This window comes from Sphingobacterium sp. JB170 (genome assembly GCF_900163865.1).
Classification (GTDB): domain Bacteria; phylum Bacteroidota; class Bacteroidia; order Sphingobacteriales; family Sphingobacteriaceae; genus Sphingobacterium.
Genome location: NZ_FUKU01000053.1, coordinates 1 through 57,671, shown reverse-complemented (window position 1 = coordinate 57,671; position 57,671 = coordinate 1). Strand labels below are relative to the sequence as shown.

36 protein-coding genes and 2 pseudogenes (1 of these 38 running past the window's edge) are annotated in these 57,671 nt (G+C 42.2%); 8 read left to right on the top strand and 30 right to left on the bottom strand.

Annotation, left to right across the window (positions count from 1 at the left end; all coding sequences use genetic code 11):
- The 3 genes from FM107_RS13765 to FM107_RS13755 all read left to right on the top strand — a co-directional run.
- Positions 1 to 238 carry the 3' portion of a MazG-like protein gene (locus tag FM107_RS13765; protein WP_086949060.1) on the top strand. The gene continues 83 nt to the left of window position 1, outside the view, so only the last 238 of its 321 coding nucleotides appear in the window; the start codon falls outside the window, past its left edge; its stop codon occupies positions 236 to 238.
- Between the two features lie 3 nt (positions 239 to 241).
- Entirely contained in the window at positions 242 to 793 is a 552-nt protein-coding gene (locus FM107_RS13760) for a DNA-3-methyladenine glycosylase I (protein ID WP_086949059.1), read from the top strand.
- A 77-nt stretch (positions 794 to 870) separates the two neighbouring features.
- The gene (locus FM107_RS13755; protein WP_179204489.1) at positions 871 to 1,230 is read left to right on the top strand and encodes a nuclear transport factor 2 family protein; all 360 of its coding nucleotides are present in this window, start codon (positions 871 to 873) and stop codon (positions 1,228 to 1,230) included.
- Positions 1,231 to 1,323: 93 nt separating this feature from the next.
- Here FM107_RS13755 and FM107_RS13750 read toward each other — a convergent pair whose 3' ends face one another.
- From FM107_RS13750 to FM107_RS13685, 14 genes are all read right to left on the bottom strand, one after another.
- Positions 1,324 to 2,514 carry a glycoside hydrolase family 88 protein gene (locus FM107_RS13750; RefSeq protein WP_086949058.1) on the bottom strand — a complete coding sequence of 397 codons (1,191 nt, stop codon included), beginning with the start codon at positions 2,512 to 2,514 and terminating at the stop codon, positions 1,324 to 1,326.
- A gap of 31 nt (positions 2,515 to 2,545) precedes the next feature.
- Complete coding sequence (locus FM107_RS13745; RefSeq protein WP_086949057.1) at positions 2,546 to 4,597, bottom strand: alginate lyase family protein; 2,052 nt, start codon at positions 4,595 to 4,597, stop codon at positions 2,546 to 2,548.
- 43 nt (positions 4,598 to 4,640) lie between these two features.
- Positions 4,641 to 5,660, bottom strand: coding sequence for a DUF4466 family protein (locus FM107_RS13740; protein WP_256959541.1), 1,020 nt, complete (start codon positions 5,658 to 5,660; stop codon positions 4,641 to 4,643).
- A 5-nt stretch (positions 5,661 to 5,665) separates the two neighbouring features.
- A complete protein-coding gene (locus FM107_RS13735) occupies positions 5,666 to 6,073 on the bottom strand; it encodes a hypothetical protein (RefSeq protein ID WP_086949055.1) in 408 nt (135 codons plus the stop codon).
- Positions 6,074 to 6,117: 44 nt separating this feature from the next.
- On the bottom strand, positions 6,118 to 7,971 hold the full coding sequence (locus FM107_RS13730; RefSeq protein ID WP_086949054.1) for a RagB/SusD family nutrient uptake outer membrane protein: 1,854 nt from the start codon (positions 7,969 to 7,971) through the stop codon (positions 6,118 to 6,120).
- Positions 7,972 to 8,003: 32 nt separating this feature from the next.
- Positions 8,004 to 11,204, bottom strand: coding sequence for a TonB-dependent receptor (locus tag FM107_RS13725; protein ID WP_218778995.1), 3,201 nt, complete (start codon positions 11,202 to 11,204; stop codon positions 8,004 to 8,006).
- A 551-nt stretch (positions 11,205 to 11,755) separates the two neighbouring features.
- Positions 11,756 to 15,895 (bottom strand): two-component regulator propeller domain-containing protein, encoded by a 4,140-nt coding sequence (locus tag FM107_RS13720; protein ID WP_086949052.1) that lies wholly within the window; start codon positions 15,893 to 15,895, stop codon positions 11,756 to 11,758.
- A 79-nt stretch (positions 15,896 to 15,974) separates the two neighbouring features.
- Entirely contained in the window at positions 15,975 to 17,573 is a 1,599-nt protein-coding gene (locus FM107_RS13715) for a hypothetical protein (RefSeq protein WP_086949051.1), read from the bottom strand.
- A gap of 78 nt (positions 17,574 to 17,651) precedes the next feature.
- On the bottom strand, positions 17,652 to 18,821 hold the full coding sequence (locus tag FM107_RS13710; protein ID WP_086949107.1) for an alginate lyase family protein: 1,170 nt from the start codon (positions 18,819 to 18,821) through the stop codon (positions 17,652 to 17,654).
- A gap of 4 nt (positions 18,822 to 18,825) precedes the next feature.
- Positions 18,826 to 21,426, bottom strand: coding sequence for a glycoside hydrolase N-terminal domain-containing protein (locus FM107_RS13705; RefSeq protein ID WP_086949106.1), 2,601 nt, complete (start codon positions 21,424 to 21,426; stop codon positions 18,826 to 18,828).
- Positions 21,427 to 21,920: 494 nt separating this feature from the next.
- Positions 21,921 to 22,082, bottom strand: coding sequence for a hypothetical protein (locus FM107_RS19540; protein WP_179204488.1), 162 nt, complete (start codon positions 22,080 to 22,082; stop codon positions 21,921 to 21,923).
- A gap of 570 nt (positions 22,083 to 22,652) precedes the next feature.
- The gene (locus FM107_RS13695; protein WP_086949049.1) at positions 22,653 to 23,849 is read right to left on the bottom strand and encodes an ATP-binding protein; all 1,197 of its coding nucleotides are present in this window, start codon (positions 23,847 to 23,849) and stop codon (positions 22,653 to 22,655) included.
- 376 nt (positions 23,850 to 24,225) lie between these two features.
- A complete protein-coding gene (locus tag FM107_RS13690) occupies positions 24,226 to 25,566 on the bottom strand; it encodes a DUF3472 domain-containing protein (RefSeq protein ID WP_086949048.1) in 1,341 nt (446 codons plus the stop codon).
- Between the two features lie 395 nt (positions 25,567 to 25,961).
- The gene (locus tag FM107_RS13685; protein WP_086949047.1) at positions 25,962 to 26,867 is read right to left on the bottom strand and encodes a diacylglycerol kinase family protein; all 906 of its coding nucleotides are present in this window, start codon (positions 26,865 to 26,867) and stop codon (positions 25,962 to 25,964) included.
- A gap of 55 nt (positions 26,868 to 26,922) precedes the next feature.
- On the opposite strand from FM107_RS13685, the gene surE reads away from it, so the two are divergent.
- The gene (gene surE, locus FM107_RS13680; protein ID WP_086949046.1) at positions 26,923 to 27,642 is read left to right on the top strand and encodes a 5'/3'-nucleotidase SurE; all 720 of its coding nucleotides are present in this window, start codon (positions 26,923 to 26,925) and stop codon (positions 27,640 to 27,642) included.
- 1,052 nt (positions 27,643 to 28,694) lie between these two features.
- On the opposite strand, the gene FM107_RS13670 is transcribed toward surE, so the two are convergent.
- The 14 genes from FM107_RS13670 to FM107_RS13605 all read right to left on the bottom strand — a co-directional run bounded on the left by FM107_RS13670 (position 28,695) and on the right by FM107_RS13605 (position 51,533).
- The gene (locus FM107_RS13670; protein ID WP_086949044.1) at positions 28,695 to 29,897 is read right to left on the bottom strand and encodes an endonuclease/exonuclease/phosphatase family protein; all 1,203 of its coding nucleotides are present in this window, start codon (positions 29,895 to 29,897) and stop codon (positions 28,695 to 28,697) included.
- A 60-nt stretch (positions 29,898 to 29,957) separates the two neighbouring features.
- Positions 29,958 to 30,779, bottom strand: a complete 822-nt coding sequence (locus FM107_RS13665) for an endonuclease/exonuclease/phosphatase family protein (RefSeq protein WP_218778994.1) — start codon at positions 30,777 to 30,779, stop codon at positions 29,958 to 29,960.
- A gap of 96 nt (positions 30,780 to 30,875) precedes the next feature.
- Entirely contained in the window at positions 30,876 to 32,207 is a 1,332-nt protein-coding gene (locus FM107_RS13660; RefSeq protein WP_086949043.1) for an IPT/TIG domain-containing protein, read from the bottom strand.
- A 20-nt stretch (positions 32,208 to 32,227) separates the two neighbouring features.
- Positions 32,228 to 33,034, bottom strand: coding sequence for an endonuclease/exonuclease/phosphatase family protein (locus FM107_RS13655; RefSeq protein ID WP_086949042.1), 807 nt, complete (start codon positions 33,032 to 33,034; stop codon positions 32,228 to 32,230).
- A gap of 27 nt (positions 33,035 to 33,061) precedes the next feature.
- Positions 33,062 to 33,766 carry a DUF3823 domain-containing protein gene (locus FM107_RS13650; RefSeq protein WP_086949041.1) on the bottom strand — a complete coding sequence of 235 codons (705 nt, stop codon included), beginning with the start codon at positions 33,764 to 33,766 and terminating at the stop codon, positions 33,062 to 33,064.
- Between the two features lie 24 nt (positions 33,767 to 33,790).
- Entirely contained in the window at positions 33,791 to 35,689 is a 1,899-nt protein-coding gene (locus FM107_RS13645) for a RagB/SusD family nutrient uptake outer membrane protein (protein WP_086949040.1), read from the bottom strand.
- 11 nt (positions 35,690 to 35,700) lie between these two features.
- Complete coding sequence (locus FM107_RS13640; RefSeq protein ID WP_086949039.1) at positions 35,701 to 38,850, bottom strand: TonB-dependent receptor; 3,150 nt, start codon at positions 38,848 to 38,850, stop codon at positions 35,701 to 35,703.
- Between the two features lie 90 nt (positions 38,851 to 38,940).
- Positions 38,941 to 40,104: a glycoside hydrolase family 130 protein gene (locus FM107_RS13635; protein ID WP_179204487.1), complete on the bottom strand. Its 1,164-nt coding sequence runs from the start codon at positions 40,102 to 40,104 to the stop codon at positions 38,941 to 38,943.
- A 178-nt stretch (positions 40,105 to 40,282) separates the two neighbouring features.
- The gene (locus tag FM107_RS13630; protein WP_086949037.1) at positions 40,283 to 41,566 is read right to left on the bottom strand and encodes a sugar porter family MFS transporter; all 1,284 of its coding nucleotides are present in this window, start codon (positions 41,564 to 41,566) and stop codon (positions 40,283 to 40,285) included.
- Positions 41,563 to 42,414: an ROK family protein gene (locus tag FM107_RS13625; RefSeq protein ID WP_179204486.1), complete on the bottom strand. Its 852-nt coding sequence runs from the start codon at positions 42,412 to 42,414 to the stop codon at positions 41,563 to 41,565. Before FM107_RS13625 ends, FM107_RS13630 begins: the two co-directional genes overlap by 4 nt.
- Positions 42,415 to 42,887: 473 nt before the next feature.
- Positions 42,888 to 45,293, bottom strand: coding sequence for a TonB-dependent siderophore receptor (locus FM107_RS13620; protein ID WP_086949035.1), 2,406 nt, complete (start codon positions 45,291 to 45,293; stop codon positions 42,888 to 42,890).
- A 999-nt stretch (positions 45,294 to 46,292) separates the two neighbouring features.
- Complete coding sequence (locus FM107_RS13615) at positions 46,293 to 48,965, bottom strand: c-type cytochrome (protein ID WP_086949034.1); 2,673 nt, start codon at positions 48,963 to 48,965, stop codon at positions 46,293 to 46,295.
- A gap of 636 nt (positions 48,966 to 49,601) precedes the next feature.
- Positions 49,602 to 50,633, bottom strand: coding sequence for a cytochrome-c peroxidase (locus tag FM107_RS13610; protein WP_086949033.1), 1,032 nt, complete (start codon positions 50,631 to 50,633; stop codon positions 49,602 to 49,604).
- A gap of 66 nt (positions 50,634 to 50,699) precedes the next feature.
- Positions 50,700 to 51,533, bottom strand: a complete 834-nt coding sequence (locus FM107_RS13605; RefSeq protein ID WP_086949032.1) for an MbnP family protein — start codon at positions 51,531 to 51,533, stop codon at positions 50,700 to 50,702.
- A 241-nt stretch (positions 51,534 to 51,774) separates the two neighbouring features.
- Here FM107_RS13605 and istA point away from each other — a divergent pair, with 241 nt between their 5' ends.
- Positions 51,775 to 53,352: an IS21 family transposase gene (istA, locus tag FM107_RS13600; protein ID WP_086949031.1), complete on the top strand. Its 1,578-nt coding sequence runs from the start codon at positions 51,775 to 51,777 to the stop codon at positions 53,350 to 53,352.
- A gap of 21 nt (positions 53,353 to 53,373) precedes the next feature.
- A complete protein-coding gene (locus FM107_RS13595) occupies positions 53,374 to 54,039 on the top strand; it encodes an ATP-binding protein (protein WP_086949030.1) in 666 nt (221 codons plus the stop codon).
- On the opposite strand, the pseudogene FM107_RS13590 reads toward FM107_RS13595, so the two are convergent.
- Together FM107_RS13590 and ltrA are read right to left on the bottom strand one after the other, a co-directional pair.
- Positions 54,028 to 54,816: pseudogene (locus FM107_RS13590) on the bottom strand (IS66 family transposase); the annotation flags it as partial. The gene FM107_RS13595 and the pseudogene FM107_RS13590 sit on opposite strands and share 12 nt — an antisense overlap.
- Before the next feature lie 96 nt (positions 54,817 to 54,912).
- Positions 54,913 to 56,145, bottom strand: a complete 1,233-nt coding sequence (gene ltrA, locus FM107_RS13585; RefSeq protein ID WP_086949029.1) for a group II intron reverse transcriptase/maturase — start codon at positions 56,143 to 56,145, stop codon at positions 54,913 to 54,915.
- A 657-nt stretch (positions 56,146 to 56,802) separates the two neighbouring features.
- Here ltrA and tnpB point away from each other — a divergent pair.
- Positions 56,803 to 57,141 carry an IS66 family insertion sequence element accessory protein TnpB gene (tnpB, locus tag FM107_RS13580; RefSeq protein WP_086949028.1) on the top strand — a complete coding sequence of 113 codons (339 nt, stop codon included), beginning with the start codon at positions 56,803 to 56,805 and terminating at the stop codon, positions 57,139 to 57,141.
- 50 nt (positions 57,142 to 57,191) lie between these two features.
- Positions 57,192 to 57,671 (top strand): annotated as a pseudogene (locus FM107_RS19750) (IS66 family transposase); the annotation flags it as partial.

Genomic DNA, 57,671 nt, shown 5'->3' with positions numbered 1-57,671 from the left:
TGGCAGCGAGTGGACGGTAGAAGAAGATGCTTTAGCATTTCTTACCGATACAGGCTTGATAGGAAGAAACATCATGTCACAACAAAATCGCTGGCCAAAAGCAAATTCACAGGAAGAATTAGAACACAAACTCGGCGAAAGCATCTGGTGGCTAGTTGTTTTAGCCGATAGGATGGATATTAGTATTGAAGAGGCTGTAGAGAAATTTTTAACCAAAACTGAAAAATTATTAAAATAATATATGAGCTATTGTTACGCCATTGAGGCGATGCAATCCGAAGAACGGAAAGCATTGCATAAAAAATACCACGATGATCATTACGGTTTTCCCATTCACAATGACGATGAATTGTTTGGGCGATTGATTATGGAAATCAACCAAGCAGGTTTGAGCTGGGAAACGATTTTGAAAAAAGAAGAAGGTTTCCGCAAAGCTTATAGTAATTTCAACATCGAAAAAATCGCTACCTATACAGAAAAGGACCGTGAACGATTGCTGAATGACGCAGGGGTTATCCGCAACAAACTCAAAGTAAATGCAGCGATTGAAAACGCCAAAACCATTGTAGGATTACAAAAAGAATTTGGTTCATTTGAAAAATGGCTGGAACATCATCACCCAAAAACCAAAGAAGAATGGGTGAAATTGTTCAAAAAAACATTCAAGTTTACAGGAGGTGAAATTGTGGGCGAATTTCTAATGAGCATTGGATATTTACGTGGGGCACATTCGGAAAACTGCCCTGTTCATCGACAAATTATAAAACAAAAACCAATGTGGACAAAACAATAATTAGAAAGGTATTTGTAAAATTTATAGCAAATTTTTTCGCCGTTAGCAATGCTTAAGACACCCAAAAATATTTGGAATTGCGGTATAAATATGTCGTTTTAGACGATCATTCTGTCCGCAGAAAATTCATAGGACACGATGAAATTAAAGATTATTTTGAATGCTATTTTATTGATTACAAAACCCAAATCCGATTGGTAGAAATCGACATCATCGACGAAAATATAACCCATATTGAAGTTGAATTCACAGGCGATTTCCGCGAAGGGAAAATTGATGGAACCTTTAATTTTACATTTAACGATGCGGAAATCAAAAAGACGAAAACAGATTTGATCCGGCCAGCTTGCTTAAAACAAAATTTTGATATGTTCAATTTAAAATTGCCTAAGGTCAAGCTAGCACGGATACTATTTATCAATTGGGTCGATTACTAGTGTCACTCAATATCCTGGTTTAAAATTCATCTATCCGAATGTGGTTAATTGTAATAATACCTCCGCGAATTTTTCTCTTTTAAATTATGAATCTTATTGTGATCGATCTTTGCGAAGTAAAGCTTCCAAGTAATAATAATCTGCATAGTTCAGCGGAACATCAACCTCCAAATTGGAAGGTTTTGACCCTGTACTGTGCAATAGTAGGAACCCTTTGTTCTCACCAAAGGACGAACGGTAGCTAGCGGTGAGATTGCTTATGATCTTATCAGCTATTTCTTTATAATTTTCCTTTTCACTATAACCACTTAGCTCATAAAGTCCCGAAGCAATAATAGCTGCTGCGGAAGCATCACGAGGTTCATTTGGAATGTTTGGCGCATCAAAATCCCAATATGGAACAAGATCTTCCGGCATATTAGGGTGGTTTAATATATAGCTAGCGATGTGCTCGGCCTGCTGGAGATATCGAGAATGCTTCGTATAACGGTAGCACATCACATAGCCATAAAGGGCCCACGCCTGTCCTCGTGCCCATGCCGAATCATCACTATACCCCTGATGTGTAGTTTTCTTAATGATATCTCCACTTTGAGGATCGTAATCAACAACATGGTAACTGCTATAATCATCACGAAAATGATTCTTTATAGTTTGATCAGCGTGCGAAACTGCAATATTATAAAACGATGAGTCTCCTGTTAAAAGCGAAGCCTCAAAAAGTAGTTCCAAGTTCATCATGTTGTCGATAATTACCGGGTTTGTCCATTTCGCTTTATTATGATCCCAGGAACGCGTAACACCCGTATTGGGGTTGTAGCGCGTGGATAAGGTTTTAGCAGACTGAATGATAACCTGTTTGTATGCAGTATCGCCCGTAAGTCGATATCCGCTACCGAAACTGTTGTAAATTTTAAAACCCATATCATGGGTACGTCCGTTCATTTTTTCTTTCTCAATGCCAGTCGTGTATTGGCGCGCAAGTGCTAACCATTTGTCATCCTTACTTTGCTCATAGAGGAACCACAATACACCAGCGAAGAAGCCGCTCGTCCAGTCACCCGCAGCGACCAGTTCCAAACTTCCAGAAGGAGAAAGCGTTCTAGGGAATAATAGATCTGGTTTGGAAGCATGCTGCTTTGCCAGTTCAACCTCCTTAAGCATATACTCCGTCTGCTGGGCAGCATTTGAGAAAACGCTATCAATTTCATCCTTCTTGTTCGCCGTGCAACCAACATGCATAAATACGATCAACAGACCGGCGCTAAGATATTTACCTTTCATAGAAAATTAATTTAAAGTCACTTATTTATCTTTAATTATAACCGTTTCCCGGGGGCACGATAATAGTTTTGCTATCATCAATTTTCTGCATAGAATCCCGATTACGAACAAAATCGTTGCCTAACAGGCTTATCGAATTAGTACCGTACGCTTCGACGCCGTTACCATTGTTATACTGAATTTGATTATTTTTTATACTTATATTTTGAGATCCCCTGAAGAGAAATTCTGCCATAACTCCGCTTCGATTATTCGCTTCGATGAGGCTTGAACGAAGGGAGATATTATTAGATTCTGTAATCAAAACACCGTAGTAACCATTACGAGCTATTTCGCAATCCGTAACAGCGACTTGATCCGAATGACTGATTGCTAGACCACTGCCTTGCGGCGAGGTATCCAGTCTGCATCCGCGTACTTCCACGGCCGAACAGTGGCTCAGATGCAGGTTATGCAATAGATGCACCCCTGGAACCATATTCGCGCCATTCTCGCTAAAATCACAATTTATCACCTGTACTGCAGACGCCCCTTTAATTGTCACCCCACTGTACACGCTATTACGAACGGTAATATTTAAAAGAGTGATATTATCAATTTTACCTTTTTCATCCGTAACCAAAACGATACCCGCACGGCGCCCTATATTGTTAAAAGAACGTCGCGAATTGGCAGGCGTGCCGGTGATGAGCGAGGATTCGATCACTAGATCACGAATAGTAACATTCTTTAACTCCAGATCATCATTTGTAATCGCATCACGGTCTTTGATCGCTGGGTCAAGAAACAGGATGGTACGCAGTCCTTGCCCAGCAAGTGTTACCTCGCTAGGAATCTTTAAACTCGCCGGTAGAAGATGTATGCCCGCCATCGCGACAACCCACACCGGCGTGCCGGCAGCTTGTAAAAGAGCCTCTTGCAAGGATTCTCCCGGCTTAACAAATATTGAACCAACGGGAGGTTCGCCCGCAACATTTGATGCGCCTGCCGGATAACCATATGTACTGACCTGCAAGACTTTCTGTTCGGGTGATAAATCTTTATGGAGCGCACGTCTCGCTGTAAGCACGCTGCGCGGGGAAACGCTAAGCGTCTGTTGGGCCGCAATCGAACTATAAGGCATCGATACGCCTTTTGAAGTGTAATGCTGGTATACATATTCGTAATCGTATCGTACGTCTTTACGCTGCTGTGAAATTACGCCATATGCCTGCGGTGTATCAGCTTGCAGAATAAATTTCGCAGTATATTCATACCCCAGAGCGATCCTATTGTTACCCACAGAAAATAAATCTATACCCTGACTATAAGCTATGCGCGCAGCACCCGCAAGTTCACTTTGCCCAAACTGCACATGAGCCTGATCACGCGTACTCTCTTGACTTTGACCACTAGGGTATATATACCGAAAAACACTTCCATTAATGGGACCATACAGAAAATGATCAACGCCACTCTGAAACATGGTCCGATTATCGGTGAATACCGCTATAGCCATAATGCTATGGACAATCGCCGCATCCCAGTTGCCGTTGGCTTGTGGGTAATAATGTCGAAGCAGTGGATAATAGACATTCAAAAGCATGCTTGTAAACTGTTCTATACTCTCTTGCTCCCAACCGGAATCACTATAGCGTAGTATTTCTGCGGCATTACAAAAAACGTAGCCCGTATACCCAGCAATCAACTTAGCATCATTATTATCAAAATCCCACAACTTAGAAGACCAGGTGTCGAGAATCTCAATTGCCTGATCCGCGTAGGCACGATCGCGCGTTATATACCATATCAAAGCACTGTTATAAGCCGTCGAGGCCGCTCTCGATAACTCACTTCCTCCAATATCAGGTTTACCGTAAGGCCCCCGCACTACATGGGCATATGCCTGTGATTGAAAGTCAAGCGATGTTTCTTTTTTTAGCCGCTCAAAAGCATTATGCCAAGGTTGCTGTTTGGCAAGCACTGCACTTTTCATATACGCTAAGTCCGCCGGAGTCTGATCGATCCCCGGGTGCACAAATCGTTGGCCAAACACGACACTTGCAGACCACACCAAAAGTAAAACGATCCATAATTTCTTCATTGATTAACTCCTATTTTAATTTATTTAAATACACCTGAGTCTTTTATTTGAGCTTATAACGTTTCATGCTCAATGTTGCTTTAGCACCCGCATTATCAATTTTATTGACAAAGACATAAGCCCGATAGGTGCCGTCCTGCGTTTCCAGCCAAGCGCCAGCTTCCTCTTTGAGATTTAGCGCATAATTTGGTGAATCACTTACATCCAATTGCTGAAAATCAACATCATCAATATAGATTCCGTATTTAGGATTCCCCAACTGTTGATCTCGAAGACCAAACTCTCGGCGCATTTTAGTAGAGCGGCTTAAGCCCGTGGGAAGGTCAACCTGCGGAAGATACTGCCGGTCAGCACCCGGAGATACAAGCGCATGACCAAAAGAATTCAGTTCACCACGATACAGATATACGAGGTCTATTTCCTGCGGACGTGTTGCTGCCTGAGCCGCCGAATAGAACGTCATATCCTTAATTGAAAGATAACAAGCCTGGTTATCGCTAGCTTCCAGATTAAGGACCATATCCATTACGGCAATCTGATACGGCCCCATCTTGTACGATACGGTAGAACCATCACTGCTCTTTGCTGTAAAGGTAAACTCTACCTTCTTGCCTCGTGCCTGCTCGGGCACGTCATAAAAATAACGCAGTGTTGCTGCCGAGGTATCTCTGGAGAAATTCACGATTGTTTTGGCTCCCTGATTCTCCGATGGCTTACCAATGACGACACCGACGTCAGTTCCGCCATTTATCTCATCGGAACCGGAATGCGTGTAATACGATTTATTTTCTAAATAGGTCTCTTCGCCCCCAGCAATGGAAGCTTCCACCTGCGCCCACAAAATCTTTCCCTTCTGTTTGGGCAGCGCCATAGCATAGGCGAACTCAATATCCAGACCCACAAGGTTGGGGCCTAATGAACGTTTGATCACATCATTCTGTAGATCTGCTCCGCCTTCGGGAATGCTGTATTCTTTCTCACTACAGCTGCTGAAGAATATCGCGCTGAACATAAGAATGGCAATGTGGCGAAAAAAAGTATAGCTCATATTTTTCATTGTCATATTAGTTATGGGTTTTGTATAGATATTACCACCGTGTAGGGTTTTCTAACCTTCCTATTCCCGGAGATCACCGTATAAACTTTTGGGTTTTGGAGATCGGAAAAGTCAACTTTGCCGACGATTTTCGGATCTAGCTTCGCATCGCTCGCAAGTGAAAATTGCGGATATAGATTCTTAAGATCGGTACCAAACTGTACCTCGACATCAATCGTGCATGCCATTGTATCAATAACGGCATTTGATGTCCTGACCGTAATAAAATCGGCACCTAAAAGCTCAAAGTTACTCACGTAACATTCCGCCCTATCGGTTATCAGCAGTCCATCCTCATCCATCGGTAAGTCCTTGCTACATCCCGGCAATATTGCCATAGACAGCAGCATGCATAAAAATTGTATAGTATATCGTTTCATATTTTTTTTGTTAGGGTGATCATGATCTTATCCGACATCAGCTGTTACATCCACGGCGTATTTTGGGTTAAGTTGGGGTTACGGTCGCGCTCACTTTGCGGAATTTTAAATATATAATTTTGCTGATATGTACGCTCAGAGGTGTTTTGGTAATAACGGGACTGTTGAGCACCCCATGTATCTATGCGCCATACACCCGAACCTCCGGGTGCGCCCCATATGCGCTCTATGGCACGCCATCTGCGTAGATCAAATGGACGTTGCCCTTCACCAATGAGCTCTACGATACGCTCCTGTTCGATGGCGGCAAAGAAAGCTTCCTTACTACCTGTTCGCGCGCTCGTTAACGGAGGTAAATTACCACGATGGCGGACTTTATTAACCAGCGCAATTGCTTCTTCTTGTGGACCGTTATACTCATTTGTCGCCTCGGCATACATTAAGTATACATCCGCTAAACGCATCACCGGGAACGCGTAATCACCGTCGCTTCGGCCTTGACCAGCATAATTACGAACGAACTTACGGAATACGTATCCCGAGTTTGTTCCATCGGTGTTATAGGTTATATAATTCTCGCCGCCTATAGTGATGTTCGCGCCCCATGATTTGTAAATGTAAGGTGTGAAACCTGTCGACTTTAACGATTTCATACCCACACTCATTTCATAGTCCCACTGGATGGTGGATTTCATACGGTAGTCGCGATCAGCGTAACTTTGCGGGTTTAGAGTAGAGTTTTCCATCGTGCGAGCATCTGCGAATTTAGATGGATTAACCGGCGTAAGCGGCGAAAGGAATTCTCCCGTTACGATCGATTGATAACGGTCTGCAATTTCGTAGCGCGGGCTAACCCACAGCTGACTTCCTTCGTGGGATCGTCCTGCGAAATCGCGCATGAGTTCCTCTCCTTGCCCCGTTCCCGTGCCACCGTGCGTAAAAACCATTAGCATTTCGGGATTATCCTCGTTGGCAAGTGGCGTAAACAAGTAGTAGTAATTAGGCAAGACCTCTGCTTTACCGAGCCCGTCAATATCTCCGGGTTCTCCATTTTTGTAAAGGGTAAGCCCGAAGTCATCAATAACACTTTTAAAGTCTGCTGCAGCTGCCCCAAATGCGATCTTGGCTTCGGTCGCATTGGCCTGAAACCCTTCCAGCTCGGGCCAGCCGTTCTTTTTCCAGGAGCCCCAGAATAACTGCAGTTTTCCTCGAAATGCCAATGCCGCTGGTTTTGCTGCCCTTCCCAGTTGCGAAGCACTCTGCGGCAGCTTCTCCGCGGCAAAAGTGAAATCCGCTATAATCGAATCTTTAACCTGTGCAATAGGCATACGTGCTAGATCTTGCACCTGCGCGTTATCAAGTACCGTGTGGCCAATATAAGGTACATCGCCCCACATCGATATTAGCCGGAAATAGACCATTCCCCGTAGTAGACGCGCCTCGGCAATGATAGCCTCCAAGCCTTCGACAGACTGTGCTTTCGCCTGGGGCAGCATTTTGTTAACATTATCAATAACGTAGTTTGTACGATTTACTGCGCCATACAGATACCTATAGTACGTATTGAAGTTACTCCCATACCCTGTAGGATTATAGCCTCCTCCGCGATACGGTGCTCCTCCATAGATATCACCACCGCTAGTGCTATTATTCGAATTACGTGTTCTAACGTATTCACCCTGACCATCGAAGTAATAATCGCGATCAAAACACGCACGCACACTGGTATAAGCACCCTGCAATGCATACGTCGCATCGGCCTCTGTTTGCCAAAACGATTCACCCCCTAACTCCGTAGTTGGCTGTTGATTTAGTAGGTCCTTTCGGCAGGAAGCCACCGTAAATAGTACCGTCGCAGCGAGCGCCAAGGATAATATATTAATGTGTATTTTTTTCATCTCTATAATTATTTAATTAAGCACTATGGAAATTAGATACCGATGTTTATCCCGAAAGAAAATGACTTTGTTAGGGGGTACGCATCACTTCTATTACCCGTTTTCTCCGGGTCTAAGCCCCGGTATTTGGTAAATGTCGCCAGGTTCTCTGCAGTAAAAAACAGGCGTACATTGCTTACCCCAGCACGCTTTGTCCAGTCTTTCGGAAAAGCATAACCTAGCTGAATATTCTTCAGACGCAGGTAGCTCATATCATCGAGCCAAAATGTGGTCTCTTGCGTATTATTGCTCCCCCCGATACGGGGCCATTCACCATCGCGGTTTTCAACTGTCCACGGGTTCTCCCAATGTTCTACACTCGCGGCGTAGCGTGCTGAAGGGAAGTTCACATCGTTGTAGTTATTAAGCCAGTAGTCCTTGCGTCCAGTTGCAGCTTGAAAAAGTACCGCCAGGTCCAGCCCTCGCCATGCTAAATAAGCATTCAAACCGTAGTTTGCTGATGGTCGATCGCGCTGCACATTCGGATAGGCTTTTTTATCGTTGCCGTCAATCCGGCCATCACCATTGAGATCTTTACGTAAAATATCACCCGGCGATGCTCCTTGTGGAGTTGCATTATAAACGTCCTGCCAGGTCTGCGCGATACCCACATCTTCATAGGTGTACAAAAAATGGTATGGCATATTTAAAAACACATGCCCTCTGGTGAGGTATTCATTCCATTCCTCCAGATTGGTTTGGTTATACGAGGCATTTAAATTAATGCTGTAATTAAACGCTCCTCTACGATCTTTCCATGTAAAATTCCCTTCAATACCGCGGTTACGCAGGTTACCGATATTTGTACGAGGTGCATCATAGGCTCCTGTTAATAATATCGATAGGTCAGAAGGTCGGTTCATACCGGTTGTCAGCCTGTCGTAGTAATCAATTTCTGCGGTAAGTCTATTATCAAGAAATCCTAGATCAAGCCCAATATTTAACACCGAGGTTTTCTCCCAAGTAAGGCTCCTATTGACCATCTTGCTGTTCACAAACCCGCGCACAATGGATCCATCTATCATATAGGCATTGGCATCCAGCGTTTCTTGCTGTTCATAACGACTAACACCACTGTTATTCCCGAGCCCGCCGTACGATGCCCGTAGCTTACCATTTTGCAACCAATGCTGCGTGGAGGCCATAAATCCTTCCTCGCTAAAGCGCCAGCCAATAGCTGCCGAAGGGAAAAAACCGTACTGGCTGCCTGGTAGAAACTTCGAGGAACCGTCATAGCGAAAATTTGCTTCAAAAAGATATTTATCGTAAGCTGTATAATTTAATCGGCCGATGTAGGAGCGTAATCCTTCAGCATCCGAATTACCTCCTGCTGATTGGATATCGGCAAGGGCGGCATCTATTTCATGCAGCGAAGGGTGAAGCCTATCATTACGTGAGCTGCGCTGAGATCTTTTACTCCAATATTCTTCACTATATACAAATAGGGCGCGAAGATCATGTTTCTGAGCGATCACCGTATGATAATTCAAACGACCATTTAGCTGCGTTTTATAGCCTGTATTCGTATAGTTCGCAATTCCCGCATTCTCGCCAATATAAACACGCGAACCGAAGGATTCTGATTGGAAATTGTAGGCATGGGTGGGTATAGGTGCATTCCAGCGAAATTGATTGAAATAGTCAACCGTGTAGTCCACCCTGGCAGTAAGCCCTTTCAAAGGTGTCCAATCAATATATACACTCGGGGTTACCTCCTGACGGTCCTGGTAATTCAAATTGTTAACGAACTGTGAGTAGGGATTAAAAGCCTGCGGATCCTCGTTATACGCCATCACTCCACCGAAATAACCCGTAATCGGATCATAGGGCAGCACGCCAGCTATTGCATACTGCAAATCGAAATTTCCCGAGTTATCGGTAAACCCATCGTCAAAAGAATAGGTTTGTTTAGACCAGTTTCCCGCGAAACGAGCCCCCACATTCATGTTTTCACGAATTTTATAGTCAAAATTAAACCGCGCATTATAACGCTTATAATCATTATTTATCTGCAGTCCTTTTTCATCCATAATTCCCGCTGAGATAAAAAAATTGGCTTTATCGTTACCTCCAGATGCTGAAATGTTATGATTTTGAAGAGCGCCATCGCGCATAACCACATCCCACCAATCGGTATTTGGGTAACGCAATGGGTCAATCATACCTAAAGCCATCCATTGATCAATTGTTCCGTCCTTAAAAGCCCAATCATCCCGTTCGGTATTAACCGCTGCTAGCCGCTGTTGCAAGGTTAACGCGCGCGGGTAATCAGCCATATAATTGATTGCACGCGTTGGCTTTTGCAATGCATAAGAACTCGATATATTAATGCTAGTCTTGTCTTGCCCCTTACCCGATTTGGTCGTAATCAAGATAACACCATTGGCAGCCCTGGAACCGTAAACAGCGGCCGAGGTAGCATCTTTCAGTACGGAAATACTTTCGATGTCACTGGCATTGATACGATTTATGTCTACATCAGGCATCCCGTCGACTACTACCAATGGGCTGGCATTATTCACCGTGCCCAGTCCTCTGATCAACAAAGACGCACTATTGTTACCAGCCATGCCGGTACTTTGATTGACCGCTAGGCCAGGCATTAGCCCCGAGAGACCCGAGGAAACGTTTGTCAGTGCACGATTTGTGAATTTTTCATCAACATTTAGGGACGATACCGATCCTGTCAGATTGACTTTTTTCTGCGTACCGTAGCCGACAACCACCACTTCGGTAAGTGCCGAAGACTGCTCGATCAAAATAACATCCACTTGTGTGCGCCCGTTGAGCGCCACTTCTTGCGAAGTAAAACCAACGTATGTGAACACCAAAGTGCCTGCTGATCCTGCAGGTGTATTTATTGTAAATCGTCCTTGTGCATTGGTCGTCGCACCAAAGGTAGTATCCTTAATTTTAACGCTAACGCCTACAAGAGGGTTTCCACTTTGGTCACTGACAATCCCATTGACGACCCGCTGCTGATAATTTATGCTTCCCGGACTTATAATAAGTCGTGTTTCTGTAGCATAAGAAGCGGATGTTAATAGAAAAAATAAGAGCGAAAAGGGTAAACACTTATACGGCAAATGTTTCTTTTTTAAAAAGATGGGAAGCAAAAAGTTTCGGATGCTAGGCAAATGAATCTTCTCTAACGTATACACAAGCATACATCGGATGGAGGTAATATATTCCATACATTAACTAATTAATTGGTTATAATCTGATATTTAGGTTTCGTTAAGCAGTACCCGACACTTCTGATTTAGTAAAAGAGCGAAACGCCGAGCGATAATATGCTTAACTTTTTATCACGCATTGCGAACAGGAAGAATTCTTACTGCTCTGCCGTTAGACTCGTGATAAAAAATTAAAAGAAGCGATTAGCATGGCGTAGTTCATAGAACACTCGCATAAAATAACACTGGCTCCTATCTCCCCTAGGATACGCCAATACTTCTGCAGAATCTATTGCGGTCATATGGTATAAAATTAAATGGTTAGCATTGTGGCCTACATGGTAGAACCTAAACAAATGTCGGTGGCACCGCCATCTTTTATGGGGTAATTTTTGTTCAAAGTGGTGGAAAAATGGTGTGTAACGGACATGAAATCGCACTTAACCTTCCCGTTATACAAATTGACTGTCTATTTCTTCTATTGCATCTAATAGGTTCCGGGGCAGCTCTAAGAAACAGTGTAAGGCAGAAAAACACGATAAAAATAAATCTAAATTGACACCTTTAAATTACTCCTGCTTACGCGTTTGTACGTATTGCGAGGGAGACACGCCAAAGAACTTTTTGAATGTTTTACTAAAGTATTTCGGGTCCGTAAAACCGACTTTATAAGCTACCTCACTAACGGTTATATCGACCGCCGTTTCGAGTAATTGAGCGGCCTTTTTTAAACGAACCACATTTATAAATTCAACAACATTTAATCCTGAGAAATTTTTAACCTTGCGATAGAGCACCGTACGGCTCATTCCACAATAACGTGCCAGATCTTCAACGCTAAAGCTTTCCTGGTCGATATGTTCCTGAACGATCTCCATGACTGTACTTAAAAAGCTATTCTGTTCAATCACAACTTCCTCTGTGGGTTTTACAATATGATTTTGTATAAACCTATCCTCCAAACGCTTACGTACATCAAGCATATTTCGGATCTTCAGTCGCAATAACTGTACACTAAAAGGCTTGGTGATATAATCATCCGTACCCTGATTAAATGCCTCCAATACATACGGTTCGGCGGTACGTGCAGTAAGTAAGATCACTGGAATATGGCAGGTCATTCTTGTCTTGCGAACTTTCTGCAGTAGTTCCATACCATCGCTATTGGGCATCATCACATCACTAACGATTAGGTCGGGTACTATTTGTTCGGTGAGGTCCCAGGCCTGTTGACCATCAGCAGCCTCTTTAATAATATAGTGCTCAAGCAGACTTTCTCGGATAAATGAGCGAAGCTCTATATTATCCTCTACAATAAGCAGTAGCGGCTTGCCTACTTTGGCAGCCCCAGAACGATAATCATTATCGCAGGACGCCTCTGCCTCCTGCTCTACCTCGGCGAGTGGTACCTCGGCCACAGGAACCTGTTCTATATCAGCCAAATCTCCCACGGGTAAGGTAATACGCACAACCGTATTATAGGGCTGATCATCCCGCTTTAGTTCACTTAAGGCGGTTATTTCTCCCCCATGCATTCGGACCAATGACCTGGCAAGAGCGAGGCCAATCCCTGATCCAATCTGTAGATTTCCTTTTTGTGTAGACTGATAAAATTCATCAAATATGTAGGGCAGATCTGTCTTGGTTACGCCTCTGCCGGTATCCCAAACGGCAATTTCGCAATGATCTGCCATATCCTGGGAGGCGGACATGGATAGATGTACACAGATGCTCCCTCCTTTGGGTGTAAATTTGAATGAATTAAATAAAATGTTTGTTAGCACTTTCTCCAGCTGTTCTTTATCAACATGAAGTCTAACGCCCTCTGGTAAATAGGAGCGCAACACAAGGCGAATGTTATTCCGTTCACTAAGGATCTTAAAACTATCCAAAATACCCTGCGTGAACAACTTAATATCGGTCCACTCGCGCTGCAAAACGATCTGACCGCCCTCGTGTTTACGGAAATCCAATAGTTGATTCACTAAATGAAGTAGTCTGTCAACACTATTGCTCGCACTTTGCAAAAGAGAACGCGCCCCATTGGAAAGTTCGCTTTGTTCTCCCAACCTTTCTATAGGGCCGGCTATAAGTGATAATGGGGTCCGCAGCTCATGGGAAATATGTGTAAAGAAGTCTAGTTTTGCTTCGTGTATCTCTTTTTGTTTTTCAAGGGCCATATGCTCCCGTAGGAGTTCCTGCCGAAGTTTATTACGGATGCCCAAGAAGCGGATGCCATAAAATATCACGAGGCCTATAATGGCTAAGTAAATGCAATATGCCCACATCGTCCGCCAGGGGGCCGGCAATATCTTTATTTTAAGAACCGTGGGGCTTTCATTCCATATTCCATCATTATTGGCGCCTTTTATAAATAATTCGTAATTGCCCGCATCAAGGTTCGTATACGTAGCAACCGGCATGCTGACATAATTCCATTGCTGATCAAAATTCTTCAAAAAATAAGCGTATTTATTTTTATCGGCGTGGATATAGTTTAACACACTAAATTCTAAACTAAATACGTTCTGCGTATGGTTAAGCACCAGCTCCTTGAGCAAAGAAATATCGGCTTTTATTGGGCTGTCCTTTCCGGGAACAACAGTTTTATTAAAAAGGCGTAACTGTGTAAAAACGACCGGTGGAATAAAATCGTTGGTAAGGATACTGTCAGGATGAAAAATAGTAAACCCGGCAAAGTTCCCAAATGCGAACCGTCCAGCAGAAAGACGTCGAGCCGCTCCATAAATAAACTCATTGCCAACCAAGCCGTCGTTTTGGTCATAATTTCGAATTTTATTCGTCTGTGGGTCGAGGCACGAAATCCCTGCATTGGTACTAAGCCACAGGTTATTACTATCATCATGCAAAATACCGAATATATTATTACCAGCGAGACCACTATCTACATCATAACGTACAAACCGATCACCATTAGGGTCGTATAGATTTAGCCCTGTCATATTCGTTCCGACCCATATCCGCCCTTTTCCATCTTCATGAACACTAATAACGTCATCCCCACTGAGGGTGGAAGGGTCACCTTTCTTATGTAAAAAAGTAACAAAGCGCTCACTTTCTGGTCTCTTCAAGTAGAGCCCACGCTCACTACCAATCCACAGGTTACCTTTGGAATCTTCAAACAAGATCCGCACCATATTTGATAACAAGTCCCCGGTATGGGTGCTAAAGGTCTCTAACTTCATCCCTTTACTCCCTTTACGTCTCCTTTGCACTCCCCCACCGAATGTTGCAATCCAGAGGTCACCCTTTTTATCCTGTAGCAGAGAATAAACATTATTGCTCGCCAGAGATTCAGGATCGGTTGGATCGTGGCGAAAATGCTCAAATGTCGTTTCCCCTCGACGTCTGAGGTTAAGACCGCCCTCGTACGTACCAACCCACAGGTTCAGTTCGCTGTCTAGGCAGAGTGCTTTTATGGTATTATGACTTAAGCTCCCTGAGAAACCTGGTTGGTGCCGCTGGTAGGTGAATTCACCAGTTCTTTGGTCTAAAAAATTCAGTCCTCCACCTTCGGTACCTATAATGAGCGTACCATCGGGCTGCTCGGCAAATGCACTCACCACATTAAAATTCAGTCCCTGGCCAGGATGCGAGCTGTAGGAAAAATTTTGAAATTCGGGAATGCCATCATCAATAATGTTTAATCCTCCGAAATACGTTCCAATCCATATCGATCCGCGCCGATCTTCATAAATCGGACGAATAGAATTATTTGTTAAGCCATAGCTCTGCGTATCTTGCGCATGATAATTCTTAAAATGTCCTCCCTGAAACAGCGAAAGACCATGAAATGTTCCAATCCACACTCTTCCTTTACGATCTTTAACGATAGAGCGTACATCGTTGCTCGGTAGGCTATTTTTCTGCCCTTCGATATGTTTATAGTAACTGATCGTTCTTGTACGTTCATCAATCACTTTTATACCATCGTACTTGGTCGCCACCCACAGCACGCCAGGGCTCATCTCGTAGATTGCTACGGACCTGCGCTCGGCATGCCCCCCATCGCCTTGAATAGGATAAATATCCGCTAAGCGCAGCTCCAATCCACTGCGGATCATCGACACCACCCCTTGGTCGGTACATAACCATATCTTACCTCGTGCATCTTCATACACGTACCGAAAATTCCGGTAAATATGTGCCTTATCACCAATTTCTATAGGTATGCTGTTAAAAACTAGCTCTGCTCTGGGATACTCGCCTTCAATTATTCGGTATAAACCAGTGCTTGCCGCAATCCATAATTGATGCCGCCTATCCTCCATGATATGGTACACAAGCGGCTCGGATTTTGTGCTGCTTGATTGCAGGTTCGAAAGGCGAATACGGCTAAAATTATCATGGGCTCGGTTGTAAAGGTTAAGGCCGTCGACTGTCGCTACCCATAGCCGTTTTCGGCTATCCTCCATAATCGACTGTACGAAGTTACTCCCAATGGATGTACTATCCCGCGGGTTATTACGATAGGTCGTAAATTTACGCGAATCGTACTTGTTAAGCCCATCTCGCGTTCCAATCCACATAAACCCTTGATAATCCTGCATAATAGCAAATACACTACCTTGTGATAGTCCATCATTGACATTAAGGTGCAAAAAACGGATATCTCCAGCAAGCAGCATATTACTTAAAAATAATAGCACGCATAAGGAAACGTAAAACTTCGTTAATCGTCGGATCATCGGTTAAATAGGTCTATTTTAATATTGAGATGATCAAAAATAATCAATTTAACATACAACTGGCTACCGTTATTTTTTTTTAGTAACGCCCGGTATGGCGTCGCTGCAGTTTCTGCAGTTCGAATAACGAGGGTACCGGAGCTTTTTTACTATGCTGATATATATATCCCGTAGGTCTGCCTTCTAGGCGTCCCCGTAATAGTGCCCCTCGACTGAAAAAACTATAGTTTTCGCCCGAAACCCACGGCCGCTGCAACGTAATACCTTGCGCTTCACAATTCCATAACACCTGCGTTATCCCAGCCCAGCCGTGGCCTGTACCCCAATTCCCTCGATCCTGCACATTGATCTGGCCATCGGTAACGATCTGATCATACAGCGTCCCTACCGCCCAGCGGTGATGTGGACCAATATCGGCATGCGCATATTCCGCGCGACAATTCGTAAAAACATTCGGTCCTAGGGTTTTAGCACCAGTTACAAAATCATGGCGCCCGTGAGACGTATAAAGATTTTTGAAGAGATTAAGCTGCCCGTTGTTATTAAACGAATAACGCCGTCCGCCGGTAATGATGGATTTAGGCGTTAGAGAGGTGCAGTCCAGGACGGTCACCTGCTTAGCGTAATAGCCCAAACTTACGGCAGCATAGCCGAAGTATTGGGCGGTAATACGTTCCACCCAGCAATTTTCCAGCTTATCCATGTCAACCGCAATCCATCCGTGATTTTCGTCCTGCTCATCTGCATATTCCGATTCTAGTCGTAGATCTTCGATGCCCACCTGCGCAATTCTACCCTCAAAGGTGAAAGGGTATATATGGGCAGCACCATACAGCTTATCAATAGCCATCATCACCGGATTGTCTAAAGATATAGTATCTCCATTAACAGCGGTTACACGACGCTCAAATTTCAGCTCATAATCTGTAGGCTGCCACTGAACCGTTCCCGTTTTAGCGTCAATCTGATCCATCTTCAGGGCCGAAATCCAGCGATCGTTCATATTATAACACAAAAGGATATCCATCCCTACCTTTAAACCGGCCGCATCGGCTAAAACAAGCTTCTTAGCGCCCTGCGGCACATAATTTTGAATCACGCGCTGCGCCTCACTTTGGCGAACATTATAGTCACCTGTTCCGGAAATTTTAAGCAAGCTACGACGTCCGCTGCCTGTTGCTATGATTGTGGTACCTCCGGCCTTATCTCCTTCTCCTTTCAACACAACTCCACTCTGGTTAATCTTTAAAGTACCTGCAATACGGTATATTCCCTTAGCCAGCAAAATAGCTCCCCTGAGGCCGTCTTTATCAGGTGGGAGAGCGCTAACACTATCAATCGCCTGTTGTATAACATGCTGATCGTTGCCACTGCTCGATGGGTGGAGTACAACAACGGTAGGAACCTGAGGAATGGCTCTTTTACCTTGCGTATATCCGACAGCTGAAAAATCCGGTATAATATTCCCTCGCTCATCGGGAATATACGTGATATTCCCCTGTTTATCAATTTGGATAGCAAGCTGCTCCTGCCCGGTTACCTGTTGCGCAAAACCCGTCACGCTAACCAATAGCGACACTAGAAGCAAGGGCGCAAAAAAATATTTCGATGCATTCTGTTTGTTAATGTTTATTAGAAATTCCCTACTAATGTCACTTGTTTTCTTAATGCTTTTCATCTTTATCTTCGATTCATTGTGTTGATTAATTCTGTTTTCTATCACACCCACCCATGATTATTTATTCCATACATCAGTTTAAAACCAGATAACTGGGTTTCGAATCGGTAGATTCCTGATTACCTCGCCCTGGGTGGGTAGATGGTCTAGTTTGGCCCAGAGCTCTATCCACTGGTCTTTATTGTACGCACTCGCGCAAAACACGAGGGCAGGCTGCGCAACAGGCCACTGTTCCCAGTACATCACATCCTTTTGGTAGGGCCATGCGTCTTTGTTTTTCATAAAAGGGTACATAAATTCCATTGCTGTCCGAAGGCTCGCCCCGCTGTCGGTACTGAATTCCCACAAATTGTCTTCAGAAGAGGAAAGTATGTGTGCAATCATTACCATCGCATCGAGATTAAATAAAGAATAACCGTAAGGTTTAGTTCTACTGAGTTCTAAAGGAAAACTCCCATCCGAGGACAACTGCGTAGGTAACAACACTGTTTTAAAACGCTCGCGCGCAAGTTCAAGCTTCGCCTTATCGCCTACCAATTTTGCAAAACTAGCAACCTGTAGCACCCAGCAAGTACCATGATTATTGGATGCTTTCATCTCGTCAAGACCGTACTGATGTGAGGTTATCCAGTCAAGATATTCCGCAAACCATTCGTGAACCTTCTGTTTGGTCTCTACCGGAAAATCCTCGGCGCGCTCAAAAACAAGCATGCCCTGAGCAACCTCTATTAAGTGGATCGTGTCGATAATTCCTATTCCACGTCCGCTAAAGAGACCTTTTATAGCCTGAGCGTACAAGAGATTTGGATTCATTTTCGTGTCCGCATGGACAAACCAGGCCTCAAGATGCTTTATAGCATGCTCAAGGTATATTGGATCGGGCTTAAGCGTATAGGCAGAGGCTAATGCGCCGATAATTCGACTAAATCGAATCATCGCTCGGCGGTGGGAGACAAAATTTTCAGGGTTACTCTGCCCATCACGCCGCACAAAGGGTCCCTGGGGATTTTGCGGATCTGGCCACCAATAATCCCCTTCTGAATAAAAATCATGAACGCCTCCTTCACTACGCGTACAAATTGTGGCCGTTATCGTCTGGGGCTGTTCTCGCAGGGCCCAGGCCGCCTGATCTTCGATCTGCTGTTTTAATGTGCTACGGACCTTTTCAGCGACGGAAGGTTGCTGAGCACGCAGAGCGGTGGAGAAATAAAGTAGACCTAAAATCGGCAAGTACTTCACAACTTTCATCAGGTTAGTTTTTAACATCTTCATACTCATCTTTACTTTCTTTCCCGATCAGCGGTGTAAGTTGATAGGTCAGGCCGGGTTTAGTTTCAAATTCAATTTCGTAAGACTGCGGGATATCAAGTTCCAGTAATGATCCTTGGGTATTGTTAAAGAATTTCATGACCGCCTTATGTTCGTTTACGCTTCTTGTTTGATCAGATGTAATCACTTCTGTCTCATTGTGTCTTACCACAAGCGGTTGCCAGGAGCGCACCCGGCAGACGCCTCCATTTCCCGAATGGATGCTCGCAGCATGAAGTTTCCCTTCGTTCCACTTTATATTAACGCTAAAATTGCCTCGTGCTCTTATGCCTGATATATACCCTTGGGGCCACCTATCAGGCAATGCTGGCAACAGATGGATTTCTGAGGCGTGGCTTTGCATCAACATTTCAGTTATGCCGGCTGTGGCACCAAAATTACCATCGATCTGAAAAGGAGGATGGGCGTCAAACAGATTGGGATATGCACCACCACCACTCATCTGTCCTCTTTGCTCCCGGGGGTCGATATAATGCAAGGCGTCTTTTAAAATTTTGTAGGCATGATTACCGTCAAAGAGCCTGGCCCACCAGTTTGTTTTCCATGCCATGGACCAACCGGTACTCTCATCACCCCTATCAAGTAGCGTCCGTTTCGCCGCTGCAGCGAGCTCAGGAGTTTTTATCGTACTAATCTGGTTGCCTGGATAAAGACCAAAAAGATGCGAGATATGCCGGTGTTTATCCTGCGGATCATCCCAGTCCTTATACCACTCTTGCAGTTGCCCGTCCCCTCCGATATGATATGGATAAAGGCGCTCCATTGCCGCTTGGAGCTGCAGTTTAAACGGCTCGTCTACGGCAAGCAGTTCGCAAGCGGCTATACATGCAGAAAAGAGTTCACGAATAATAGCCATATCCATGGTACTGGCCATACTCAGCTGATACTCCTTGCCTTTAATTTTCACGGTGTTCTCCGGCGAAGTGGACGGAATCGTAATTAGATATTTGCCGGTCGGATCGTCTACTAACCATTCAAGCATCGCCACAGCAGCACCTCGCATCAACGGATAAGCTTTTTGGGATAAAAAAATTAGATCTTCGGAATATAGATAATGCTCCCACAAATGACAACTGAGCCACGCGCCGGACATAGGCCATGCCGACCAGCGAGGCATCCCTTTGGGATCCCATGTATAACCTCCTGTAGGCGATGTTTTTGCCCATATATCCGAATTATGGTGACTGAGCCATCCATTGTTAATACCGTAATTTACGCGGGCTGTCTGCGCACCATTAACGGCGAGCTCACCTATAAAATCAAATAACGGAACGTGACATTCAGCTAGATTCGTATTCTCTGCTAGCCAGTAATTCATCTGGGTGTTGATATTCATCGTATAATTACTTCCCCAGGGGGGCTGAAGATCGTTGTTCCATAACCCTTGTAAATTAGCAGGAGGCCCACCAGGGCGCGAACTCGCGATAAGCAGATAACGACCAAATTGGTAATATAGTTCTAAAAGACCATTGTCGGACTCGCCAGCAGAAAATCTACGTATGCGCTCGTCGGTGGTACGCTTGGTATTAACAGGATCACCACCTAAAGAAATGGCCACCCTATTAAAAAGAGACGAATGATCCTGCACGTGCTCTTTTTTGAGTCTTTTAAAAGATTGCTTTTGAAGCTCCTGTAGCCCTTTCAAAGCAGCCTTATGGGCATCCACTCCCTGAAGTCCTGGTGACTTATCAAAACCTGCAAAGCTTGTTGCATCGGTAAGGAAAACAAGAACTTCATCAGCTCCCCTCACATTCACTTGTCCATTTTCATTTGCAACCGTACCACCACTGGTGTGAACGGCGGCATGAATTTCAAACCGCATCCCCTCGCCAAGGGGTTCATTGTATACCACTTGCCTTGGCTCAAAATCACGTTTGGCTATGTAGCTTGGTGCTACACCCTTTAACACCATTTGCCCATTCAGATCTGCTATGACAGTGTGCTTCAATTTGCTAGTAAGCTCCATTTTAAACGAGATCGCTCCAGGTCTATCTGCCGAAATTCGTAGAACAAGACCTCCATCTGTTCTGCTAATAAACGATTCCCTGATATAGTTGATATCATTAATTCTATACCGGACTTTACTTACAGCGCTATCCAAACTAAGCTCCCTGTAGTAATTTGATACCGAAGAGTCCCCATGTTGGAAATGCAGCCACAGGTCTCCCATTGGGAGATAACTAGCGGAATATGGGCCCTGCATCTTCTTCCACAGGTTCTCAGCCTGCGTATACTTCTCTTCCAAAATCGCTTTTCGAACTTCCGGAAGCACGGCTAGCGCGCCTCTATTATTGCCATCACTTGGATAACCCGACCACAATGTATTATCGTTCAGCTGATAATGTTCTGTCTCAAGACCTCCAAAAACCATGGCTCCCATCTTTGCATTTCCTAGAGGCAAAGCCTCTTCCCAAGCGATCGCCGGTTTATTGTACCACAGTTTTACATCCTGTGCTATCACGCTCAAACTCATAGCGAGACAAAAAGGGAGACAAACTATTAAATATCTGAAATATGTTTTCATGTTATAGGCGATTTTATAATAACAGGCTACGACCATTTTTTTAAACTTGACAATCCTTGAAGTATTTTTTACAAAAAGCAATTTCAATACATCACTATTAGTATTGAACCTTTCATACAGCTCATACAGCGCTAGATCAGTAAAATTATCCGATGGTTGTAACTAGCGGTGGACGTTTACTCCTGTAAAGAATAATCTTTCAAGTTTAATGTAATGACTATAGTGTTTGGTTAGCGCATCTGGTTATATATACATTAATGCTCAAATATAACGAGGTAAAGAGAATCAATGGGGAGAATTTTAATTCAGAATGGTGTAGATTTCGTTCAGAACTACGATACTTGCACCCTATGCCGCTGACAGCAGGGAAGCCGAATTTGGAGCAAAAGTTTTTAACGCAAATAAAAATCTTTTCCAAGACTGGTGATCCTATGATCCGTGAAATAAATATCATCTAACGATAAATACAACTTCTGATTTATCGGAATATCCAACTACTTTAAATACTGGAGCAACAGAGTCGTCGTACCGGTCCCTCTTGCTCCTTTTATACCTATCAATCCGTCGCTCCAGTCAATTTCTTGATCTAGATAGTGGGAGAAATCTAAATTAGTTCGGTCAAGCAAAACGTTTGATAAATCCATCAACTCTTCCATTATTGCACTTTTAGAAGTGCAATACACAAAGCAAAATGCACTTTTAAAAGTGCAGAAAAGCGTACTGAGGAAATATAATTAAACACCTCTTGCTTTTTGTACCTTTCAAAAACCGGTTTTATTGACAAAAAAATGGAGTAAACAAACGAGGAATTTTATTTTAATTAAGCTACGTTTTGCCATACTCAACTACGAACGTACGTGGGATTTTTTATTTTCAAACCACAGATGTATCTATACTGAAGTCTTACGTAAGTACAGTGCAGGGAAATGGCTTGTGAGGCATATTAGTTACGCCTACTTCCCTCTTTTTACTACCTTTTACTTTTTAAACGAAAACATATTAACGCTTATTACTGGTCCCCCAGCCGTTGCTTAAAACAATAAATACAATATTCGCGGGAATCAGTGCTTTCAGAATTGAATTATAAAACACTGTAAATTAACCTATTGTAAATCACATTTACTTCGCGATCTTCTGAACGATTAGAAAAATCATTTTTTACTAAATCACTTCACTAGTGTCCCACTAAAATCGGGACGTTTTAAAAATTAAGAAGGGCGGGGATTCTAATACAAGAAGCCAAATAGCCATAAAGGGATTTTATTATGGAAGCCATGCGTTATATCGTCTGAAACTACAAAAGCATCCTTGAGACCAGTTATCTGATTTGCCGATTTACCTTTACCACCAATCTCAAAGGTATAACGATTATCAACGACAAAATCTCCTTGTTCTACATATATTAGTTCATGATTATATCCCACTTGGTTACCGAAAAACGTTTCACGCAAATTCCCTTTATTTGTATTCCTTTTACCCAGCACGTAGGCAATATTCGTGTTCTCTAAAAAAATTTTTGATGGTTTCTGTAGCAAGCTTGTGCCTTCGCCTATTTTAAATAAATTCCGCGTTAGATCAATTTCGTCTAAATAATGTAGGTAAGACAACAAGGTACCTCGATTTATTCCGATTTTGTCACTAAGTTTACTAACATTTGGAATAAAGGGCACAGACTCAGCAATCACCGTCAACAACTGTTTAATTTTTCCCACGTAGGCAATATCTATATTTCGCAAAAGGGGTAACTCAATTTCCAACATCAGACTTATGACCTCTTCTAATCGATTATAATATAAATCTAATTCCTCCTTATAAAATGGGTAATACCCGTATCTTAGGTAATTTTCAAAATAAACAAATGGTTTGATTTGCTTATTAATCTCTCTAGCCTTAGCAGTATGTTGATTCAATAACTCCTCCAATGTCAACGAACTAAAATGTACTCCAGTTTCTAACGCAAGGTACTCTCTGAAAGAAAAGCCCTGCATTTTATAGGTAACAGCCCTCCTACTCAGATCCGCGCGGGCGTTCAAAATATCTAACAACGATGAACCCGTAAACACGATCTTCATATCGGGATAATCATCGTATATATTTTTCACTTCTTGCGCCCAACCACTATATTTATGAACCTCGTCGATGAACAAATACTTCCCTCCCTTCTTATCGAATTCATTTACTAAACTCAATAATGAATTTGAATTGAACCAAATAGCATCTAAACTAACATAAATGACTTCATCGAGTCTGTCGGCTAAATGAAGTTTTATAAACTGTAGCAGCATTGTTGTTTTACCGATACCTCTTGCCCCTTTAATCCCAATCAATCTAGCATTCCAATTGATATCGGACATCAAACTACGGGTGAAATTAACATCAGTCCGATCTAATTTTCGATGAAAAAGCTCTATAAAATTTTCCATATTTGTTTATTACAATAAACAAATATACTAATATATTGTTCATCATGATAAACAAAAAATACCAAATATAGTTTACTAAACTAAACAATATAAAAAACTTCTGGCCTACAAAGCCCATTTTGGAATAGCTTTGCAGCTCGAACTCTTTTTCTTAGCCATAATATCGTACCAGTCTTAGCGGTTCAGGGTATAGTTTTTTAGACTTGTATCCGTTTAGTACAATGGTGTCATCCGCCAATAGTCCTGTCGAAGGGTCGATGTTGAAATTGCTTTCAATAACGGAGAAATCCATTGTGGATTTGGCTCTGGAATTAAAACAGGTTGTTTGGGCGAGCTTTCATCCCAAACAACCCGTCTATCTAAAAAATTCAAACTACTATAAAGGAAGATTTTCAAAATCAATATTAGGTGCCGCAGCAGTATTTTCAAAATTGAATTTAGTATTCGGGGCAACAATTTCACTAAAGAATCCCCCATTTTTTAGGAAGAAACCTGTTTGGTTTGCCCCCCCCAAGGCATCGATTCTTTGGTTTGCTTGATACGTATTATCAACCGTAAAATTCGCTTCCGCAATTTTCTTCCACTGCCCACTACTTGTAATCACCCATTGATTTTTATAATTGGCTGTTCTTGACAATGCTCCTTTTTCTGGATTAAAATTTTCAAGGAAACTATGAAACCCTGTTAAATATTTATCCGTCTTTGGTCTCTTAAAACTTGCTATTAATTTCCAATTATCTTCATCAGGAGCATAGAACCACGCGGTAAAATCTGTCTTTCCATTCCCGTCAGGTTGACCTTTTAAAAGGAATTTATAGGTATTACCGGCCTTCCAGTTATATTTCAGATAACTTTGCCCACCAGAACCTTCATTCCCAAATTCACCCGTATAAACTCCTGGTCCTTTTTTATTTAACATAATTTTTTCATCTTCAGGAATCGAATTTGGATCATCAGTAGAATACGGACTCCAAACAGAAAATAAGATTCTTCTTTCCGATTCACTGTTCACCTGAAAACCAAAATAACCCTCACTAAATCCATTTGCCATAAAATAAGATCCAATTGGATCTGAACCTTCGGGAACCTCAACTTCGGAATAATAGTAACTTACATCGTCCGTTGTTGGAATGGTATAGCCTAGGTGACAAGATGGACCTCTTCTTGCCCAATAGTAATATTCAGGGTCATTGCTATAAATCACGCCTTCATTAATTGCAGCACCCGTAACAGAATAACTCTCCACATCAGCAAAGTACCCGCCAGATTTATGTACGCCTTGAAGATCAATTTTAATGTAGCCGGCCTCTACATCAAAATCACCGATGGGATATTCTTTAAGGTCTGCACCAGAAAGCTCTACTGTTCTACGCTCACCGTTAATTGAAATTTGTACCTGACTTGTATTACCAGAAGGAAGGACCTTAGCTTTAAGTCCAAGATTTAATTTTCCATCTTTATTAACTCGAATATAAGTACTCGTAACTGTTTTCTCGTTGTCCCAATTCGTTAATCCATTGTTTGTAATTCTTTCAGAAAATGTTCCGCTACCTGATGAGAGGAAAGCATTACCTGCTAAGGGAAGCGTATAAACTGTATCTAAAGATTCTTCGTTTTTTGGAGATGCAGATTGGAGGTCTTGAGAACAGGACGTAAAGCTGATAAATCCAAGTACTATTACAAGTAAAATTTGATTTAATAAATTTTTAAATTCCATAAGGGTATATTTTAAGGATTATTTAAATTTAGCGATACTAATTCTCATCTTAAAGTATTCAGCAAAAGCAAACGTTTGTCTAAAATTTTAATGCACAAATACATATCAATATATTATGTTGGTTTCATGATCGGGTAACCATACTGCTAAAAGATGACATGCTGAAAAAGGATTTATACAGAAAATTTGGCTTGTATTGATGAGATTGGGATTTTCTCACGAGTAAACATCTGCTTGATCCGGTGTAGCGGTATATGGTATGTATATCTAGCACCACTGTATATTTCGATTCGAAATTGCTATCCACTAGACGTTCTTCTTCTTCAATAATCTCAAAAAGGAAATGAATTGTACTGTGGGAGATGAACACCGATCACACGGAAATTAGGATACAGTTAACGAATTATATCTATTAAATTGGATAACAGAGATATTTGAATGCGAACGTCTTTTTCATCGTCGAGAAGCTCATCATCCACATGCATGTCTCGCCCCCGACCCGTTATCATTAGTTTTTTCGTTTGTATGGGTTTTACCGGGAAATCGATTTCTTTACGATGACCCCGATGCCGTAGGTAACGTTCCAGAAGGGGTCTTTGTTCCACCGAAACGATAACTACATCCATATATCCATCGCGAGGATCGGCCTTATTGCTCAAGTTTAAGTTCGGACCTAAACACGAAATGTTCATCACCGCTATCAAAATAAATTCATCCTCTATAACCCCATCGTCCGTTTCAATTTTGAAGGACGACCCCGGGAAGTCTTCGGTTATCTGAAGCAGCGTCTCGATGGCCATAGAAAATTCCTCTTTGCGAGCCTGATCGGGATCCTCTTTTCTGTTTTCTAAAGTCCGCAACAACTTGGAAAATAGTCCGAAACCGAAAGACTCTAGAAAGTATATCTTCTTGGATAGTCCTAAGACTTGGCCAACATCAATTTTTTCGGGTTCGGCATTTCCCCATGACTGTATATTCGTCTTGCTGTCCCTAGAGATCCCAAGCGAGTTAGCTATATTGTTTGCCGTCCCGAAGGGAAGCAATGCAATCGGGCGGTTATGTTTCAACTTGTTCTTGAGGAGCGTCATTGCCACCTCTCTTACTGTACCGTCTCCTCCCGCCACAATGATGAATTCAGTCAGAGGATCTATTGACTTTAGTGATTTCTTTGTCGCCGAAGAACTATTGCAGTTGTAACCAAATGTCTCAATCATAGAAACAAGTTCTTTCTTAGACTGATTTTCTCCGTCGCCTGCATTTGAATTATAAACAAGATGTACAATTTTACTCGTTTCTTTCATGTTATTTAAACAATACTGCCCGACAAAGGTTTTAATCTAAATAAACAGATAAACTATGAAAATCCTTATTACAAATGACGACGGTATCTATAGTCCAGGTATAGCAGCACTCGCAAAAGCAGCGTTAAATTTCGGGCAAGCACGAATAGTCGCGCCGGATGTGGAGCAATCATCCATGGGCCATGCCATTACACACTCCAGGCCATTGAGCTATAAAAAATCTCCAATTACTTTTGAGGGCATCGACGCTTACAGGGTAAATGGTACACCGGCAGATTGCGTCGCGCTAGGCCTTCACATGTATCCCGATACGGAGGTTGTATTGTCAGGCATCAATATGGGACTCAATTTAGGAAATTCCATGTGGCATTCCGGCACGTTAGCGGCAGCAAAACAAGCCGTCTTACTGGGTGTTAAAGGAATTGCATTAAGTACATCTGTAGGAAAATCCGAACCGAAATTCGAGAATATTGAATCATATGTAAAACAGAGTCTCGATCTTCTCTTAGCAGATACAACTCTTGGCTTATATAACATCAACTTTCCCCCCGCACCAAAAAGAATAAAATGGACCCGGCAGTCCATTAGACTTTACGATGGAAATGTAATTCCCGGCGAGGATCCTATGGGGCGCAAACATTTTTGGATCACGGTGACTCCCCTCGCGCCTGCAGAGGAAAACACGGACAGATGGGCCGTCGAGAATAGTTTCGTTTCGATAACACCGTTACGGTTAGACCTTACTAATGAGAAGGAGTTAACCACATATCTTTAAGTTACTCAGAAGCAGATTATTGAAAAACAAACCGCACTTTCTAGAGTTATCAATCTGCTAAAAGCAATCCCAAAAACGCTAACCTTAAAACAATCGTGTTTTAAGGTTAGCGGGTGAACCTTTCACCCTCCAAAGCTAAAGACGGTTACGGGTTCCACGAAAAAGTCCCTCCAGATACCGAGGAAGAATATCCAATTTTCGTAATCCTTTAGAATTTATATCCTACTGTCATTCTGAAATTGCGAGGCGCTCCCGCTTGCCAAGAGTAAACCGAACCCGAGCAGAAGTTTCTCACTCCCCCCTTTGACTAAATATTTATCGAATAGATTTTGTATATTTTTTCTTTCGTTTTATCTAAATCTATTAGGGTTTGAGCAAGAACTGTTAGGATGAGGTGTCCTAGTATTTCGTCAATATATGGGCAGTCACCTATTTTTCGATCTATAAATTCATAATCTAATCGGATATGATTTTCATAATTTAAAAAACTGTCCTTTAGAAGGCCCATCATTTTACCGGCCGAAGATGTATGTACATATAATCCATCGCCCATCCTTTGTATCGGATCTATTAGTTCCCGTTATTTGGACAAATAACAATCGTGGTGTTTCAGAAATTTCAGCAATTACTGCGGGACGTAACTTAGTTTTTGACGGGTCCTCTTTAAATGGATAATGAACCAACACTACGTCACCTATTTTGTAGCCAGATGACACTTCCTATTTATCTAAAGAATAATGTTCTTCGTAGATTATAATACAACCACTTCTATCTTTACCACGTTGAAAGCCGCAATTTGTTCTCCTCTAGTTTGGTCTACTTGAGCGAGGGATTAGAGGAACTAAGCTAAAATATCATTGATCTGCGTATAAAACAGGTCAAAAATCATTCCTCGAAGCATATCATGTTACCTTCGATCATAAAATATAGACAATCCACGATTAAAAAATGATATATTATCAGCACAGATGCTGATTAATGGCTAAAATATTCAATGGATTAGAGCACTCCTCGCGTTCTAATCCATTGAAGATTCACTTTAAAAGAAGAGCCTACTGCACTTTAATTGATGATGCTTTATCGTTTGCTGTTGGTGAAAGCTGTGAAAACAGTGGTGTATCCGAATTGATTACCCAAGTGTTGCCTAAAAAATGCTCGTGTTCATAAAGAGTAAGCGTACGCCCTCCGGAAACACGGGCCGAGGACGCCCAGTCATTTAAAATACCTCGAGCATTTAAATCAGACAGGTCATATGTACCTATTGGAAGAAAAACACCTTTCCCACCATAATGAGCATCTTGAAAAATGGAGACGCCATCTATATGTAAGCGCGCTATAACGGGGAAATGATCTGAAGGTAATATACCGTCAGGTTCCTTATGATACCAATCCACGAGCCGGTCAGATACCGTCCATTGGTTGGTCACAAAAATATGGTCGATTTGACTATCTCCGGATGGACTAATATTCCACCCATTACCTGTGACGCGTAAAACTGGCGCCTTAGAACCGGCAATATTCCAGCTTTCTTCCAATAGCGAAGATCCATTTAGCGCTGCATATCCCGCTGAACTTTGATTAGCGTTTAGATCTCCCATTAATACAGCTGGTAAATTACCTATTTTATCCTGCATATAGGTTAAAAGGAGGTTAGCGCTATTGACCTTAGCCTCTGCTCCAACATGATCAAAATGAGTATTGAACACATAAAATATCAATGCTGTTTGTTTGTCTTGCAATTTGATCCACGTGCAAATACGCTTATACGCAGCATCCCAAGCAGGACCTGTAGGCCTTGTCGGGGCGCCGGGTGCAAGCCAAAAGGTACCACTTTCCAGTGCATTAAATTTTGTGTTTTTGTAGAATATTGCGGAATGCTCAGAGTTTGAATTTCCTTCTCGGCCTTCCCCCACTTTACTATAACCTGGCAGATCGGTACTCATATTATTCATTTGATTTCCTAATGCCTCCTGAACACCAACGATATCACAGTCATGCTCGAGGATCCTTTCTTTTACGAGAGTCCGCCGTACGGTCCAAGCATGATTTCCCGGGTCGGGAGCATCCTGCCTAATATTAAACGTCATCATCACGTATCCTCCACTTCCATCAATCATTTGTGCCATCTCCGTACCAGATAACGCCAGAAGTGCTTGATTTTGGCTTGCGCTATCTGTCATTTCTTTAGAACAAGCACTAAAGAAAAGGATCGAAGCCCATGTTAAATGTAATCCATAAATTAACTTTCTCATCATATTTATTATTTGGTTAAAAATATCTAGATAGAAAATGTGGAGCGTTCCTCCGCGGGAACACTACTGTAGTACGAACGTTCCAATTACAGGGTAATGATCAGACTCCTTATCGGCCCAAAAAAGCACAGAATAGTCCTTCACCCGGAAGGCTTGATTAGGCGCAAAAATAAGCCAATCGCAGGTATAGGTTGGTTTTGGTGTCGGGACCGTCCATTCACAGTCGGAAGTTTGACAAGGCAATGAAAAATACTGTTGTAATGCCGGCATGGTTTGCGAGTTAGGCCGCGAATTCAGGTCGGCACCCAGAATTATCGGCTGTTTTATATCTTTAATTTCCTTTAATATCTCCCCTATCTGCTTTAAACGAGTCGCATCCTCAGGTTTGTAGCCTAAATGTGTCGTTGCAAAATAAAACTGTTCGCCTTGCTTTTCAATTAACGCATAACCGAACGAGCGTGTATCATCGCCGTCATCAGCAACGCCTAGGTGTATAGAATGTGTTTCTTTGAGTGGATATTTGGAAAGTATAACATTTCCGTAGTCTCCTTTTTTTAATGTCAAAGCATGTGCGAAATAATAATATTTCATTCCTGTCAAGGCAGCTATTTTTTTGGGGAAATCCATCGGATTTACATCAGTGTTCCTTTCTACCTCTTGTAGGGAGACGACATCGGGATCAGCTTTTTTAATTACCGAGGCGATAGCGTCTATTCCCATTTTCCGTGCACTATAGATATTATATGTCATTGCTTTGATCTCCACTGATTTAGAATCCTGTTGGGCAAAACCATCCGTGCTAAGCAGCGTTATAAGGGATACTGTTAATAAAATAAAATTGCAGGAAGCGAACATTCGGGTTTTTTGTTTTCTCAGATTATCCATATCGTTCATTTTTGGTGATTTAGAGTGGAATTGATGAACTTAAAAACCATTACAGTTAATCGTTCATCAAGTCCACATACTAAAGATTTATTACTTCTATTCAACTACTATTTTACGGATTATATGGTTCCACGTATCAGCGACATATAGTGCCCCATCGGGACCAAATTTCAGTCCTTCTGGATCATAAAATTTTGCCGTCAAAGCGTTGCCATTCTGCATACCGCTCGTGCCGGCTACCCCAGCATAGGTCGTCACCATCCCATCAGGTGTAATCTTACGAATACAGTGATTCTTCCGGTCGGCGACATATAGGTTACCCTCTGTATCAATATCCATTTGAGCTGGTGTATTAAAACGAGCTGCATCGCGAGTTCCAATTTCATTTCCTGTAGTATTGGCATTCGGTCCTGCTAGTACTTCGACAGGTCCAAAGCTTTTATCCGCGGTACTGTATGGTACTCGGTATATACTGTGTGCGTTATAAGCACCAGAGATAAACATTGTCTGACCATCCTTGGAAAAGATGATATCCATAATATTCACGTTTTTGGTGTTTACCCTAAACAACTCTTCTAAGCTTCCATCAGCCTTCAAACGAGATATTCTCCCGCCGGAATATGTACCGACAAATGTCTCGTTTGTCACCGGATTGGTGGCCACTGCCGTTAAACCACCATTCCCCGAAACAGCTGTCAAATCTCCATATAAAGCTCCTGATTTAGTCATCTGACCTAATCCCATTGTCCCAGCTCCATTATTGTCATTGGTCAGATAAAGTACCGTTTGATCTGTCGAGAAATCAAAAGCTCGTAGACGTTCGTACAACGTGCTTTTGGCTGCATTCAATAATGTAGTAACTGAATTATTGGCCGCTACGCGAAGAGCCGCAAAATTATCAGAGCTGCTAGCGCCCTCTTCGACAATATATAAGGCGTTGTCGTTCGTCCATCTTAAATAGCGCGGTCCGGAAAGCTTGGCCTGTTCAAAAGTACCGTCAACATCATCTTTGGTGCTCCCTAAATAAGTATAGACTACGGTTTGGAAATCGTACTGGAAATCATGATTATAAACGTATTCCTTTCCATCAATGATAAGCTTTACTTTTCCCGATCCTGCATTTTGCGATACCTTAGCGGTTATAATGCGTCCGTTAGAACTCAAAACGGAGGCTTCTTTATCGTTAATGGTAACTTTTATTTTTTCGATATCCGTCTCAAAATTACTTCCGTATAACGACAGCTCTGTAGATGACCCTCCTGAAATCGGTGTGTATTGCGTAATTTGTGCAGAACCGCTTTTTTCCGGATAAGACATATCACTTTCGGTTTCCTTAGAACACCCGGCGAATGCCATAAGGCAGCACATGACAACCCCTATCGGGATTACCTTAGCATGTAATGATTTATAAAAAAACAATATTTTCATAACTGTTAATTAATTGGTTATCAATTTTTTATTAAAAATGTCGCCATAACCGGAAAATGGTCCGACTGGACATAAGAGCTATAGTCGACATGATAGGCCTGCGCTACTACCGCATCTTGAGGCGCAAACATTAGGTAGTCAATTACGCCGTCGGGTTTTGGCGTGCCGGCAGTAAATCCGCAGTACCCATTTAAACATCCGACAGTAAACCACTGAGTTATTGTCTTATACCCTTCCTCGGTTGGTTTAGCATTTAAATCTGCCGAAAGTATAATTGGTGCATCAAGACCTTTGGTGTGCTCATGAATTAGATCTATCTGATGCAGCCTGTTGGCGTTATCGGACAAATGATCCAAATGGGTGACGGAAAAGTAAAAATCTTTATCATCCTTGGTTACCTTCACCATTCCCAACGCTCTTATATAGGCATTAGATTCCGAGGTAAGGACGTCGAGCAGATAAGTAGCCTTTTCGTTAAAAGGAAATTTCGATAATATAAGATTCCCATATTCTCCTTTGTCTAGATCGCGTGCTTTCACAAAATAATAGTAAGGCATACCTGTAAGTTCAGAAAGCCTTTTTCCAGTGTCGAAATCTTGATTCTGAGAATTCACTTCTACCTCTTGCAGCCCGACCAAATCAGGATCATTTTTTTTAATAACCTGGGCAATTGCTTCAATACCTTGCTTCTGTGCTGCATAAATATTATAGGTCATGGTCTTCACTGTAGCTCCTGTAGGACCAATTTCATCTATTTCCTCAGAATCACTTTTGCTGCACGAAGTAAGCAGGAATCCCACGAGGATCATTGTTAATAATTTTTTCATTTTTTATAATTTTCAGCGTCAAAAAAATTAATCGTTCGCAACAAGTTCAATTGTCTTACTGTAGTTAACAATACTATTTACCGTCGCACTAACTCGAACATATATCCTATTTCCATTGGCCTTAATTTTATAGAAATTCTCCACAAAATCCTTGTCGTTTGCTAATTCGAAAGTATGAACACCTTCGGCAGCATTACCTTTAGCAATCTTAGTCACATAGTTTGAATTGCTTTGGTCAACGCGTGGACTATAATTCCACATAAGGGACACACTGGTTAAGTTAAATGATTCATCGGATTTGTTCACCTTATAGTTAATTTCGACCTGGTTTCGTTCGGAAATTGTAGCGGAAGCCTCAATACGTGAAAATGGAGTGGCTTTTAAATCAAACTGTGTTTGGCCGTTCACTGTCGTGTATCCTTCACAGACACCGATGAACGGGCCATTTACAAAAACCCGATAATCTCCATTAAAAACCCTGTTGTTCGTGTACGTGCCATCGGCATTCGCACGGAAGTCTATCGATGCTGCTGCACCTGTCCCTATTTCAAATAAAGAAACCATAGTTCCTCCAGAACCCTCAACTGGGAGAGGTATCGGCTCATCTGTCTCCATGTCGTAAACTGTACCAAATAAACCACCCTGAGGAGCGTCTATGTTATCGATTTCATTCTCGCAACTGTTCAATGAGACAAAGAAGATAAAACCTAACACATATATTATATTTTTCATAATAATCTAATTATCAGTTAATCATTAATTACCGTAGCCTGGATTTTGCACTAACAGCGGGTTGGTACTGAGATCAGTAGGACTAATACGGACGTAATAGTTTCTTTCTAAGAAAAGACGTCGTTGTTTTGGAGGCGTACCAGTTTCAAAAGTATACTCCTGACTTTTTGTATTATACCAAGGGTATAATGCTGTCCCTCTATAGTTCGTAAGTCCGCCCTGTGTTACGTCTAAATGTGCTAACCGCCATCTTTTTAGATCCCAAAAGCGATGCTTCTCAAAAGCAAGTTCTACTTTACGCTCTTGCCTCACCTGAGCAATCGACACCGAGCTCAATGTCTTGATTCCTGCACGTTCACGTATAGCGTTTACTGCTTGTAGCGCTTCCATATCTTTTCCTCCAAGCTCTAGACAAGCTTCTGCCAGGTTTAAGTATATTTCCCCCAGACGAAATACAACCCATGGAGTCTCAGACCTTTTAGCATCGATATTTGTCATGTCGGTAAGCGTTTCATCAAAAAACTTACGCATATAAAACCCTGTTTTTGATGCATCACCAACGTCCGCTCCACCATCTTTACCAGACGTGTTATAACGGACACCCTCTATTGTTGCTATATTATCTTTATCGGGCTGGTTCTGTGCCTGATACTTCTGCCCGGTACCATTCTGCCCATCGATTACGCCACGAAACCACTCTACTGTACTACCTTTCAAAGGAGCGCCCGGAACATAGATAGACGCAAATAAACGCGGATCTTTACCCGCAAATAGATCATAAGGATTTGCAAAACTCTTTAAAGATCCATCGTTATTTCGAAGATTTATTTTCCCCTCAGTACCGTCGATATATTCAAAAGCTTCCACCATTTCCAATGTCGGTGTTACACCACACCCCCATCCGTCCCCACGGAAAGCGAAAGGAGCATTCATTTTATCCCACATGTGCCCTTTACCCGCCGAAACATTATAGGTTTTTTGGAAAATGTATTCACCATTATCACCGTTTACACTTTTTGAGAACAGCTCATAAAAATTCTCTGCTTTATCTGAATTCCGGTTATACAAACTATAAACACCTCCGTCCAGCAATGCCTTGGAAGCATTATAAGATTCGGTAAAATAACGTGAAGCTTCTCCGGCATTTATCCCTATATACCCACGCGTTACCGCTTCGCCTGTTAAGTTTACATTAGCTCCGTACTTGGCAATGGAACCTGCATACAATGCTGCACGTGACCACAATGCTACAGCGGCGCCCTTAGATGCTCTATATTTAGCCTCTGCGGTTCTTGTGCTGGGAAGAATCTCGCTAATAGCTTTACATTCGTCAATTATAAAATCATAAACTTGTGCCTCCGTACTTCTAGGCACTTGCAGTTGCTCAAATTCCCCTGGTACATATTCTTGGGGCTCTATTAACAGAGGAACACCTCCGTAGCGTTTCACCAACCCAAAATATTGCATTGCGCGAATCCATCTCGCTTCCGCATCGATTAAAACTTTCTCCTCTCCAGTAAGCGCAGTTGTTTCATTAAGCTTTTTTAAGAAGTCGTTGGTACGTCGGATCTGAATGTAACGGCTTTGAAAAGGATCCTCAAAAACGTAATCGCTGTAAGTATATACCGCGTTAGCATTACTAAAAGCGTAATCTTTTTGATAGCCACCGGTCGCTTCATCCGATAGAGAAGTCAGGTTTAACAAATTGGATTTACCTGTAAACCAATCGTCGAACTCATCTAAGCGTAGTCCTTGGTCATACATGCTGACAAGAACGGACTGTATCGCTTGAGGTTTTTCCCAGATTAAATCTGTCGTGATGATGCCACTTGTCAATTCCCGGTCAAGGTAGTCGCTACAGCTGGACACGCCAATTGTAAGTGCACATCCCCATACTATGTGTTTGAAATATTTAACTTTCATAATTGTACTGATTAAAAAACTAGATTAACACCAAGGTTAAATGTCCTCAACTGCGGATAGTAGCGTAAACGACTTTGATTACTTTCAGGATCAATATTCTTCAACAACTCGTCATCACCAGTGAAGGTAAGAAGGTTGTTTCCATTGAAGTAAAATCGACAACGCTCTATGTTCAGTGACTGTGTCCATTGTTGAGGTAGAGTGTACCCAATCTCTAAAGTCTTGAGTCGTAAGTAATCCGCATTATGTAATGACCAGGAATTGTCGGATCTGTTATCCACTTGACCTGTTACACGTGCTGCAGGCATGTTTCCTGGTCTCCATTCGCTATTCGGGTCGGCCGGGTCGGCACGGTGCCAACGATCAGTCATGAAGGCAAAGCCATTTCCCAGTCCTTGCTGGATGAAAGGATCAAGGATATCTCCGCTGATATAGATATCATGCCCAGCTGCTCCTTGAAAAAACATAGTCATATCGAACCCTTTGTAATTGGCTCCTAAGTTCAGCCCGTAATACATGCGTGGCGTGGCGCCACGACCGATTGGCTCAACATCATTACCATCAATAATTCCGTCTTCGTTGACGTCCTTAAATTTAAGGTCTCCTGGAAGTAACGATCGATTTCCATTGTTATCTTGCAGGGGCGAATTTAAAATCTCTTCGTAAGATCCAAATTGACCTAGTACCGTCCGTCCCCAACGAATATCTTTGTTACGATCGTTATTGTTGTCCTGCCAGTTCGTAAACATGTTGGTTGAATTAGCCCGTTCTACGTATCCATAACGAATTCGCGTAACCGAAAAATTTGCGGCGACATTGTAACTAAATTCCCCTATTTTATTCTTATGTCCTACCGACCATTCGAAACCGGAGTTGATGTCGGAATTTAGATTTTCTTGCGGCATAGACTCTCCAAAGCTTGTAGGGAAAGTCCCTTGGCGTGTCGCAGGCAGTCCTGTCCGTTCCCTGCGGAACCAATCAAATTCAGTGCTGATTAAGCCATTTTTAAATGATGCCTCAAAACCGAAATTCATAATCTGTGACTCGTACCAGGTAAGCCATGGATTGGCCATACCACTGGCAACAAGTCCGGAAGATAAACCTGAAGTTCCCAGCACGTAGCTACCGCCATAAACGTATCCATCTAAATACTGATAAGCGGAGAAGTCTCCTTCGTCGCCGACTTTAGCATACGATCCACGGATTTTCACGTTATCAAACTGGGGGAGGCTCTCTTTGAAAAAATCTTCTTCAGAGATACGCCATCCTAACGAAGCTCCGGGAAAAAATCCCCATCTGCGGTCTGCTTGAAACTTGTAGGAACCATCATAACGAAAGTTAAGCTCCAACAGGTATTTCCTATCGAAGGCGTAGTTGAACCTTCCTACTAAACCTGCGTGTGCGGTCTCTACACTTTTACCGGACGTATTTTGATTCTCGGTATCTCCTTTACTGATATCGTCAATGATACCAATCGATGATTCCCTAAACCCAAGAATATCTGTTAACCGGTCATGATAGGCTTCCCACAGAAGTAGGCCACTCACATCGTGTTTACCTGCAAAGACGTGGTTATAATTAATGGAATATTGCTGGGTAGGCATATAGAGATTTTCCATTTTCGATTCTAAACTTGCCTTTTCACGTAGAGCCACCTCTGTGTACACGTCGTTCGCTTGATTATATTGGTAATCACTAAGCGCTTTCTGCCATGTTTTCCATTCACTATTTTTGTAGTCGTAAGCCACCATTGCTCGCACTGACAAGCCTGACACCCATGGAAGTTTCCAATTCAAGTCCAATGACCCATTAAACTCACGTCGCAATCTCGATTCATAACCGCTGTTCTCGATATAGGAGCTATGTACAGGATTTGCCATGTTACCAATCGCCTGCCAATAGTTAGGATTATTGTTTGCGTATATGGAATAGATCGGCAAAGCCATTTGAGCCTGCGTAAAAAGATCATCACCGCCATAGGGTTTATTACGGTCTTGGATTCGTCCGGAAAGTTTAAATCCTACGCTAAAATTCGGCGTAACTGCTAGATCGACATTCGAACGAAGGTTATAGCGTTTAAATGTCCAGTCGTCCGACTTCAATATGCCCGATTGGTCGACGTATCCAATGGAGTTATAATAAGTAACTTTGTCGTTTCCTCCATATATGCTTAGATTATGAGAAGTTTGTGGAGCATTGCCTCGAACCAATGCATTCCACCAATCGGTACCTTGCTCACCGCTCTTGTAGCTATCAAGCTGCTCCTGACTGTAAGCCGGTACACCGGTATAAGGATTGGAGTTATATATTGCTTCGTTATATAATGACGCGTACTCGAAGGCGCTCATCATACGCGGATATCGGGTCACGTCCTGAAGTCCGTAATAGCCATTATATTCCAGCTTAGTGCGTTCTTTTGTCCCTTTTTTTGTCGTGACTAACAGAACTCCGTTGGAACCTTTAAACCCATATACCGCAGCAGATGCGTCTTTCAAGATCGATATCGATTCAATATCATTAGCATCAAGCTGGGCAAAATCGCGCTGCACGCCATCAACAATAACAAGCATGCTACCGTAACCGCGAATATCCACGGATGCGCCATCGTCACCGGGTGCACCACTACGTTGTGCAGCACGTATACCAGGGAGCCGTCCGGCCAACATGTTAGTTACATTGGGTGTTTTTACTTTTACAAGCTCTTCAGCCTGAATCGAGGCCACAGATCCTGTAATGGAAGCTCGTTTCTGTACGCCATACCCAACAACGACAACTTCATCCATCATCTCTACAGAATCTTGAAGTATAATGTTAATGGTTGTACGACCATTAATGGCCACCTCCTGCGATTTGTAGCCCGCAAAGGATACCAGCAAGACGCCATCGGGATCTGCTGAGATGTTAAAACTCCCACTTCCGTCCGTGCTCGTTCCAACGGATGATGAACTTTTTAAAAGAATAGAAACGCCGGCAATAGGGCTGTTAGCAACATCAGTAACCTGGCCACTGATAGCGATAGGAGCCTGTGTCGCTGAGACAGCATCAGGGTCCTGGTGAAGGCGTTCATGTCCATATACGGACGAAGACGATAGTGCAAAGCAGATCAAACAGGCATTGAATACCCATTTGCAGCGCTTTGCATTCAAATCACGCTGTATCATTTTATAATATTTAAGTTAATATGATTTGTTATTCATTAGCAATCGATCTGGGATCGATTGCTGTTTTTAGGTGTAGCTATTTCAATTTCATTATGGTAAAGGATCAAGATTAGTTGGATTCGCCGGATCGTAAATCGCTACTCCGACTTTGGAGTCAGCACAACCATAGTACAAGAACCATTTCTTTTGGAAGTAAACTAGGCCTTCGATAAACACCGTACCATCAACATATTGACCACTTTTTTCAAAGGCTTCCATCGGCCTGAGAAAAGGAACATCCATACGTTCGAGTACTTTCGTTGGATCATTTGCATCAAACAGTACCTGTCCTGCCGAGTACGTACCTCTATTGAAGCGTTTATCGCCCTTTTCAGGATGGTTCTTCCCATTGTAAAGAAGTAGAATTCCTTTGTCCGTCTTTACTGCGGGAGGACCACATTCCGTTAAAGAGCTATCGAAGTATCCTTCACGTGGTGATATAAACGCTTTTAGTTCGCCATTTTCGTCCAAAACAGGTTCCCAATCGATGAGATTATCTGAAGTCGCACCGTAAACACCGTGTTCTCCCCAGTAGATCCAATATTTACCATTGACCTTCGCTACAACTTGTTTATCACCCACCAATTCAGTAACGATGGACGCTGATTTATGTGATTTATCTACTAGCGACGGTAGCGATTTAGATTTGCCGAAAATAGGTCCGTATTTAACCCAATTTTTCAAATCTTCCGATATAGCAACACCTAAACGAGGAACTTTTCTGTTCCACTGCGTATAAAACATCACATACCTGCCGTCTGGTAACTCAGCAACACGTGGATCTTCAGTCCCCCCGGGCCATTCAAATTCTTTCTGGCTGTCCTCAGCAGGGAAAAAGATCGGCGTGTTTCGACGCGTAAAATTTGTACCATCGCCACTTGCTGCCAGACCAATTCGCGAGGTCCTATGGCCAATTTTGACCCCGGTTTTATCTTCTGCTCGGTACAGAACGTATACGCTATCTCCTTTTACTACCGCTGCAGGATTAAAGGTGTCATTTTCTTCCCATCGGACAGCCCTTCCACTCATAGGATCCAAAAATGTAGTGGAACTGTCGGGTTCAATGATGGGATTGATCCCTGCCGGTCGTACAAAACCACCCATTACCCAATCAGGTGCTACGTGTATTTGGTCGTGTTGGGAACGACAACCAAATAATGTCATCACTAGAGCTAATAAGGATAGTGGCTTTAATAAATTTGTAATGTGTCTCATATTATTTCTATTACTTTTTTCTGATGTTTTGTTGCCCTATAGTATGTCAAAAATTAAAAGTAAGCACCCTGCAAAACCGGTTTTTCAATGCAAAGCTAAGAACCTAATTAATTATAACAACAAGGGATTCTAGATTTAATAATTATTTAATATTACTGGTATTCAAACAAAAAATATATTACTGTTGGGTGATCTCTTCCAATGATTTCCCTTTTGTTTCTGGCATAAAACGAATGAAGATGAATGAAGCAACTACCATAACAGCGTAAAAGAGAAAAACATAATATCCCCCTTGGGAGCTCCCTTCAACAATGACAGGAAATACCCATGATATAATCGCCGCAAACACCCAGTGTGTCGTACTCCCTAGCGAGGATCCCTGCGCACGCACCTCATTAGGGAATATTTCGGCCAGGAAGACCCAAATAACTGCTCCCTGCGATAATGCAAAAGATGCTATAAAACCGAGTATATAGTAAAGAAGAAATTCAGCATTTACACCGTTCAGACCAAAAGCGGCAAGTAAGAGAAAAACGAACATGCCAACAGCTCCACTTAAAAGCAATTTTTTTCGTCCGAACCGATCAATTATAGTCATCCCAACCAGGGTGAACAATAGATTCGTTCCTCCGATAAAAATTGGCTGAAGATACGATAGTTCGGCACTAAAACCGGCCATTTCAAATATCCGAGGTGCGTAGTATAGAATAGCATTGATTCCTGTCATCTGATTAAAAAAGGCCAGAAGCACGGCAAAAATAATTGGCTTAATATATTTTATTTGAAACAGATTGATCGTCTTGGCGCGTGTTGTATGCTGACCTTCTTCGATTGAAAAAGGCTCCTGAAGACGATTGTAACTTGCACGGGCTTTCTCAACCTGTCCACGTTGAAGGAACCAACGAGGGCTTTCTGGAATGAGCTTAAGTAACAGGACAAATAATAAAGCTGGGATTGCCATGATACCCAACATATAACGCCAAGCACCTGTCTGGACATCCATAAAAAGAAAGTTGGTCAAATAAGCTGTAAATATCCCGGTGACTATCATGATCTGAAATGTTCCGGTAAGCTTTCCTCTATCTTTTGCCGGTGCGATTTCTGAAGTATATACCGGTCCAACAACGGAGCTGATCCCAACAGCTAGGCCACCGAGTAAACGGAACAATAAAAACAGCTCCCAAACAGAGGCGACTGCGCACCCCAGTGCGGAGAACAAGTAAAGAATAGCGACAAAATATAAAACACGTTTGCGTCCGTATTTATCTGCGATCCGGCCGGCTAATATTGCTCCAATAATAGTACCTATAAGTGATATAGAAACAGTGAGACCGTGCCGTACGGAATCCAGATGCCATAACTTTTGTATGATTTGTTCAGCACCTGATATAACGGCGGTCTCAAATCCGAATAAGAAGCCACCTAACGACGCTATGAGTGTGAATTTCCAAACTGGTTTCATATACTATAAGTTTCACTTGTTAATCCTAAAAATAAATTACGCTCGTCAGATGATGCGCGCTCTATTTTTAGGTCTGCAGGTAGGTTCAAAGAATCAAAAAAATAAGTATGTGCTTTAGCAATACTTCCCCCGATAACGATGAGATCAGGAGCAAGAGGAGCAACGTACTGCCTAATAAAAGTACTGAGATTTCGCGCCAGATAGTCAAATGCCTCGGTTCTTTCATCATTCAGACTCTCACTTTCCACTAGATCTTTAATATTTTGCACCGGCACGGAGCCAAAACGGTCCTGCAAATGTTTAAGAATTCCTCGGGTAGAGATCACGTCTTCTACAATACCATTAACATAGGCAGCAGAACCGAAATTGAGATCTTCTATCTCCCCATTATCGAACAATGAAGATCCGAGTCCTGTTCCTAAGGTAAGTCCAACAACACGTCCCCGTTGTATACCGCGACAAAATACTTCCCCCAATAGGAAGGCTGTAGCATCGTTATTAAATTGTATCCAGGACGGCTTTATATTGGTAATTTCGGAAAAATATTCTTTCAGATTAAAGTTCAAGAGATCCTGGTATTTGTTCATCTTATCCATAAGGGGAATTCCATTTTGATAATCAAACGGACCAGGACAAGATACTTTCATTTCGGTAGGCACTTCCTTTGAACTCATTAACGTCTTATCAATGATTTGTTGGATTTGCTTAAGGATTTTGGACCGAGTATCGTTGCTATCGACATGACCACGGAAGTAGGTGGTTTCAATTACGCAATCGGAACCTTTATCAATGAGCGCACTAGAACAATGGGTGCCACCCAAATCAACACATAAAACAATATTGTGCATAAACATAACTCTAAAATTGGTAGCCAGTAACAGGTTGCAAAACCGGTTTTGCTAATAAACAAATATAGCGCTAATATTTAAATATCAAATTATTTTTTATTGATTAGATCAGACAGGATTTTCTTGCTCGATGTTAATTAACCATCAGGATGAGTGTAGTTTTCCTCCGATCATGTTATCCCCTCCCCAAACCCTGGGCTATACGAGGACTAGTTTCATTTGGAAGAGATTGTTGCATTTTTGGGAGGAATACTAGCCTAAAAGATGACGTTCAGGATTTATATCATCTACTTGCCTGCTACATAAAAGAGGGGGAATGAACTTTGCAAGTTGTTAGATTTTGTAACGAAAGTGCCGTACGGAGAACTCGACTACTTACTTTCACCTTATCTCAATTTCTCTGTATTGTCAGCGATATTCTCGTTAAACAATACAGAGAAAAAGACCATTGTTCGTGTTAAACGGCGAAATTTTTAGAATTTATATCCTACTGTCATTCTGAAATTGCGAGGCGCTCCCGCTTGCCAAGAGTAAACCGAACCCGAGGAGAAACTGCTGACTCCCCCACCCTCGACCAGGTATTTATCGAAGAGGTTTTGTACGTTCAGGTTTGTATACCACTTGTCTTTATGATAACTTAATCCAGCGTCAAAGCGTAAATAATCTTCGATGTTTGTTTCTGGCAAATCTATCGAATAACTACCGGTTCCTCGGTCTACGTTACTATTCATTCCGGCCATAATTCCTAGTCCTTTTACGGCCCCATTTTGTATCTCGTAATCCAACCAAACATTGACAATATGCTTGTCGGAACCAGTTAATCGCTGACCTTCAAAGAAATTTAACTGTTCGTCGGTATTAACGCCTTGGTTTACCTTAGAAATAATAGCATCCGTATAGGCGTAATTGGCAATTAAATTAATGCCTTTATATAGTTCTCCTTTAATATCAAACTCGATTCCTTGAACTCTTTTTTGTCCAATTTCTATTACATCCTCGGGCCTAGGACCATAAGAGGTTAGTTCATGATTTTTGATGATTCGGTAAGCTGACAACGTTGTATTCCATCTTCCTCCAGCCCAGTTCCTTTTGGCACCGAATTCAATATTGTCACCCGTTATCGGCTTGATTTCACTTCCGTCGTGCAGATTTCCCTGTCTTTGGGGAAGAAAAGCTTGATCGTAAAGACCGTATACGGACGTATTTTTATCTATCGAATAGGAAACCCCCAATCGTGGCGTTACCTTTTTACTGGTAATTGGTGCATCTCCCCATGTACCTACCGACATCGAAGTATATCGAGCTGCTAATGTTAAACGCAGGCTATTATCAAAAAATCCTAATTCATCTTGTACATAAACTGATGAATAGGAGCTATTCATCAATCCGCCACCGACAAATGCTCTTGTTTTCAGCGGTAGTGACCTATCGAATGTTAATGTATCTGGACGGTTCGTGTCAAAGGAATAACTTGGATTTTGGGGATCAAATTCACCACCATTTAAGGTGTCCAATACTAATCCGGTGTTCCAATCTGCAAAATATTCCTTTTTACCTAAATCAATACCCGCTAATATTTTATGTTTTACCTTACCGGTATTAAAATTACCATTCAAGAACAATTGCCCTAATTGCATCTCGCTCTGCGCATCCCAAATATCGGTTTTTCGCAACATCTTCCCTTCTGGGAAGACGTCCAGGGGCCAGCTACTGGCGCCGGTCTGATTGTAGTTAAAGTAAGAACCTTGGGCTGTTAGTTTCCAATTACTCGAAAAATCATGTTCTATTGTTAAAAAAGTGTTGTGTTCATCAATGTTTAGCGGCTCTAATCCGACCGCGGAAAATGTAAAATCCCTCGGTAAAGACTTAAATCCAAATGGAGAAAATAGATAGGCCGAACCGATGTCTGTCATTCTAGCTTTTTGATAAGTGTATTCGAAAGTAGCTTTTGTGTTTTCGCCTAATTGATAGGAGATCACCGGCGCTACGGTGAGTCTTTTAGAGTCTTCGTTCGGTCTAAAGGATGCGCTGGAGCTTCCTGCAACATTTAAGCGGTATAGCAATTTGCCATTCGAGGAGAGTCTTCCATCTAAGTCCAAAGTCGTTCGGTACATATCAAAACTACCTAGAGAGAAGGTTATCTCTCCTTTCTGTTCGCCGGTGGGCTTCTTAGTAACCACATTATATATTCCCGCTGGATCTCCGCTGGACATCATAAAACCCGCGGGCCCTTTAACGAATTCTACACGCTCTACAGTGGCCATATCTTCCGATAAAGGGCCCCAATAGGACGCAACGATGTTCATTCCATTTCGAAACGCCTGTATTTGTGAGCCTCGCATGCTGATATTTACGTATAGATCATTCCAGTGTGTCTGACGGCCAATTCCACTTACATTTTTATACAATCCATCCGCCAGATTAAAGGATTGTTGTTTATTCATTGTTTCTGAATTAATAACTTGAACGTTCTGGGCCAGCTCAATTAAAGGCGTTTGAACACGGAGGCTGCTGGAGGGCTGTTGCTCGACCGCTCCTTTATAACCGCTTACTAATACTTCCTTCAACGTATTTTCGCTTTGCTTCAAGGCAAAATCAAGTGTTTTTACCTCGGAATTCTTAAGATCGACAGTGATAACCTGAGAAGCGAAACTGACATGTTTTGCCTTTATCTCATAGGTGTTAGCGGGTAATTTGGTAAACTCATAATATCCGCTCGAGTCAACCTCCAACTCCTGAATACCATTAAGATTGATGACTACATTTTTTGCAGGGTTCCCCTTTTCGGTGAGTACTCTGCCTTTAATGATACCCGTTTGTGAGTAGCTATAACTGCATAATGCTAAAATAATCATGCAGGATAATATAATACTTTTCATTTTTTTGAACTATAAATTTTAATTGGGTTTGTCAGTAGCATTTCTTGTTGTAGACTATCAATGCAGATTAAACTGACCAAAATGGTTCTTTGATGAGGGTGAAGAATTAAAACTTATGGTACTGTAAGGTGAGCTATTAGGTTACTATCTTTCATAAAATTTTACGTTATAAAACTTGTTAATTTCTAGCTATTAAAAATCATCTATTACAAATGCGTGTTGATTTTATCTTTCTAAAGTTTAATTAGACTTATTATAAATAACTGCAAATATAGAACGAAAATATTTTTATGCAAGATTTTTTTTCGTTATTTCTCTTTGATAAGTCTTATGATCTTGGATAGCGACAAAACAATTATGACAGCATATATCAGAATTCATTCGCAAGGTAGAACTAGGAATGCGCAATTGGCTGGGGTGGAGAAAAGGAAAACATTCAGCGCTATATAGCGATCAGATTGTGTATTACAAAGACTACGGACGTACTGTTCGTTGGAGATGCGGACAGGACTTGCCGTGTCGCATAGAAGAATGAAGCGAAAAGCCGTCGCTAAAAGCGAAAGTCCGGTGACTATTGAATCTAATAAGGCAATCATCAGATTTACTACTTAACAAGATGCCCAAACTCGTTAGGGTTGGTAATCCTGATCACGGAAAATTTATCGTAAAAGGTAAAGTGATCGATCGGATTTGTGTTCAAAAGCAAACTTGATTCCCAATGAAGGAAATCCCGCCCTTTTAACAATAATATTATAAACCGGTTACTCGACGTATCCCGGGTTTTGAACCAGCAATGGTTTTTTCTTATCTCATCCCTGGAAAGCAGGGCTCATGTGCCTTATATTTCTCGGTGTTTATCGAGCTGTACGTTTTTTAAACACTAAGTTTTATTAAAAAAAATAATAACAACCTTGCCAATTGAAAAAATAGATTACTAGAAAAGAACATAAAAAAGGGATCGTACCACTTTATTTTTGACACGACCCCGCGACATCCAAACTATTTTTGCCGTTCCAGAAAAGCAACAAGTGAAGCAAATTCTTCCACGGTTAGGGAATTTGCTAATCCTGCTGGCATCATCGAGTTAGGCATTTCTTTTCGGGAAGCAATATTGTTCTTTTTTATGGTTGTCACCGAACCAGCAATATCTCTCAATACAACGCTAGCTGCAGTTTCTTGGGTCACAAATCCCATATAACTCTTTTTATTTTTTGTACTAATCAGCACCGTTGCAAAGCCCTGAGAAATAGAAGCATTCGGTTTCAAAATAGATTCTGCAATTTGTTCACGATTCATAATCGCTCCAACCTGGCCCATGAATGGCCCTTTCATCGGTTCACTTTTGCTAATGCTATGGCAGGCAACACAGCCTTGTTTAGTAAAAAGCGCCTTACCTTGAGACGGATTACCTTTTATTTTGCTTAACGTTAATAAAATATCCTCTATGGAGGTTTTACCCACCTGTCCTTTTTGATTCTTAATTTTCTCCAAATCTACTTTTTTCTCTGGTGTTTGTTTTACAACCACTTGCTTCTTTACCACGTTGAAAGCTGCAATTTCCATACGGAATTTATCATTCAAACTAGCAAAAAATGGTTGCTTTGTTGCCCCTGCTTTTAACGCTTGTGCTGTTAAGAATTTTTCTATGACAGGCGATGACTCCCAATCGATAGCTTTATAGTATGGTCCGTGAGAATCAGGACGAGTACCCCACCACCATGAGGCGTCGTAAGCCGTTTCCTTTTTATATAAACGCGCTAAGGTAACCAAGATTTTATCCTTCAATTTTTGATCCTTTGTTTTCCCATAAGCCCTTATTAACCCTTCAATGGCAACTGGGTCATGCATATAACGCAAGGCCCACAAAGCCAAATCAGGACTTTCTGTCCCTAAGAAACCTATACTAGCATTTACTGCGTTTAAACGAACTAAAGCTTGCACAGCCAAATGTGCTGGAATAATTTCCGCATTTGGTTTATCATGTGGTCCTTCCGTACCCTTGAGCGGGGCAACAAAAGAAGCCGGCACAGGTGTTTGTAATAAAGCATTGGCAACTTCGACACGTCCAAGCCGGCCTAAGGCCACTATCGAAGCTGTTTGAACACGCACGGATGGGTCTTTTAATCCCGCAATAAACGGATCAACTGGAACCTTTTCTAATCTACCTTTACGATCAGCAAGTGCACGCAAAGCAAATTCACGCAGTTGGTCTTCTTTTACAAGGTCGAGTAAGGCAGGAATCGCTTTTTCTTTTGCCACCTGTGCATACGTATAGATTGCGGCAACACGCGTGCTTAAAGGTAAATCCGTGTTCTTTGCCAAACTCAAAGCAGTAGCAGCTGCTTCATCAGCCGGTCTGGAAAGTAGTTCCTGAGAAGCATACAGCCTAGTTGTTGCGCTAGCCGATTTTAATAAGTCAGCCAATTCAGAAACTGATGCCTTTTTAATGTCAGGGAACGCGGTGTAGGTCCATCCCTTAGGAACGACCCGTACGACATACCCTTTATCTGGGTTACCGGCATAACCAGCACCATCCCAGGCTGATAAATATAACCTGCCCGAACCATCCACGTCCAAATCAGTAATTTGCGGTAACTTAATAAACTCTTCTTCTTTTTGCGTAAAGCTTGGTCCATCTGGATGCACATGATGCAAGTAAAGGAAACTTCTTCCCCAGTCGGCCATCATGGGCACCTTATTATATTTCGCAGGCCAGGTGTCCTCGTCCATATAAAGTGAACCTGTGCCCGATCCCCCACCTAACATCGCTAAAGCTGGAATGATTTCTTCCGTAAAATTCTGGAATAATAAAGGATATCCATACTCACCGGACTGAATCTGATGGGAGAAACGGATGTCCCAACCACCACCGTCATTGGTATTATCTCTTGTAAAAATATTCATAAAAGGATCGATAGCAACATCATAAATATTACGTAACCCATGCGTATAGACCTCCAGTTCTGTCCCATCTGGGCGAACGCGTAGAATACCACCACCGTACATGGACAGTTTTTTTCCATCCGTGCCTTTAGCATTATGAAATCCAAAATCACCTACAGCAATGTAAACCCAACCATCGATTCCCATGCGAATGCCATTGGTCGCGTGGTCAGTTCCCCTTTCCTGGATGTATTTAGCATTGCTCAATCCAACCACCAGCGATTTGGGGGATCCGTCGGCGATACCATCATGATCCTTATCCTCAAACACAACTAAGTCCATACCTGTCGCTACGCCTGTTGTCGCATCGAAAGTAGTATGTAAGACAAAAACCTGATCACCTAAGATAAAAATACCGCGCGGATTATCTACGCGCGCAAAATCAGTATGTTTATCCATTTTACCGTCATTATCCAAATCAACAAATCGTCGGATAAACCCCTTGCCCATATCTTTTCCTAACGAACCTATCATATCCACCCCCACATATACTTCGCCTGTCGGTGCTACCGCTAAACAAGCCGGGCTTGGTGTTAGATCTGGCCCCGTAAAGGAGGTCATCAATAAATCTTCCGGTGCGCCAGATAAGGTATCCAAACTATCTTGCAGCATTGGTACAGTATCAACATAGGAAAGTGCGGTTATTCTTGTTGGTGATTTGGGGTTTTCGGCCGTTTGGGTCAAACCCAATAATAGTGGGAAGAGGATTAAGTTTAATGTCTTTTTCATAGGTATAGTAGGTATTTGTTGAATAGATAACAGATCCTTTTATCAAAGGAGTATCTATTTATACAGCTTATATAATATAATTGTTATTCTCTAGTTGTTTTTATTTTCGGTTTAGAGGCAGTTATTCCGCCAATAGCAAGCAATAAGATATTTCACCAAATTTAGGTCAGACCTACTGATCAAAAATGTGGTAAAGGCTCCTGAGGCGTGGGCACAAGTTCATGTTCATAACGGGCACTTGTTAGAAGTGCTGCATTACGCAACCACTTTCTACAACCAAAGATAAAAAATCACATCACAAAAAACTATAGTCTAGCTCAATTCTTTTGAATCTAATTCAATACCTGAAAATCTTGCATTAACAAAGATCCACACGGCGTAACTTAGTTAGAAAAGGCGTATTTAATGGGGTGAAAATTTTGTTTTGCAATATGAGAAGCATTGGCTATTGACTACAAACTTAAAGTCGCCTTTTCATTTTTAATTCATAAAAAATTTCGGGGATATTTCCTGTTCCTTATTATTAATATTTAATGTTGTCGAAGGTAGCGAGCCAATAATTTTTAAGTCTGCATTTTACAGTAACAAGAATCACGTGATAATCTTACGTGCTTTAATACTAAAAACCGCACCATTTTACTTTTGATACAACCCCACAAACGAACTATCACTTAAGGTTTTAATAAAACCAATAATATCATCTTTTTCCTTCTCACTCAACGGTATGCGATTTTCATTCTGTTTTAAAATTGGGTCGAGGTTTTGGGCCTCTAAAACACCTTCATCAAAATAATCCAGAACCGCCTTTAAAGTAGCAAACTGACCAAAGCTTCCATAGGGTGCGGTATACTCGGCATTCCGTAATGAAGGGACGCGGAAGCTCATAAAGTCTTCTTCTGCTCCTGTTACTCGCGCTCGACCAGCCTCCTCTATACTGGGATTCAACGGAAACCCTACATTTCTGAAACTCTGGTCTGTAAACAGTTCTGTACTATGGCAACTTGCACATTTTATTTTAAATAGTCCAAGGCCCCGCGCTTCACGTTCGGTAAATGTTTCACCCTGCTTTCTTTTTACTTTATCGTATTTACTGTCCGCTGAGATTAACGTATACTGATACTGCGCCAGACTTTGATAAATCTTATCAGGCGTAATATCATCGTCGCCGAATGTTCTTCTGAAAAGCTCCCTATACTGGTGGTCCGTTTCTAATTTGGAAATGACCTCCAAAATAGACGAGTTCATCTCTTCATGCGTAATTATGGGCACCAATGCCTGTTTTTCCAATTGTAGAATGTTTCCGTCCCAATTATAAAACTGCATAAAAGCCAAATTTTGGAGCGGTGGTGTGTTACGAAGACCCACTCTATCATAAACCCCAATTGCCTGCGCCTGATTATCGGAAAATGCCATCGAGGGGTTATGGCAACTGGCACAGGATACCGTGTTATTGCCGCTGAATTTTTTCTCATTGAATAATTTCTCTCCCAGTTCTACGCCATATTTTGTTGGCCTGTTTTTAGCAAACGAAGTATTCAAAGAAGGAAAGCCCGCTGGTATATCCAAATGCATTTCAGGGTTCTCAAAAGGTAGCATTTCAATATGATCCTCTTTGTTGCAGGATAGCAGCAACAAGAAAATCGATAACATTGTGATTACCTTTTTCATGTCTCTTAAAAATATATAATTAAAAAGAGCCACCGCAGCTTGGCCGGGTGGCTCTTCGCTGAAATTCTAGTTTTTTACCGCACTAACGGAAAACATTCCAGAGATATCGCTGGAACCGTCTCCGCCCAAATTGTCTACAAATAGCAGCATGTTAACCGCCGTATGCGCGCTTGGTGTTGCATTGTCATCCCCTAATGTTATTGTATTCGTCTTTCCGCTCAATAGTTTATCGAAGTCTGCATTGATGGTAATCCGTGGTGCAGTCCGTCCAACCATAGCATTATTTGGAAGTGTGAGTATAATATCTCTATACGCATCAACGCCTTGGGTATAGGAATCAGGGTCCCCATTTGTTCCTTCCACTGTACTTCCGGTATGGATAGACAACTCCTTATTATCGGTGTCGTAGAAGCCTTCAATCTTCGTGAAACGATAACCCGTACCCCACTCCCAATGCATTTCTGTATCGTTTGCCCCCGCACTTGCGTAAAAGACTGGAAACCTTGCTTCATCTAGCGTATTCAATTCCGTCTTCACGCCCAAACCGAACTTTATTTGTTTGTATTCTCCAGCTGGAATGTTGCTCAGCACATAATCCAAGGTTTGTGGCTTGGATTGATCTACCACGGCCGCCCCTTTATCTAGATCATTAATATTGTAGGGGATTTCTCCACCTTCAGCTTTTATAAGACGGATATTACTTACCACGTATTTCAATTCTGAAAAGTGATGTACCTGTCCCTCAGCAGAAGTATTCGCTGTGGCAGAAGTAGCGTCACCGAGTACGATCGGTACGTCTTTAAATGTGTTATTAAAATGTAATGTGATATTATTAGCAACAGAGTTCTGCTCACTCTTACTGCATATTCCGGTATATAGTTTACCACTATTCCGCTGCAAAGTTTACCAGCCATTCCGGAGGATACTTTACCACTATTCCGGGGTAAAGTTTACCAGGTATTCCGATACAAAGTTTACCAAGTATTCCGGGGTAAAGTTTACCACTTTTAGACATTTTGATGTTTTAAAAGGCTGACATTCCGGCATATACTTTACCGCTTATTCCAGGGCAAAGTTTACCATTAAGAGTGTTTAAGTTCCATATTTTTTAGTTTTGTTAAAGATCAAAACTAAAAGAGATATGGCGAATAAACTACTCACTATGCAGAAATTACGTAACATTCTACTATTCCTTAATCGAGGTTATTCCGAACGAGCAATAGCCAAACAGACCGGAGTCTCTCGACCGACAATCCATCTTTATTCGGAGCTGTTTAAAGCTACAGGCAAGGATTATTCCACTTTACTAGCTCTAAAAGATCATGAACTAAATTCGATAATCGTTTCAAAAAAAGAACAAAATGAAGAACCGGTTGATTTAAGGAAATTTCAATTTCAACAACAGGTTGGTTATTTTGCTAGTGAACTTAAGCGAGTTGGAGTTACGCGATACCTTTTATGGCAAGAACATCTTAAGCTTTATCCTGATGGGGTTCAATATTCGAGATTTTGCGAACTTTTAGATAAAGAACTTTCATCTCGAAAGGCATCTATGCACTTTGAGCATGAACCGGCCGTATTACTAGAGATCGACTTTGCTGGCTCAAAGCTCGCGTATGTAAAGCGGGAAACTGGAGAGGTAACCGAATGTCCAGTATTGGTTGGCGTATTGCCTTTTAGTGGATATTGTTACCTTGAAGCCCTTCCTGATGCATCCTTGCCAAATGTGATCCAATGTCTAAACAAAATGCTAGCGTATTTTCAAGGAGCTCCGCTTAATGTCATTTCCGATAATATGAAGCAATGGGTCACACGAACCTGTAAATATGAGCCTACCTTTCCTGTCCTCCTGGAACAGTGGTCGCTCCACAACAAGGTCGGGTTATTGGCGACTCGTCCTGGGCGGCCTAAGGATAAACCGTCGGTAGAGAACCAAGTACTGATTTCTTATCGACGAATATACGCTATGTTACGCAATGATATCTTTCATAGTCTGGACGAACTTAACCGTGGTATTCTCGAAAAAATTAAGGAACATCATGAATTAAACTTTCAAAAAAAGAGCTTCAGTCGTAAAGATTTATTTGAATCCGAAGAGCAACACCTATTGCAAAAATTACCAGAAAGTGCCTTTGAGATTCGGCACACTACAAAAGCAAAGGTGCAAAAGAACTATCATGTCGTTGTCGGAGAAGACTGGCACTATTACAGCGTACCGCATTCATATTTAGGAAAAGAAGCAACCATCGTTTATAACACAAGTCATGTAGAAATCTACATTAAACTGGAAAGGATAGCTATACATTCCCGCAGTTATAAGAAACATGGATACTCTACAAATATTGACCATATGCCCGAGAACCATCGAAAAATTGCAGAAAGCCGAGGTTGGGATCCCGACTATTACCTACAAAAGGCAAAAGAAAACGGCCCCTGCACCCATCAATTTGTCTCCAAACTAATGGAGAGCAAGGTATCCATTCATCAAGCTTACAGTCCTTGCCAAGGAATACTCCGATTGATCCGCACTTACGGTGCTGAACGTGTCGAAGCGGCATGTAAACGCGCTTTACTCGGGTATAGGTATAATCACGGGGTTCTCTATAATATTCTAACGAATAATATGGACAAGTTACAGGAAGAGCCTGTCTCAGATGTTTCTCCAATTCCCTCGCATAACAATCTTCGAGGCCCTGAAGGGTTTAGCGGACTAAATTAGAAAATATTAATAATCAATAAAATGAACAATCAATCAACATTAGAACAACTTAGTGATCTCCGACTATTCGGGATGGCTAAATGTTATCAGGCAATGCTAAATTTGCCAAGCCACGAACAAGAGGACGCATACACATTAGTGGGTATGCTATGTCAAGCAGAAATCGAACAGCGTAATTTTAAACGAACAGAAAGGTTACTAAAGAATAGTAAGCTACGTTACAACGCATTACTGGAAGAGGTTATTTGTAAATCTGAGCGGGGGTTATCTAAAGAAATGTTAATCACACTCTCCGATGAGAACCTAATTTCCAGGTCACAAAATGTACTTATACACGGAGCAACAGGATGTGGTAAAAGCTACCTCGCATGTGCATTAGGTAGAAATGCCTGTTTATTAGGCTACAAAGTCCTGTATCTTGCCATGAATAAGTTTCTTGAAGCTATTGCACAAGCCAAGCTTGATGGGACCTACCTGAAATGGATGAGGAGCATAGCTGCTCATCCAGTAATCGTATTAGATGATTTCGGGCTGAAACCTCTTTCGCACGATGCTAAAATTGCCCTACTTGACATTCTAGAGGATAGGTATGGGAATGGCTCAATTATAATTACATCTCAGTTACCGTTGAACAAATATTACGAGTTCATTAATGAACCGTATCCGCCCTACGAACTACATATTTGATTGCCCGATAATTTGTTTATAGTTCTGGGGATATAGCTCCTTGATGTTCTTTTGGTTTATGGACATGATATTTTCCAGCGTATACTTTAGCCACTGAAAGGGGTTTACCTCATGTTTTTTACAGATAGCGAAGAACGAGTAGATCATCGCAGCACGCTGCGCTGCCTCATGGCTTCCCGCAAAGAGGTAATTTTTGCGTCCCAAAGCAATTACTCTGATTTTATTTTCAATTTCGTTATTATCAATTTTTAGATTTCCATCGTATAAATAAGCTGATAATGCATCCCATCTTGCATAGGCGTAAGCCATTGCCTTTCCGATCTGACTTTTTGGAAGTGTAGCTTTTATTTCTTCAAATATCCATTTGCCCATTTCGTTGATGATATCCAAAGATTGATCTAGACGGATCTGTTTGGTCTGATCAGCGCATAGCTGCTCTTCTTTTGCTTTTCGCTCAACAGCATATAGTTGCTGGATCATCAATAATGCCTTTTCAGCTCTTGGTTTATCATTGTCCAGTGATTTTTCAAATTCGCGGCGAGCATGCGCCCAACAGGCCAGGTGCGTCACTTCTTTCTTTTTGCCGTACTTTTCATAGACCGAGTATCCATCGGTCTGGAGATAGCCTTTGAAATTCCCAAGCATGGGCACTGCGGCGATGCCACCACGGGTGGGGCTATAATCAAACAGCACGGTTCCGTCCAGGGGAGCGTGATAGACCCAATAATAACCTTGATGGGCAGCGCCTTTTTTACCGCTATCCAGTACTTTTATTGGGTCGAGTAGGTAAGGGGAATTTCACCCCGAACCTCTCACAGCACCGTGCGTGACAGTCTCCCGTCACACGGCGCTTCCAGATCAGCTTTACCTTGTCTAGTACGGCCTAGCTAATGCCCAATGAACAAATAAGTTTGGATTCTGTTTATAGATCTTCTTCAGCCAAAGATGTGCTCGCCCTCGTCCCATCTTCTTCCGTTCCATTACCCATCTGACCAGCTTCAAGTTGATCCAATACCAAAGCCCATAGACCGTCCATTTTGAATAAACGCAATAATAGTTAATCCATCCTTTGGACATCCTGTTGAGCCGCTGTGCAATCCCTTGAATATCCCCGAAGAACCGTCGATTTACTACCTCCTTCACTTTCTCTCGCACGGATTTCTTGGCATCCTCGCTCATACATGGAAAGTATGTAAGTTTCCAACCGTTTTTAGTTGGTCTGCCCAGTGGTCGAAATGTATGACCTAAGAAGGTAAACGAAACTCCTGCCGAGTTTGATTCTCGGTGAACGGAGTTTCTACAGTATGCGATTTTTGTTTTCTCACTGTTAAGTTCAAGTTTACATTCTTTCATCCGTCTAGCTACTACACTTTTAATAAACTTAGCTTGGTTTTCTGAAGTGCAATGAATGATTGCATCATCACAATATCGTTCAAAAGGCATGTTGCTGTGGTATTTTTCCATCCATTTGTCGAAGACAAAATGTAGAAAGATGTTCGCTAGCAATGGGCTTATCACTCCGCCTTGCGGCGTGCCTTTTTCCCGCTTCTGCGATTCGCCCTCAACAAACACCCCCACTTTGAGCCAGCGTTCAATGTAGATAATTAGCCATTTCTCCTTGGTGTACACGCGCACCGCTTTCATGAGAAGTTCGTGGTCGATGTTATCGAAGAACCCACGGATGTCCAAGTCTACCACCCAACTGTAGTACCCACAATTTTTCACCGTTTTTGCCAGTGCGTCATGTGTATTCTTATTTGGTCGATAACCATAGCTATCTTCGTGAAAGCTTGGCTCTACCATAGGTTCAAGATAGCTTTTGACCACTTGCTGCGCAATTCGGTCTGACACTGTAGGTATACCAAGTGTCCGATAGCCTCCACTTTTCTTCGGAATTTGTACTGCACGTACTGTCTCAGGATGATAGCTACCAGAAGTCATTCGGTTCCAGATTCTATATAAGTTATCTGTTAACCGTTCTTCGAACTTCTCTAGGCTCTGGCCATCAATACCAGCACTTCCTTTGTTTGCCCGCACTTTGCTGTAAGCATCTAATACCATTTTCTTGGTAATGGGATGTTGCTTTGTTTCATAGTAATCAATCATCCGTTTTACTGTTGTTGTTTATTATAAAAACTAATCTGGTCACTCCCTTCCCTCCATTTCCATTACAGAAGTTTCATCGGTACTACGAAGTGATCCGTCCCTGTAGGAGGCTTCGGAGATTTGGGCCTTGTATATTTGTTATACTTGTGCTCTCTCCTTGACATCCTCCTACAAGTTCCCTTGTTCCATACGATCGCCTGATCCAAGTTCCTGCAGCCTCTGCACCGCCTGCCGTCCAGCCAACACCAGTTTACTGCCGCTGGACTCTAGTCTCGGCCACGAAACTTTTTGTCCGATTTTGACAGGATATGATCGATAACGATACTTTAATATGGCTATTCACTCTCGTTCAGCTCCTTGGATCTCACTTGATAGTTACATCACTACCTTTTCTCTCGTCGCTCAATACCGCTTCCTTTCGGAAAAGCAGCACCACGGAGTAGTTTGTTGGATATGTCTGTCATCTCCAACGGCAGGCCAAACTGCCATCAATCGTACAGCATGCAGCCTAGCCTTAGGCTGCTTCAAGGCACACAGTTTCATCCCGTTGGAAGAACCATCCCAGAGGACCCAGGTGGAAATCATTTATCCTAACGGGGTCTGCGTAAAGGTGGAGGCTGATCTCGGTCTAGTTTCACAGTTGATCCGGCTGTAAATATGTTTTCATTGGGCTCTTCCCATAAATTCTACCTATATGACAGCCCCTGCGACATGAGAAAATCATTTGACGGGCTATGTGGCCTGGTGGGTTCTGTTATGAAGCGCGGAGCTACTAGTGGAGAGGTTTTCGTCTTCTTGAACCGGAACCGTACCCACATCAAGCTCCTTCACTGGGAAAACGGTGGCTTTGTACTTTACTACAAACGTTTGGAGCAGGGAACTTTCCCTACCCCAAAAGATCCAAAGATTGAACTCTCCTGGAGTGAGCTGGTGCTGATGATTGAAGGCATTCAGGTGATAAAGAGTATTCAGAAAAAACGATATTCATTACTATAAAAACGAGCTTTTTTGTTGATAAAAAGCAGGTAAATCCGTATCTTTAAGGTATGGAAACAGCGCTGGAAAACCTCTCAAAAGAGGACCTTCTGAAGGTCATTTCCAGCCGTGATGAAAAGATAGATTCACTTTCCAAAGACTCCTCTTCTAAAGATGAAAAGATAAAATCACTTTCCCAGGAACGTGAGATACTTTCCCAAGAACGTGATTACCTGAAAGCACAGGTGGAGATGCTCAAACGCATGCAGTTCGGCCAGAAGCGCGAGCGCTTTGAGGGCGACCCCAAACAGATCATGCTGCCTTTTGAGGTTGATGCTGTAGAAGAGGCTAACCAAGAAGAAGAAACCAAACAAAAGATTGAGTACACCCGCAAACGTCCAAACCATAAAGGGCGGGCGAAGTTGCCTGAACATCTACCTGTTGAAGAGATCGAGATCCATCCCCAAGGTGATCTAACCGAAATGGTATGCATCGGAAAGGAAATTACGGAAGAACTGGAGTGCGAGCCAGCCAAGTTCTATATCAAACGT

Excerpts from the sequence above, each read along its gene's own strand:
- FM107_RS13760 (WP_086949059.1), top strand. The coding sequence starts at position 242 with ATGAGCTATTGTTACGCCATTGAGGCGATGCAATCCGAAGAACGGAAA.
- FM107_RS13750 (WP_086949058.1), bottom strand. The coding sequence starts at position 2,514 with ATGAAAGGTAAATATCTTAGCGCCGGTCTGTTGATCGTATTTATGCAT.
- FM107_RS13745 (WP_086949057.1), bottom strand. The coding sequence starts at position 4,597 with ATGAAGAAATTATGGATCGTTTTACTTTTGGTGTGGTCTGCAAGTGTC.
- FM107_RS13740 (WP_256959541.1), bottom strand. The coding sequence starts at position 5,660 with ATGACAATGAAAAATATGAGCTATACTTTTTTTCGCCACATTGCCATT.
- FM107_RS13735 (WP_086949055.1), bottom strand. The coding sequence starts at position 6,073 with ATGAAACGATATACTATACAATTTTTATGCATGCTGCTGTCTATGGCA.
- FM107_RS13730 (WP_086949054.1), bottom strand. The coding sequence starts at position 7,971 with ATGAAAAAAATACACATTAATATATTATCCTTGGCGCTCGCTGCGACG.
- FM107_RS13725 (WP_218778995.1), bottom strand. The coding sequence starts at position 11,204 with ATGGAATATATTACCTCCATCCGATGTATGCTTGTGTATACGTTAGAG.
- FM107_RS13720 (WP_086949052.1), bottom strand. The coding sequence starts at position 15,895 with ATGATCCGACGATTAACGAAGTTTTACGTTTCCTTATGCGTGCTATTA.
- FM107_RS13715 (WP_086949051.1), bottom strand. The coding sequence starts at position 17,573 with ATGAAAAGCATTAAGAAAACAAGTGACATTAGTAGGGAATTTCTAATA.
- FM107_RS13710 (WP_086949107.1), bottom strand. The coding sequence starts at position 18,821 with ATGAAAGTTGTGAAGTACTTGCCGATTTTAGGTCTACTTTATTTCTCC.
- FM107_RS13705 (WP_086949106.1), bottom strand. The coding sequence starts at position 21,426 with ATGAAAACATATTTCAGATATTTAATAGTTTGTCTCCCTTTTTGTCTC.
- FM107_RS19540 (WP_179204488.1), bottom strand. The coding sequence starts at position 22,082 with ATGGAAGAGTTGATGGATTTATCAAACGTTTTGCTTGACCGAACTAAT.
- FM107_RS13695 (WP_086949049.1), bottom strand. The coding sequence starts at position 23,849 with ATGGAAAATTTTATAGAGCTTTTTCATCGAAAATTAGATCGGACTGAT.
- FM107_RS13690 (WP_086949048.1), bottom strand. The coding sequence starts at position 25,566 with ATGGAATTTAAAAATTTATTAAATCAAATTTTACTTGTAATAGTACTT.
- FM107_RS13685 (WP_086949047.1), bottom strand. The coding sequence starts at position 26,867 with ATGAAAGAAACGAGTAAAATTGTACATCTTGTTTATAATTCAAATGCA.
- surE (WP_086949046.1), top strand. The coding sequence starts at position 26,923 with ATGAAAATCCTTATTACAAATGACGACGGTATCTATAGTCCAGGTATA.
- FM107_RS13670 (WP_086949044.1), bottom strand. The coding sequence starts at position 29,897 with ATGATGAGAAAGTTAATTTATGGATTACATTTAACATGGGCTTCGATC.
- FM107_RS13665 (WP_218778994.1), bottom strand. The coding sequence starts at position 30,779 with ATGGATAATCTGAGAAAACAAAAAACCCGAATGTTCGCTTCCTGCAAT.
- FM107_RS13660 (WP_086949043.1), bottom strand. The coding sequence starts at position 32,207 with ATGAAAATATTGTTTTTTTATAAATCATTACATGCTAAGGTAATCCCG.
- FM107_RS13655 (WP_086949042.1), bottom strand. The coding sequence starts at position 33,034 with ATGAAAAAATTATTAACAATGATCCTCGTGGGATTCCTGCTTACTTCG.
- FM107_RS13650 (WP_086949041.1), bottom strand. The coding sequence starts at position 33,766 with ATGAAAAATATAATATATGTGTTAGGTTTTATCTTCTTTGTCTCATTG.
- FM107_RS13645 (WP_086949040.1), bottom strand. The coding sequence starts at position 35,689 with ATGAAAGTTAAATATTTCAAACACATAGTATGGGGATGTGCACTTACA.
- FM107_RS13640 (WP_086949039.1), bottom strand. The coding sequence starts at position 38,850 with ATGATACAGCGTGATTTGAATGCAAAGCGCTGCAAATGGGTATTCAAT.
- FM107_RS13635 (WP_179204487.1), bottom strand. The coding sequence starts at position 40,104 with ATGAGACACATTACAAATTTATTAAAGCCACTATCCTTATTAGCTCTA.
- FM107_RS13630 (WP_086949037.1), bottom strand. The coding sequence starts at position 41,566 with ATGAAACCAGTTTGGAAATTCACACTCATAGCGTCGTTAGGTGGCTTC.
- FM107_RS13625 (WP_179204486.1), bottom strand. The coding sequence starts at position 42,414 with ATGCACAATATTGTTTTATGTGTTGATTTGGGTGGCACCCATTGTTCT.
- FM107_RS13620 (WP_086949035.1), bottom strand. The coding sequence starts at position 45,293 with ATGAAAAGTATTATATTATCCTGCATGATTATTTTAGCATTATGCAGT.
- FM107_RS13615 (WP_086949034.1), bottom strand. The coding sequence starts at position 48,965 with ATGAAAAAGACATTAAACTTAATCCTCTTCCCACTATTATTGGGTTTG.
- FM107_RS13610 (WP_086949033.1), bottom strand. The coding sequence starts at position 50,633 with ATGAAAAAGGTAATCACAATGTTATCGATTTTCTTGTTGCTGCTATCC.
- istA (WP_086949031.1), top strand. The coding sequence starts at position 51,775 with ATGGCGAATAAACTACTCACTATGCAGAAATTACGTAACATTCTACTA.
- FM107_RS13595 (WP_086949030.1), top strand. The coding sequence starts at position 53,374 with ATGAACAATCAATCAACATTAGAACAACTTAGTGATCTCCGACTATTC.
- ltrA (WP_086949029.1), bottom strand. The coding sequence starts at position 56,145 with ATGATTGATTACTATGAAACAAAGCAACATCCCATTACCAAGAAAATG.
- tnpB (WP_086949028.1), top strand. The coding sequence starts at position 56,803 with ATGTTTTCATTGGGCTCTTCCCATAAATTCTACCTATATGACAGCCCC.